This is a genomic window from Pantoea septica (genome assembly GCF_002095575.1).
Classification (GTDB): Bacteria; Pseudomonadota; Gammaproteobacteria; order Enterobacterales; family Enterobacteriaceae; genus Pantoea; species Pantoea septica.
Map to the genome: position 1 here is coordinate 1 of NZ_MLJJ01000002.1, position 55,299 is coordinate 55,299.

Consider the following 55,299-nt stretch of genomic DNA (forward strand, 5'->3'; position numbering starts at 1 on the left):
AGATTTGCCAGCTCATTCGCAGTGTAAGATTGATAATCGGCCCTTCCCGGAACTGAAAAGGTTAAAAATTGCTCTGTAAGCTGCCCTGGCCAAATAGCGATGATAGGCTTGATACGCGCCAGCTCTTGTAGCTGGCGCAAAGGATCTAGTTCTAGAGATGGCTCAAATAGAACTTGAATCCTGTCAATCCATACTACTTCAGACGCTATGCAATTTAGCATTTTAGCGAGGATATCTGGTGCCTTACGGGATCGATCAGCATGTGATAGCGGAAGCAAGTGTTCACATAGCTCTTCAGATAGCTCGAGCAACGTTATCTCTTCTGACAGATGAGAAGGCAATATGCCTTGTTCAGTTGAGTTTACGATTAACACCAGCGAGCTAGCCTGGTCACACAATCTCAAAAGGGCTGAGTCGGTTTCCTTAAGCAGATCGTAAGTCGAGGATACGATTGTAGTATGGATGTTTTGACCAATCATTTATCTGAAGTTTTAACGTGAACTGATGGGGATATTCTAGCGAGTTAGCAACAGCTTGTCTCAATAGAAACAGAGCACAATGATGATCATACGTACTACTGTTTCCATTCGTTTTAAGGACTGGATAGGGGCTGGCCGCCATGAGGACAAACAAAAATCTATGGTCTGACCCCACACCCGTAGACAAATTCTGTCCTCACGATGAGGTCTGTTCAAAGGCCGCCGGACTGACTCCTCCGAGGTGATTGTGACGCCGGGCCCGGTTGTAGAACACTTCAATGTAATCGAAGATATCCGCCCGGGCCAAATCCCGGGTTTAGTATATTCTCTTCCTGATGCGTTCTTTTTTCAGTGATCTGAAGAACGATTCGGCCACCGCATTGACGCTCCTATGTCAAGAGTGGGCGGTTGGCATAGTCGAGGTCTGATAAAATCAATGGGTAAAGTTCACGGACGATGTAGCGTTTCAGGCATCTCAGGACTTCTTTGGTCGATAACCCTTCACCAGTTCGCCTGTCGACATAGATTCTTGTCCGCGGATCACTGCGCATACTCACAAAGGCTATTGTTCACAGGGCATTGTTTGCTTCACGTGAGCCGCCGCGATTTAATCTGTGTCTGACAGTTTTTCCTGATGATGCTGGTATCGATGGCAAGCCCGTTCTGCGCCAGCAGCGAGCTGCCGCTGTTGGTCACTTTTCATGATACCTGGGCAACAAACATCACTATAAAATCTCTACATATTGATAATGACCGCTACCGGGCAGTGGTGCATTACAAAATCCAGGATCACTTCGGCCTTGATGTCGATGATATTTCAAAATTCAGGTTCAACCAATTCCGATTCTTTCGTATCTGGTTTGTTCTACAGCGATACAATCAGTTTAGTTTCAAGCCCTTTATGACCGATATGGAAGCCACCATAGAAATTACTGGAGACCGCAAGTGAGAGTAAAAAATAAGAAAGCTATTGCCTTGGCTGCCTGCGTATTGCTTGGTTGCTTGCTTTGGCTGTCACTGCGTCCGGTGGAAATTGTCGCAGTACATAGAGATGGAGAGTTTAGCTCTGTCCTGGTAAAAAACTTCCCTTTTACTGATAGAGGGAAAATTAGCTGGTGGCTGAAAAACAAAGACATGTTGAAAGAAAAATATAACATTCCGCAACCTGATAAAAATGGTTTTTTCTCTATAGTCTTTTGGGATTTCGCAGATGGCTATAAAGAGCGAGGTAAATACGACAGACGATGCTTTGATGATATTCAATCGTCATTAAATTGCATTGATAAAAACAGAATTTTTTCCATATGGAACACCTCAGGTAATAATGTTTCATTCGGTGTTGGCGATGGTGAATATACCATGGATAAAAATGGTTCAATAATAAGAAATGAATCAAAGTAACTGAATACTCCCAACCCACAATATAGTAAATCCCCGGGAGACTATCTTAACGAAGAGGAAAACGGCAAGCATCAAGGGCGGTTAAATATCAGACACCCGCTATCCTGTTTTCTCAACTAGCACATTCACCCACCGTTCGCTTCTTTCCCTTCGCCGGTCTTCACTCAACCACTCCTGCATCACCCTCAGCCCGGCTCCTTCAATCTCCCTCAACATCCCCGCAATCTCTCCCTCACGCATATCCGTAAACACCCGCCCGTTATCCTCCCGCTCGCCCTGACCATACTTAAAAGACGCATACAGCACGCCGCCAGCCTTCAACACCTTCGCCAACCGCCTGAACACCTCCGGCAACTCCGCCCGCGATACATGCAGCAGCGATGCGCAGCACCAGATCCCGTCATAGCGCGCAACCGCATCCAGCTCCTGAAACCGCATCACCTTAACCGGCAAGCCGCTGTGCTGACTCGCCAGCGCAGCCAGTTCCGGCGAAGCATCAAACGCCTCTACCTGAAATCCCTGTTCAGCAAAGGCCTTAGCGTCGCGTCCTGAACCACAACCCGCATCCAGAACAACGCCGTGCGCAGGGAGCAGGGCAGTGAAGCGATCGCGAATCTCTGCCATATCAACCTCGACCGTGCTCTCGAAGAACTGCTGCGCGTTGCGCTGATAGTAGCGTTGCGTACTCAAAATAAGGCGTCTCCACAAGCCTGAGGCTGCCAGATATGAAACAACACGCTGCGCGCCGCCTGCCAGCCTGATGCCAGAAAACTGCGCCGCGTCGCTTCACTGTTGCCGGTCTGCTGAATCAGCGTCTCGCGCAGCGGCAGATGGCTGTTAATAAAATACTCGTTGCGCTTACGCAACCGTTCCAGCAGCGGCTGCGACGGGATATGGGCGAACTTGCCTTCCTTGCCACGATTGCAGCTCTGACACGCCAGCACCAGATTCCAGACGCCGTTGAGGTTCGGCACCTGGTCACGTGCCGCCCAGGGAATAAAGTGATCGACATCGGTGAGATCCGCGTGGCCGCGCTCAAGGCTGACCGGCCGATAGCAGTAGAAGCAGCGTCCTTTCTGGTAACCGTTCAGGCTGTTGCGACAGCTGGTGATATCGACGCGTCGCTCGCGCTGACGCGTAAACAGAACCTGCTGCTCGCTGTCATACTCCACCGCGACCAGATTACGCGACACGCCCATCGACCAGGCCTGCTCGACCAGCCGCCAGCGCGCATCGGTTTCATGGATGAGGTTCTGAAACTGCTGGGTCTCGGTCAGCTTAAAGAACGCCTCGGTAAGCCGGATACCTTTTTGCGTTTTACGTTCATCGAGAAAAAAGCGCACGTCAATCTCAGCGCGGTTCACGTTGTGAAAGGCATCAATCACGTTAGCGAAGCCGCGCTTAACGGTTACCGCCAGCAGCGCCTCTTCAGTGATTTCGCCATGATTGAACTGCATGCAGGTGTCGAGAAACTGGCTGCTTTTGGTGGTGATCTGCTTTGGCGCCTGTTCGAGATGACGGCACAAATGCTGGCTGAACGGGCGCGCCAGCGCTTCCAGAGAGATGAAATCGTTGCCCTGCGAATGTAGATCGTAGAGCGCATGCGCCAGCGCGAATTTGTAGGATGCGACGTTGTTGCCGAACAGAATGACGCCGCGCCAGTAGTTCTCCAGCGTGGGATCGGCCTGATAAAAAAGCATGTTGCCTTGTCCTGAACGAAGCCGATTTGCGTGCTGGCTTCCAGATTAACGAAACAAGTAACAGCTTTGCATAACAGGGGAAGAAATGCATCTGGTGAGTATAAGTAAACAGCAATAACTCTTTTTTCACATGTTCATGGCGGTTAGTTGATGCTCATGAAGCATTAGGTACACCTTTAGGCAGAATGATCTCTCTGGTGGGATGGATGTCGCTTGCAAGAGATATTGTGATTGTTTCCTATAAAGCAGTTTATAAATACAATATGATTTCACACCCATCCGATTGTATCTGGCAGGGACTACATGAGTAACTTACATCATTTTGAAAAAGAGGTAATGGAGTGGTATGAAAGTAACTGGAACGGGCGTATATTGCCTTTTTTCAAAAAGCCAGCACTGACTTTAGAGACAAGCCTCTCTACAGGTAAATACCCTTGGGCAAACGAGGATGCCATAGAAATAGTCGATGACTACTTTAGCCGATTTAATGTAGGCAGAAGTGATTTTTCATTCGTCAAATACTGGCCTAATGAGGAAGTCATTCTTCCCTTGAATTGCTTACGTTCTCAAAAATGCAAATGGCATTGGATTGAGCCTGAGCCGCTTACATTAAAGATGCTCGCTGAATCGGCAAAAGCGGGTTACTGGTTATTTGACTAAATGGGAGTCGCGTGCTCGTAATCTTACCTCTGGCACTGTTTACAGGTAGATTAATGTCATGACTAAGTCCAATGCTCTCTATGCTTCCTTCACGATCTTAAACGTCCACAGAACCTTTGATGTCTGAGCCAAAATCTTCTGTAAACCACATATATGGAGGGACTAGTATGTTATTTTCTCCTCATCTTGAGAAATAATCTTATCGCTATTAAATAAATAAGAGTTGTTATCATTAATACTGAGATAACATCCAGATAAAAGTAAGCATCTGAAACTGACTCGGCGTTTATATCACCGCTAATTATTTCAGCTACTTTGTGTGCAAGATCGTGACTAACATAAAGCTCAGGATTGCCAAGGGAGCGAGCAACGATATACATAATTACTACAAAAAGTAAAGTCTTAGCAATTCTACGGGCAAGTATTTGAGCCATTAGCTACTACCTCAATCCATCCGTGAGCCATAAGAGCGCGCATACAGGGAACGCGCATAAGGGAAGTATTCATAAGCGCATTACGTATCATTGCAAAATCGGAGTTATGAGCAATCGTTATGCAGCCTTCAGATACAGTACCCGGATGAAGCCTGAATAATCCGCGATGAACACCATTTATCCATGTACCGTCATCAATGTTCCAGTCATCTTTATATAGAGCAAACCATTCATGACGTCCGAATTGTGCTCCATGATAGAATTTGTTAAAGGCGTCTTGCATTCCAGTCTTTTTCTTTGAAAAAAAAACCACCAGAACCGCGCTCAACGATCCAATACTTTCAAGGAGGCAAAGGACCATCACCTTTAATAGCGCCGCAAGCACCTTTGTTTCGGTAAATGCCATTGCCAGAAAAAGCCATAAATACACCAACACCGTATAGCTTGAAAGGCGCATAGTCAGCGCCATTCAGAATCATCTTTCCATGTAATGCCATAATCCATTTATATCCTTTTATTAATTAAGTTGAAAAGTAAGCCCTATATCAACGCATCCATTTGCCAGAAGTTTTTAGTGTAAAAATTATATATGTGTTTTCAGCTATACGTAGAAGTGAAATTCATGGTATTGCTGGTTTCATCTAACGAATAAAGCAAGATTCTAAAGAGATCGCATGAATATACTAAGAGGTATATTTGCTAAAAATCCTAACGCTACAAGTTAGTGTTATTTCACTTTTTGATAAATATCAAAAAAAATATAATTTTATGGCTACAAGGTAAGCCAGAATGTGACTGGAATCACAAGGGATGACGTATTGATTAACTGGCTGCTTTAAAGTGTCCCGGTTAATCTATTGTGTTATCTGCACCTTTACAAATAGACGCAACATAAAAATGAAATCTAAATCGCAGTCAATTGCCCGATCCCTAATCTCTTTCCCGCATACCCTTTCCCCAACTTCTTCTAAAAACCCCTTGCGATAACATATAGCGCTTCACTATTTCCCGATGCGTTTTATTAGTGCGAGGGTAAATCCGGGCATCCTCTCTGGAAAACGCACAATGACCTGGACAAGCTTACCGGTGCTGGATCTGGCGCAACTCGCCGGCAGCGAAAACGAACAAAACGAGTTTTTAACCCGCCTGCGCGAAAGCGCGCGCGACGTGGGCTTTTTCTACCTCATTAACCACGGCATCAACCCGCAGCTGCAGCAGAACGTACAAAACATTACGCGCGCCTTTTTCGATCTGCCGCAGGAAGAGAAGCTGCGCGTCTCGATGATCCACTCGCCGCACTTTCGCGGCTACAACCTGGCGGGCGTGGAGTACACCCGCGAGCAGCGAGACCAGCGCGAGCAGTTCGATATCGGCGCGGATCGCGAGCCGCTGCTGCTGCTGCCGGACGATGCGGCGTGGAAGCGCCTGCAGGGGCCGAACCTCTGGCCGGAGGCGCTGCCGCAGCTGCGTCCGGTGATCAACGCCTGGCAGCAGGAAATGACCAACGTGGCGCTGCGCCTGCTACGCGCCTTCGCCCGTTCGCTGTCGCTGCCGGAGGACGCCTTCGACGCGCTCTACGGCCGCTATCCCAACGAGCACGTTAAGCTGATCCGCTATCCCGGTCAGAGCGCCGTGCAAAGCCAGCAGGGCGTCGGCGCGCATAAAGACTCCGGCTTTCTCACCTTTCTGCTGCAGGACGAGCAGCGCGGGCTGCAGGTGGAGGTGACGCCGGGCAACTGGATCGACGCCGCGCCGAAGCCGGGCGCGTTTGTGGTAAATATCGGCGAGCTGCTGGAGCTGGCGACCAACGGCTATCTGCGCGCCACCGTGCACCGCGTGCTCTCGCCGCCAGAAGGGCAGGAGCGCATCTCCATCGCCTTTTTCCTCGGCGCGCAGCTCGACACCCAGGTGCCGAGCTATCAGCTGCCCGACGCGCTGGCGGCGGAAGCGCCGGGGCCGACCAGCGATCCCGCCAATCCGCTGATCCGCGACGTGGGCTGGAACTACCTCAAAGGACGTTTACGCTCGCACCGCGATGTGGCGCAGCGCTATTACGGCGATTATCTCAAGACACTTTCATAAGGACATTGCATGAAAAAGAAGATGGTAGCGACTCTGGCGCTGGCGGCGCTTTTCTCGGGCGCCAGTTCGGCGGCGGTGCTGCGCGTGGCGGCGGATCCGGTGCCGCACAGCGAGATCCTCAACTACGTGAAGAAGATCGATCCCAAACTCGATCTGCAGGTGATCGAACTCAACGGCAACCTCAACGCCAACGAGCTGCTGGCGCGCGGCGATGTCGACGCTAACTACTTCCAGCATGTGCCATATCTGCGCGATCAGGAGAAGGCGCTGGGCGAGAAATTCGACGTGGCGGCGACGGTGCATATCGAGCCGCTGGGGCTCTACTCGCGCAAGGTGAAATCTCTGAAAGAGATACCCGAAGGCGCGCAGGTGGCGGTGCCGAACAACGTCACCAACCTGAGCCGCGCGCTCTACCTGCTGCAGGCCAACGGGCTGATTACCCTGAAGGCGGGCAAGAACGACGTCATCAATAACCTGGCGACGCCGGCGGATATCAGCAGCAACCCGCATCACCTGAAGATCGTCGAGATCGAGTCGCCGCAGCTGCCGCGCGCGCTGGATGACGTGCAGTTCGCGGTAATCAACGGCAACTACGCGCTGCAGGCGGGCCTGACGCCGTCGAAGGACGCGCTGGCGCTGGAGAAGGCGCAGGGCAACCCTTACGCCAACGTGCTGGTGACCACGCCGAAGCTGGCGAACGATCCGCGCATTAAAGCGCTGGCGAAAGATCTTGCCTCGCCGCAGGTGGCGAAGTTTATCGAGCAGCAGTATCACGGCTCGGTGATCCCGGTGAATCAGTAATCAGCAAGAGTAAACGGGATGAGGTCGCATCCCGTTTATTGTTTCAATAAAGAACGATCCAACCCGCTCAGCCTGCGCTAACATCCAGATAAAAATAGTGCGTTGCTGCCAGACAATATTTGTCTGCGTGAGGCAAAACGATAACCGGCTGGACCCTATGCGATTAAGGATGTTTCGAGGGCTGATTCTCTCTGCGATGGCGCTGCTGCTGACCGGCTGCGCGCGCTCCGATGCGCTATGGATGGTGACGCAGGATCTCTGCATGACCCACTACGAGCTTCGGCGCGATCCGGCGCCCTGCCAGCAGATCTACCAGCCGCAAAGCAAAGAGCAGGGCTTCAGCATCCTGCAGAATCCGCGCTACCCCTACCATTTTATCCTGGTGCCGAACCTGGCGATGTCCGGCATTGAGAGCATCGCGCTGTCGCGCGCGGGCCGCACAGACTACTTCGGCTATGCCTGGCTGATGCGCTACCGCCTGATGGCGGCGTACGGCGCCGCCTTTCCTGAGGACCGGCTGGGCATGGCGATTAACTCTGCGTATGGACGCAGCCAGAATCAGCTGCATATTCATCTCACCTGCCTGCGCGAAGACGTGCGTCGCCAGCTGCAGGCAGAACGACCTTACATTAATGAACAGTGGCGGCCGTTGCCCGATCGCTTGCTGAACCATACTTACTATGCCCGCCGTGTAATGCAGCCAGCGGCGATGGGCATCTATCCCATCGCCTCGGTGGCGCGCCATTTTCAGCTGTCGCCGCCGCAGCTGGCGGAATATGGCGTGGCGCTGATACCCACGACCTTCTCGGGAGAGAAAGGGTTTATCCTGCTGACCACGCGGCGCGGCTGGGATAAGGGCAACCGCGCCTCGGTGGAGTCTTTATTAGATAAACGCTGCGAGATACTTACGGCTCCGCCAGCCGACGACCCCATCCCGCTTTCCCCTTAATCACGCAGCTGCTGTGCAATCGCGCTATACATCAGCGACGCCTCCAGCGGCTGGGCGCTAAACGACGGCTCCGCCTGCGGCCAGGTCGACCACTGCACAATCACCAGCTGCTCGGCGGGGTTCACCATAATCACCTGACCATAGATACCGAGCGCCCAGAGCGACCCCTTCAGCGACGCCTCCGGTGCAGGCTCGACGTTTTTCGCATTCGCCGGCACCTCGTTGTTCCACCACTGGAAGCCGTAAAGGCCCTGCGGGTGCGCGGCGGAAACCGAGCCCTGCGCCTGGGTCCAGCTGGAAGCGAGCTTTAGCCAGCCGTCCGGCAGCGCTTTATCGCCGTTCGGCAGGCGCCCCTCATGACGCACAAACTCGCCGAAGCGGCCCCAGTCCTCCAGCGTGGCGTTGAAGCCGTGCGCGCCGACGTCATGTTTGCCGGGCTGATAGGCGTGCCAGACGCCGTCGCTCGCCATGCCGTAAGGCTGCCAGATGCTTTGCTGCAGATACGCGGCGAGCGACATGCCGGTGGCGCGCTCCAGCACATCTCCCAGCAGCCAGGCGCCGCCCGACGAGTAGGACCAGTGCTGGCCCGCCGGATGCGCTTTCTTCAGGCCGGTAATCAGCCCGCGCACGCAATCATAGGTGCCGGAACGCGCCTCGCACTGGGTCAGCTTCGCAAAGTCGGAGTCAGGCTGGGTGTAATCTTCGTTCCACGCCACGCCGGAGGTGTGGGTCAGCAGCTGCCGCAGCGTGACCTCCTGCCAGGCGGTGCCTTTCAGCTCCGGCTCGTAATCGGTGACCTTGTCATCCAGCGAGTGGATTTTCCCCTGTTTTAGCGCCACGCCGACCAGCGTCGAGACCACTGATTTGCCCACCGAGCGCGAGGTCCAGAGCGTGCTGTCGCTGTTGCCGTGCGCAAGATATTTGTAGGCGATCTGGCCGTTCTTCAGCACCAGCATTCCCGCGACGTTCTGACGCTGCAAATAGTCCGCCATGCTGTAGCGATGGCCGTTGACGCGGTAGCTCACCTCGCCGAGCTGACGCTTCGCCTGCGGCAGCGGCCGAGCGGTGCCGTGATAAAAAACATCGGCGGGATAGTTGCGATAGTCATTGCGGAAGCCCACCACGCGATCTTGTTGATCCCAGCTGAGCATGGTTTTGGGATCGGGCAGGGCGCGATCGAACGGCATCGGACAGACGCTCAGCGGCACGCCGCCGCAGGGCGCAGTCTCTGCGGCCGTTGCCGCGTGCGGCAGCAGCGTCGCCGTCGCCAGCGATGCCGCCAGCAGCAGGTTTTTCTTACTTTTCTTCATACTGTTTTCCCTCTTAATAAGCTTCAAGCTGACGGGGCGCAGTATAGGTTTCGGCCATGCTGTGTAAAAATCAGCATATGTGGGGAAATCCCATCAACCATCGCATCAGGGAGCAGCTATGGCGGGTCTCAGTTTTTCCTTTGCGCAGATAGAGGCGTTCTCTACCGTCGCCGCGCTCGGCACCGTTTCGCAGGCGGCGCGACAGCTTGGCAAGGATCGCGCCACGGTCAGCGAACTGATCGAGTTTCTGGAGGCGGGGCTGGGCTATAAGCTCTTTACACGACAGGGGCGCATGCTGGTGCTGACGCCGGAAGGGCAGCGGCTAAAGCGGCAGGCGGCGCTGCTGATGCGCCAGGCGCAGGCGTTCGACGCGGCGGCGCGCCACGTCCGCCACGAGATCTCCGACGAAATCAGCCTGGTTTACGATCCCTTTGTGCCGCGCCCCTTTCTCTGCCGTCTGATTGCGGCGCTGGCGGAGAGCAATATCCGCGCCAGCGCCTGGAGCGCGGCGCGCGAAGAGGCGGAAGCGGCGCTCGCCTGCGGCGCGGCGCAGCTGGCGCTGTGCCAGGCGCGCAATCGCAGTCTGGGCAGCGAGATGGCGTGGCGCTCGGTGGGGCTGATCGAACTCGATTTTTACGCCGCCGTGTCGCTCTTCGCGGGCAAGCAGACGGTATCGCTGTTCGATCTCGCCTCGCAGCCGCAGCTGGTGATGCATCCGGCGCCCGACGGCGTGGCGGCGAAGCAGGGACGCATCGCCGATCGCGCCTTCTACACCAACGACCGGGCGCTGCTGCGCCATATGCTGGAGAGTGGACAAGGATGGGCCTTTCTGCCGAAGCATTTTGCCGCCGCCAGCTGGCGCGACGTCGAAGCGGTCAATGTGGAGGTGGGCAATCTGGCGCTGAGCCAGATGATCGTGATGCTGTGGAAGCCCGGCATGACGGTGGATTTCGCCGTCAGCGAGGCGATGAAGATCGTTCCCGACGTCTGGGCGGATTGCCAGCAGTGACGCGTTTCTTTACATTTACCTGCCTCGCTTGTGGAACTGACAGGCTGTACAGATTGTCTTTATCCTGATCTACTCTTAACAAAATCAATCAACGTGGAAAACACTATGCGCAGGACTCAGAACGCACTCTTTTTAGCGGGTTTACTGTTTGGCTCGCTGAGCCTCGTTCCCGCCGCACAGGCTGAAGGCGACGCCGCCGATACCGTTCCGCCGCCGCCGCAGGTTCAGCAGCAGGCACCCGCCGATGCGCAGCCGCAGCAGGGCGACACCACCGACAGCAGCGGCCAGCCGCCGCTGGGACCGAACGCCGAAGAGCCGGAAGCAGGCAGCGCGCCGTCTCCCGCGCCGGATGCGAACGCCGGCAGCCCGCAGGCGCAGTCGAACTACGATCTCAACCGCATCATCATCGACTATAAAGATTACAAAATCGGCGACAGCGTGCCGCAGCAGTATCTCGACAAATCCTACAACATCGTGGAGTGGCAGAAGCGTAACCTGCCCGCGCCGGAAACCGGCAGCCACTGGACCTATATCGGCGGCAACTACCTGCTGATCACCAACGACGTCGGCAAAATCCTTAAGGCGGAGTCGGGCGATATCTACTATCGCGGCTAAGCGCGCGAGCCGTGCTCGCGGGTGAGAAGGCCCGAGCCTTCTCACCCGCTTGTAGTCACTGTCTACAGAATAAAGCCGGTCACGCGACCGGCTTTTTTATGCGAATCGTTCCGGCCGGAAGCTCGCCAGCATCGGCTGCTTCTCGCCGGTCACGATCTCCTCCGCCAGCAGCTCGCCCGCGATCAGCGCCAGCGTCGCGCCGGAGTGCGTAAAGGCGACAAAGCAGCCGGGCACGCTCTCCAGCTCGCCGAACACCGGCTCGCCGTCGCCGGGGATCGGTTTTAACCCCAGCTTCCAGCTGGCGGGGCGCAGCGGCTCGCCTTTCACTAGCTGGCTCGCTTCGGCGGCGAGCTGCGCCACCACGCTCTCGTCAATGGCGTAGCTGCCGTCCGCCTGCTGCTGAATATCCTCTTCATACCAGTCGTGATCCAGCGCGAACGTGTTGCCCGGATTGGGGCGCACCGCCGCGCGCGGCGTGTTCAGCACCGCCTTCAGCCCGTGCGCGCCCGGTTCGGTGATCACCAGCATCGACACGGGCGAGCCGTTGGGGATGGTGACGCCGAGCGGCGCGACCACATCGGGGGTTGCCGGGCCGCAGGCGACCAGCACCGCGTCGGCGCGCAGCCGATCCCCGCTCGCCAGCCTGACGCCGCTGGCGCGCGAGCCGTCGCGCAGCACCTCGCATTTGCCCGCATGCTCGACGATCTCGCCGCCCAGCGCGCGCAGCTGCTGCGCCAGGTACGCCACCAGGTGCGGCAAACTGACCCAGCCTTCGCCGGGGTTGAAGATCGCCTCCTGCGCCAGCGCCGCGCCCTCGACCTGCGCGTCGGCCTGCGCCAGGCTGCCGCGCGTCACCAGCTGCGAGTCGTAGCCGTGCGCCTTCTCATACGCATGCCGCGCGCGCGTGCCGCTCAGGTCGTCCGCCGCCCAGAACAGGCCGCCGTCGAAGCGCAGCCAGTCGCGCGTTGGATCGGCGGCGAACAGCGTGCGGTAGCGGTCGATGCCCGCCATGCGCAGCGCGTGATAGGGCAGAGAGCGTTCGCCCGCCGAGTTAAGCCAGGAGAGCGAACGGCCGGAGGCGCCGGAGCAAAGTTCAGCCTCGGTCACCAGCGTGACCGACGCGCCGCGCTTCGCCAGATGCAGCGCGCTGGAGACGCCCAGCGCGCCGCCGCCCAGTACCACTACGCGACGCAGATTTTCTAATGCCATGATTCAGTTCCTTGTTCAGTTCGAAAAGGGGAAGGGCCTACAGCACTTCCGACAGAAAACGTTGCAGGCGCGGCGACTGCGGCGCGTCGAACAGCGCGGCCGGCGGGCCCGCTTCGACAATCTCGCCTTCGTCCATAAACACCACCTGGTCGGCGACCTTGCGCGCGAAGCCCATCTCATGGGTCACCACCACCATGGTCATGCCGCGCCGACAGAGATCGGCCATCAGCGTCAGCACCCCTTTCACCAGCTCGGGATCGAGCGCCGATGTCGCCTCGTCAAACAGCATCACCTCGGGATCCATCGCCAATGCGCGGGCGATGGCCACGCGCTGCTGCTGGCCGCCGGAGAGATCGCGCGGACGGTGATCGGCGCGCTGGCCTAAGCCCACCTCCTCAAGCCGCTGGCGCGCAATCGCCATCGCCTGCGCCTTCGGCAGGCCTTTCACCTTCCAGGGCGCCAGCGCCACGTTCTCCAGCGCGCTGTGGTCGGGAAACAGGTTGAAGTGCTGGAACACCATGCCGATGCGCAGCCGCAGGGCGTCGGGCTTGTCCTGCAGCACCGAGCGTCCCGCCAGCAGCACGTCGCCCGATTTGGGCTCATGCAGGCGGTTGATGCCGCGCAGCAGCGTCGATTTGCCGGAGCCGGACGGCCCGATAATGCAGGTGGTGCTGCCGGGCGCGATACGCAGCGACACGCCGCGCAGTACGTCGATCGGCCCATAAGAGAGTGACAGATCGCGCAGCTCCAGGCTCGACCCTTTCCAGCTCGCCGCGGCGGGCGGCTCGCTCAGTTTCATTGCAACGCTCATGATTGCCCCCGATTGCCGGTTAAGGGTTGTGCGGCCAGCGCGCCCGCGGGGCGCTTTTGCACTTCTTCGACCTCTTTCAGGCCGCTCTGCGGCGCGGTAAGACGCCGGCGGCCGGTGCGATAGCGCACGTCGATCACGTTTACCGCGTGGGTCAGCGGCACGGTGATGATCAGGTAGAACAGCCCGGCCAGCATCAGCGGCGACAGGTTGCCGCTGAGCACCGCCGCGTCCTGACCGACGCGGAACAGCTCGCGCTGGCCGGTCATCAGGCCGAGCAGGTAGACCAGCGAGGAGTCTTTGATGATGGCGATAAACTGGTTAACGATGGCGGGCAGCACGCGGCGGATGCCCTGCGGGATCACCACCTGGCGCATGGCGCGGCCGTAGCTCATGCCGAGCGCGCGGCACGCCTCCATCTGTCCGCGCTCGACGCTCTGAATGCCGGCGCGGAAAATCTCGCCCATATAGGCGCTGGCGATCAGGCTGAGGGCGAAGATGCCGAGCGGATAGGGCGTCGGGCCGAACAGCTGGTAGCTGAAGCGCGCCAGGCCCTGGCCAATCAGCAGAATGGTCAGAATCGACGGCAGGCCGCGAAACAGATCGGTATAGATGCGCGCCGGCAGCCGCAGCCAGCGCGACGGCGAAATGCCCATCAGCGCCAGCAGCAGGCCGAACAGGGTGCCGAGCAGCGTAGAGGCGATCGAGATGATCAGGGTGTTGACCAGCCCGGTCGCCAGCAGCTGCGGCAGTACTTCCTTCATTGAGGCGAAGTCAAAGAAGGTGCGGGAAAGCATTGTCAGAAGATCCATCGCCGTACTCCACGGGTACGCGTGACGGGCGCGCCGTCACAGGTAAAAAGCTGAACGCTCAGCGCTCACGCACTACTGGCCGCCAGGCAGATACTGCTCTGGCATCGGCGAGCCGGGAAACCACTTTTGATAGAGCTGTTTCCAGGTGCCGTCCTGCATGGCGGCTTTGATAGCGCTGTCGAGCGCGGCCTTGAACGCCGGTTTGTTTTTGGCGATGGCGATGCCCGCCGGGGCGTCGAACGACGGAATATCGGCGGCGGAGATCAGCTTGAAGCGCGCGGCGTAGCTTTTGGCGGCTTCGTAGTCGAGGAAGACGGCGTCCAGCGTGCCGTTGTTCAGCGCCGAGACGGCGGCGTTATTGTCGGGAAAGCGCACCAGGTCGGTCTGCGTGAAGTGCTGCGCCGCGTAGCTCTCCTGCAGCGTGCCCTGAATCACCCCAAGGCGGCGCTTCGCCAGCGTCTCGACGTTCCTTACGCCGCTGTCGCTGCGCGTCAGCACCGTCAGGTAGCCCGCCAGATAGCCGGTAGAGAAATCCACGGTCTTCTCACGCGCCGGGGTAATGCCGATGGCGGCGACGGCGGCGTCGAACTGACCGTTGGCGACGGCGGGCAGGATGGCGGAGAAATCCTGTCCGACAAAATCCACCTGATCGATGCCCATGCGGTGCGCCACGTTTTTAAAGAACTCTACGTCGAAGCCGGTGAACTGGCCGCTGGCGTCGGTGAAGGTATAGGGTTTGGAGTCGCCCACGCTGGCGATGCGCAGGTGGCCGGGCTCCAGCAGGCCGTAAGGGTTGTCGCTGCTGGCCGCCAGCGTACTGAAGGAGAAAGAACAGAGTGCGATTGCGGCGCCGCACAGGGCGCTCAGGTGAATTGGCGATTTCATAGCTCATCCGTTTTTGCAGGTTAAACATCAGAGACGGTTGAGCCGGTAATAATAGTGTTTTGAGACCGGTCTCAACGCAGGCGACGATAAGAGAACAGTTGTTGTGAGACCGGTCTCAAGGCGATACAATGAGTTTAAGCACAGCCTTTTTTCGACGTCAATCTCTCTGTCATCAACCTGTGATTCGAATTAATTATGACCAACCAGAAAGCACGCATTAAAGCGCCCACCGTCGCCGACGTCGCCCGGGCGGCCAGCGTATCGAAAGCGCAGGCGGCCAGGGCGCTCGGCGGCTACGGCGCCGTCAGCGAAGAGGTGCAGACGCGCGTCAACCAGGCGGCAGCGGCGCTGGGCTACCGGCCCAACGAGGTGGCGCGCACCATGAACACCGGCCGCTCCAACACCATCGGCGTGATCGTCGGCGATATCGAGAACCCGCACTTCGGGCTGGCGCTGCGCGGCATGGCCGACGTGGCGCGCCAGGCGGGCTTTCATCTGCTGCTGGGCAACAGCGACGAGAAACTGCAGGCCGAACAGGATGCGGTGCGCGTGATGCTGGAGAAGCGGGTCGACGGCATCATCGTTGCGCCCAGCCAATCGGCGCGCGAAAAAAATGGCCATCTGCTGCAGGTGCTGGAAGAGGGGCGTGCGCTCCGGCTGTTCGATCGCGCGGTCATCGGCCTGGATGTCGAGGCGATCTGCTGCGATTTCACCGCCGTGGCGCGGGAGGCGACGCAGCGGCTGCTGGCGGCCGGGCACGAGCGCATCGCCTATATCACCAGCATGGAGCTGGAGGGCGCCTGGCGTGACGCAGCGGACTTTGGCCTGACGCCGGTGGCGCAGCGCGTCGGCGGCATCATGGACGCTTTTGCGGCGGCCGGCCGGGACTACGATACGTCGCTGATCCAGGCGAACGCCGGCGACGACGCGCAGATTGCGCGCATCGTCGAGGCGCTGTGGCAGCGCGCCGCGCCGCCGACCGCGATTATCGCCTCGGACAGCCTGGTGGCCATGTCAATGCTGCGCGCCGTGGCGCAGCGCGGGCTGCGCATTCCGCAGGATCTCTCCTTTATCATGTACGACAACTTTCCCTGGAGCGAAATCGTCGCGCCGCCGCTGACGGTGGTGGCGCAGCCTGTCTATGAGATGGGGCGCGAGGCGGCGCGCCGCCTGATTGCCGATATTCGCGGCGAGCGCGTCGGGCCGCTGCCCGCTTTTGGTGCCGAGCTTATCCTGCGGCGCTCCATCGCCGCGCCCGCTCAGTAGCTGCTGCGCGGCGCGCCTGAGGTCTGCTGGCGGAACTGCGCCAGCCGCCGATCCAGCGCGTCGGTGTAGAGCATGGTATCAACGCCGATGGCGACAAAGTTCGCGCCCCAGCTAATTGCCCGCTGCGCCATTGCGCTATCAACCGCCAGGAAACCGGCGGCTTTGCCCGCCTTGCGGATGTGGCGGATGCTTTGCTCGATAACCTGCTGCACCTCCGGATGCGAGGCGTTGTCGGGATAGCCCAGCGAGGCGGAGAGATCGGCCGGACCGATAAAAATGCCGTCTACCCCCTCGACTTCCAGTAACGCATCAAGGTTATCAATCGCCGTTTTGCTCTCCGCCTGGATCAGCAGGCAGAGCTCTTCATTCGCGCGCGCCATGTAGTTTTCTACGCGTCCCCAGCGCGCCGCGCGCGCCACGCTCGCGCCGACGCCGCGCGTGCCGGCTGGCGGGTAGCGCGTCGCCGCGACCAGCGTGCGCGCCTGCTCGGCGGTATCGATCATCGGCACCAGCAGCGTACGCGCGCCGATATCCAGTACCTGTTTAATCAACGCCTGCTGGAATTCCACCGGCCGGATCACCGGCTGGCTGCGGTAGGGCGCGATCGCCTGTAACTGATGATAGAGATCCTGCACCGTATTCGGCGCATGCTCGCCGTCGATCAGCAGCCAGTCATAGCCGCTGGTGGCGGCGATCTCGGCCAGATAGGAGGAGGTGCTGCTCAGCCAGAGGCCGAGCTGGGTTTCGCCGCGCGCCAGACCGGCTTTAAACGGGTTATGTAGGGGATCCTGCATGGTGCCTCCAGAGTTAATGTTTAGCTTGCGATGCCAGCGCAACGCGAGAGTCAGGGTTCAGGCCGAAAATCATCAGCGCGCCTGCGGCGGCGATAGCGGCGAGCACCAGCAGACCGGCGCTGCCGCTACTGAAAAGCGACTCGGCGTTGACGCGGATCAGCGGCGCGAGAAAGCCGCCCACCGCGCCGAACAGATTGACGAAACCGATGCCCGCCGCCAGCGCGCTGCCGGAAAGCAGCTGCGTCGGCATGGTCCAGAACACGGGCTGTACGGCAATAAAGCCAACCGCAGCCACGCTCAGCGCGACGATAGCCAGCACCGGCGAAACCAGCCCGGAAACGCCGATACCTGTGGCGGCGGCCAGCAGCGTCACCGCCGCGATACGGCGGCGTTCGCCGCTGCGATCGGCGTAGCGCGGGATCAGCCAGGTGCCGAACAGCGCCGCGACCCACGGGATAGCGGCCACCACGGAGGCGATAAAGCCCACTTTGGTGCCCAGCAGCGCGGCGACCTGCGAGGGTAAAAAGAAGATCAGGCCATAGACCGCAATTTGAATGGTCATGTAGATCAGCGCCAGATGCCAGACGCGCCCCTGGCGCAGGGCGTCGCGCAGTCGCGCAGTGGGTTTTTGCCGCTCCTCGCTCTCCAGCTGCTGCTGAAGCGCCGTTTTCTCTTCAGGGCTCAGGAAACGCGCCTGTGCCGGGCTGTTGTCGAGCCAGGCGAAGGTAAACAGCCCGGCGGCGACCGCCATCATCCCCTCGATCATAAACATCCAGAACCAGCCCGGATGGCCGAGAAAGCCGTGCATCTCCAGCAGCGCGCCGGAAAGCGGCGAGCCGAAGGTCAGCGCCAGCGGCGCGCCCATATAAAAGAGCCCCATTACGCTGGCGCGCTGCTGCTGCGGAAACCACTGCGAGGTGAGATAGATCATGCCGGGGAAAAAGCCCGCTTCGGCCGCGCCGAGCAGGGTGCGCACCAGCAGGAATTTAGCTTCGCTGTCGGCCAGCGCCATCGCCGCGGAGAGCACTCCCCAGAGCAGCGTAGTGCCGCCAATCCAGCTGCGCGCGCCGAAGCGGCGCATCAACAGGTTGGCGGGCACGCCGAACAGCGCATAGACCACAAAGAAGATGCCCGCGCCCAGCGCATAAGCCTCGTTGCTCAGTCCCGTATCGAGCTGGTACGCCTCTTTGGCGAAGCCGATATTGGCGCGGTCCAGAAACGCCAGCACGTAGAGCATCAGCATAAAAGGAATTAAGCGGGCGCGGTTTTTCCGCACCGCCTGTTGCACAAGGCTGTTCATCATCGCGATCCTCGTAGCAGGGTCAGGCGTCAGGCTGCCGTGCAGCCTGCGCACTTAGTGGGTATAGGGACGTTTCAGGCCGTCGCGGTTCAGCTCGACGCCGAAGCCGGGCTTGTCGAGTGCCGATTTGTGCAGCCGGCCGCGCGTCGGCACCGGCTCATTGATCAGCAGCGGATCGAACTGCGGGCGCAGCGTGCTGCAGTCCGGGCTGGTCATCAGGAACTCGCTGAACGGGCTGTTGGTAAAAGTGATCACCGCGTGATGCGAATAGACCGACGAGCCGTGCGGCACCACCAGCTGGCCGCGCGATTTCGCCAGCGCCGCCACTTCCACCAGCGTGGTGAGTCCGCCGCACCAGCCGACGTCCGGCTGCAGGATGTCGATGCCGGTATCGGCCAGGGTGCGGAACGAGCTCAGCGTGCCGTGATGCTCGCCGCTGGTGATCAGCATGCCCGGCGGCGCCTGACGTTTCAGCTGCGCATAGCCTTCGTACTGCTGCGGCGGCAAACACTCTTCCAGCCACTTGAGGTTGTAGGGCGCGCAGGCGTGCGCCAGTTTGGTCGCGAAGTTCACATCCTGGCTCATCCAGCAGTCGAGCATTAACCAGAAGTCGGGGCCGCAGGCTTCGCGATAGTGGGCGATACGCGCCGCCTCTTTGCGAATGCCTTCGTCGCCGTCGTGCGGCCCCCACTGCACCGCCATCTTGCCGCCGATAAAGCCCATCTCCTGCGCCAGATCGGGACGCGCGCCTGTCGCGTAAAACTGCAGCTCGTCGCGTACTGCGCCGCCCAGCAGCTGGTAGACCGGCAGCTGCGTCACCTTGCCGAAAAGATCCCATAACGCCAGATCGACGCAAGACAGGGTATTCATCACCACGCCGCCGGAGCCGGAGTAGAACATCGTCGCGTTCATCATCTGGTCATGGATCAGCTTGATATCGCTGACGCAGCGCCCCTCGATAAAGCGGTTCAGATGCTTTTCCACGATAAAGCAGCCCATCTCGCCGCCGGTAGAGATAGCGAAGCCGGTCTGGCCATTGTCCGCCTCGACCTCTACAACCAGCGTACCCAGCACGTTGATGCCGAACGACTGGCGCGACTGCTCATAGGCTTTGTATTTGCTCATCGGCGTGGCGATATGATCGTCGATCCAGTGGCCGCCGGCCTGGTCATGATAGTCGGCGCCCGCCGCCGCTCTCTCCGCGGTTGCGCCACCGGTAAACCAGGCGCGGACGGTTTTGATTTTTGGCAAGGTCATAGCACTCTCCAGAATTAAGAAGCGAAAGATTCCGCCGGGCTGCGCCAGCCCAGGGCGTAAGAAATATCGCGTGCGCAGGCCAGCGCACGGCCTGCCAAATAGTCGCGGTTGTCGTCGTCGATCTGCAGCCGCGTGCCGACCAGCGAGATCGCGGCGACTAACTGACGGCGGGCATCGAAGATCGGCGCCGCGACGCAGCGTACGTCGGGATAATCTTCCCCGTTATCGAAGCTCCAGCCCTGGCGCCGGATGCGCGACAGCTCGGCGCGCAACGCTTCTGCGCTGCGAATCGAGGTCGGCGTGACGGCGACAAAGCGCAGCTGGCAAATGATGTGCGCCTGCTCTTCGGCGGACTGCCAGGCGAGCAGGCATTTACCGATGCCGGATCGGTGCAGCGACAGGCTTTTGCCCTCATGGGACCGCACGCTGATGGTGGCGGGGGACTCTAGCTTCAGGATGTAGCAGGCGTGGCCGCCGTCGATGATGCCGAGATGGCAAAGCAGGTTGCTCTCCTGCATCAGCCGCGTCAGGCGCGGACGCGCGATTTCGCGGATATCCATCTTCTCCAGCGCATGCCCGGCAAACTCCACCAGCCGCGTCCAGAGGCGATAGCGATCGTTGCGATCGACAGTGATAAGGCGCTGCTTCTTCAATTCAGCCAGCAGCAGATAGGCGCTGCTCTTTGGCAGATTCAGGCCGTCGATAATCTCGGCCGCGCTGCTCGGGCCATGCTGGGCGATAAAGTTAAGGATGGCGATGCCGCGCGTCAGTGCGGGCACAGGTGTTATTTCCAGCATGCTGGACTCCAGTCTGATGGTCTGGAGGCAGTGTTGGTAAATCAGCGCTCGGGAAACGTGAGCTGCTTCAAAGAAGCCGGGTCAGGACAGGGTGGTTGCGCGCGCGACGCGCAGAGTGTGAGACGCGCCGCGCTGGCAGTACAGCGGGCTGGACTCAGCGCGGCGGCCGCGCCAGCAGCCGACCGATTTGCCGCACGCCCGCCTTAAGCTGCGCGCCGCTGGTGTTGCCGTAGCCGAGCACCAGCCCGCGCAGCGGCGTCTCCTCCGCGCAGTAGCTGGAGAGCGCGGCGGGCGCGTAGCCCGCCTGCCACAGCTGCGCCGCCAGCGCGACGTCGTCGATCTCGTCCGCCAGCCGCAGCACCAGATGCATGCCGCACTCGCCGCCCAGCAGCGGGACATTTTCGCCCAGCGTCTCCTGCAACGCCTGCCGCAGCGTCTGCTGCCGCTGCCGGTAAAGCCGGCGCATCTTGCTGAGATGCCGTGTGAAGTCGCCGCTGGCGATAAAAGCGGCCAGCGCCTGCTGCTCAAGGCGATTGCCGCCCCGCAGCAGCTCGTGCAGCGCCGGACGCAGCGGCGTCGCCAGCGTCGCGGGCAGCACCATAAAACCCAGCCGCAGCGCCGGAAACAGCGTCTTGCTGAACGATCCGATATAGATAACCGGCGCGCCGGGCGTCATCCCCTGCATCGCGCCGATCGGCTCGCCGACGTAGCGAAAATCGCCGTCGTAGTCATCCTCAATAATCCACGCCTGATGCGCCTGCGCCTGGGCGAGCAGCGCCAGCCTGCGCGCCGCGCTCATTACCGCGCCGGTCGGGTACTGGTGGGTCGGCGAGCAGAAGATCAGGCGCGGCGGGGCGCTCTGCCACAGCCGGTCGTCGGGCGCTAATCCCTGTTCGTCCACCGCCACCGCCTGCACGCGCAGGTTGCCTGCGAGCATGGCCGCTTTCGCGCCGCGATAGCCGGGATCTTCCACCCAGCCGATATCGCCAGGGTTGCTGAGCAGGGTGACGCAGAGCGACAGCGCCTGCTGCGCGCCCTCGGTGATGACGATCTGCTGCGGCTGGCAGCGCACGCCGCGCGTCAGGCTGAGATGCTGCGCCAGCGCTTCGCGCAGCGCCATCTCCCCCAGCGGATCGCCATAGCCCAGCAGGCGCTGCGGCGTGTCGTTCAGCACGCGGTTTAGGGCGCGTCGCCACGCGGCGAAGGGAAAGTGCGTCAGCGCGGGCACCCCGGCGCGCAGCGGCATCTCTTCGCTGCTGTAGCGATGGCCGGAGCGCAGCATCGCCACGCGCTCGGCTACCGGCGCCTGGCTGCCGACGTCGGCGGCGGCTGGCGCGGGCAGCGCAATCGGGCTGACGCGGCTGCCCCGGCGATCGCTAATCAGGTAGCCTTCCGCCTGTAGCTGCGTCCAGGCGTTAATCACCGTATTGCGCGACACCTGAAGATCCTGCGCCAGCTGCCGCGTCGCGGGCAGGCGCGTGCCCGCCGGAAGCTGACCCGCGAGAATCGCGCGCTTTACGCGCTGGCAGAGCTGCTGCTGCAGGGTTTCGCCGCCGCGCAGCGCGAGCGGGGCGGAGAGCAGCTGGACAGGCGAGGTCGAACGGGCGTCAGGCATGCGTGGATCCATCATTCTCTTAGGCCGTGGAGCTTTTTAGCCTACCAGAAAAGCGGCACGCTCGGGGTAACCACAACAAGGAGATACTATGTCGCACACCACCAATGAATATGGCCAACCGGTCGGCCAACCGTTAACGGACTGGCAGCCGCGTCCGCTGCCGCAGCGCGAAACGCTGGAGGGCCGCTACTGCCGCCTTGAGCCGTTAAGCGTGGCGCAGCACGGCGAGGCGCTGCGCGCCGCCTATGAACGGGCGCAGGATGGCCGCGACTGGACCTATCTGTTCGCCGGCCCCTTTGCCGACGAGGCGGAATGGCTCAGCTATGCGCAGCAGATGGAAAGCAGCCGCGATCCGCTGCACTTCGCGGTAATCGATCTTGAGAGCGGGCGGGCGGCAGGTACGCTGGCGCTGATGCGCATCGCGCCGGAGCACGGCGTCATCGAAGTCGGGCACGTCGCCTTTTCGCCGCTGCTGAAGCGCACGCGCCAGGCGACCGAGGCGCACTTTCTGCTGATGCGCTACGCCTTCGAACAGCTCGGCTACCGCCGCTACGAGTGGAAGTGCGACAGCCTGAACGCGCCTTCGCGCCGCGCCGCTGCCCGGCTCGGTTTTCAGTATGAGGGGGCGTTCCGCCAGGCGATCGTCTATCGCGGCCGCACGCGCGATACCCACTGGTTCTCGATCATCGACAGCGAATGGCCGCAGGTGAAGCAGGGCTTCATGCGCTGGCTGGCAGCGGATAACTTCGGGGCCGACGGGCGGCAGCGCGAAACGCTGGAGGCGCTGCGCCAGCGCCCCTGAGCTAGCTCTGCGGCACGATGCGGATATCCACCATGCCGATGCCCAGCCGACGCGGATCCTGGCCGGTAATATTGCCCACATTGCTCTGCTGCGGCTCCGGCGGCGCGATGGTCAGCGTATGCTCGCCTGCCGGATTGGTGAAGTGCAGGGTGGTGGTGGAGAGCTCCTCGCCCAGCGTCAGCAGCTGCTCCCGATCGCCGACGCGCACCGGAATCGGACGGTGCGCGTTGGGCCCGAAGGCGCGCGCGGTGATCACCAGATCAAAACGCGCGGGCAGCGGATCGACATATTCAATCTTAACCTCCGGCGCCAGGTTGGCGTTGGACCAGCGTCCCCAGTTTTCCCAGCGCGAGATGCCGCTGAAGCGCTTCACGCTGGCCGGCGCGCCCGGCACCGCGAACAAAAAGCGGTCGGCGTCGTAGCGGATATCATTCTCTTCGACGCGCAGCAGGTTTTCGTTGCGCTGATAGGTGGCCGGGCTCAGCGTCTGCTGCGGGAACCGCGCCTGACCTTTCCACTGCACATTGTCGATGCGCGCGACGCTCGGCTGGCCGCCGAGCTGCCCCATCGCCACGCAGAAGTCGGTGGAGAGCGCCAGCTCAGGCTGCCACAGACGCGCCATGCGGAAGCAGCGATCGACCCAGACGAACTTCTCGCTGGCGGTGAAGTCCGCCAGCTGGTAGCGCAGCGGCGCGGCATATTCCCCTTCCGGCAGCGGCTCGACGTGGTTCTCGGCGACGCGGAACAGGATCGGCAGCCGGAACGTCGCGCCGGAAAAGCTGAAGCTGTTTTTCGCCGTATCGATAACGAAACGATCGAGCTTTTTCGGGAAGTTCCACAGCTGAATAATATCCGCCTTCCAGCGGCTGATATGGCTCTGAAAATCGGTGAGCTGGCCCGCCAGCGTTGCGCCCGCGAGGCTGCTGCGGCCGAGGCCGATTGCCTTATCGCCGCCGAGGATATCGAGCACCGTCGCGCCATTATCCAGCGTGCTGCGCGGCTGGTCGATCACCTCTGCCTGCGGCCGATCGCCGCGGATCACCATAAAGAGATCGCGGCGCGGCTGCTTGATCAAATACTGATGAGCAGTGTTGTTCATCGCCAGATGATCCGAGGTCACCACGATCACGGTGTTTTTAAAGTAAGGGGACGCCTTAATGCGGGCGATCAGCCGCGCCACATGCTCCTGCGAACAGGCCACTGCGCTGAACGACTGGTTGGGCTTGCCCTCGTAGCTGTAGCTTTTGCGCTGGCAGCTGCGCGACACGAAGCCGTCGGGATGGTGCGTATCCACGGTCAGCGCGAACAGGGCGAAGCGTTTCTGCTGGCGCGACAGCGCCTCATACTTCTCGAACACCTCATCCATCACCGTGTCGTCGTAGTAGCCCCAGTTGTTGCGGTAGGCAGGATCGGCGACGCGATCTTTCAGCTCCTGCGAGCCCACCATATTAGCGGCATCAAAACCGTGCGATTTCAAAAAGATATCTTTACCGGCAAAGCGCAGATCCGCGCCCTGAATAAACCAGTTCTCATAACCGGAATTTTTGAGAATATCGCCGAGGCAGACGTTTTGCGGGTAGAAGCTGGAGAGCGCGGCGGAGGCGTTGCCGTCGAAGGGCGCGAACAGCGGAATGCCGCACTGCGAAGCGACCATGCCCGCGATGGTGTAGTCGGTGCCGGGCAGCTGCACGGTTTCGCTGAAATCCAGGCTCTGCGCCTTTTGCTGGCTCAACTCCGGCGCCAGGCCAGGGAAAACCTGCTCATCGAAGTAGGTGCGTTCCAGGCTTTCGCCGTAGATATAGACCAGATTGAGCTGCGGGTTGTTGATGACCTTCTGCGGCACCTTGTAGTAGCTGTCGAAGTCGGAGTCCGCCAGCCGGGTATGCGAGGCGACCAGGCTGGTGACCTGGCGAAACGCGGGCGTGGTCTGTACCGATCCGGCGGCGCAGGCGACCGCCAGCAAACTCCAGCCGAGATGGTGCGGCCGCTCGTGGCGGCGCAGCAGCCAGCTCAGCAGGCAGATCAACAAAAAAAGCAGCAGCAGCAGCCCGATGGCGGGCACCACATATTTACTGACGCCCGCGCCGGTCAGGCTGTTGGTCAGGGTATAGAGCACCGCGTCGTTGATGCCGTCCCCGGTGAAGTAGTTGCTGGCGAAGAGCGTGGCGTTGAGCAGGACGAACAGCACCAGCAGAAGCAGCACAAAGGAAAACCAGAGCTTATGACGGCCGGCTTTCCACGAGTAAACGGCAATGGCCGCCAGAAAGAGCGCCACTGAAACACATTCGGACAACGTCAAATCCTCTCTTGAAGTGAATGAGCGCTTCCTGCGCAGCCCGCGATGAGCATAGACAGACTGGCGTCAATCTATAATGGCTGTCATAGCGCTGCAACCTATGCCGTCCGAATTGTGCAGTGGGTAATCTTTCAGAGAGAAAAGCGCGCGACGGCCGCGCTGGCCGTCGCTGATAGCGGAGCAAAAAGGCGGGAAATCAAAGCCGACCGGTAAGGTATTGCGCTTCGCCGTCGGCGAAGCTCCAGTCGCCTTTGTCGTTGGTAATAAAGCTGATCATCAGATCATGGCCCTGCACGCCGCTGCTTTCGCGCAGCTCGCGCGCCAGCTCCGCCATAAAGCGCTGTTTCTGTTCGGCGCTGCGCGGGCTGGTATAGACGCGCACCATCACCAGGTTATCGCTGCGGCTAAAGCCGAGGCCGGTATCCTGGAAAACCATCTGGTATGCCTTGTTTTCATGAACAATCTGATAGCGGTCGCGTTCCGGCACCTGAAAGGCGGTCAGCACCGCGCGGTGCGCCGCGTCCAGCAGCGTGCGCAGTTCAGATTCGGAACGTCCCTGGATCACGTCGAATTGCAGTAGCGGCATCTTTTTCTCCTGTCGAGAGCGTAATTTAGATAGGCTGTACGTTGGCGCACAGGGCGCTGATGTGGGTAAGACCGCCCGCATCCTGGCGCTGCCAGCGTGCTGCTGTGACCGTTATCCTGACCTTTTAAGCAGGAAAGAAAAAGCGCCCCTGCTGAATTGATTATTCAATATAGTGAACAGTTCATGATGAAAGAGATAAAAACGGACGCGCTCTGGATCCATCTGCACTGGCTGCTGGTGCTGGCGGAGCAGGGCAGCTTTACCCGCGCGGCGGAGCGGCTGGAAGTGAGCAAAGCGGCGATGAGTCAGAAGATTAAAGAGCTGGAGCAGGCGGCGGGCACGGCGCTGGTCCAGCGCACCACGCGCAGCGTCCGGCTGACGGCGGCAGGCGAAAAGCTGGTGGAGGAGCTACGCGACCCGTTCGCGCGTATCGAGCAGAGCTTCTTCGGCGTGCGCGACGCCGCCGGACCGGTGCGCGGGCTGGTGAGAGTGACCGCGCCGGTGGCGTTCGCGCGCCAGCAGCTGGTGCCGATCGTCGGGGATTTCCTGCGCGCCTGGCCGCACATCCGGCTGCAGCTCGACGTCACGGACCGCCTCGTCTCGCTCAGCAGCGAAGGGTTCGATCTGGCGATCCGCCACAGCAGCGCGCTGCCGGACACCCATGTCGCGCTGCCGCTGTGCGAGACGCGCACGCTGCTGGTGGCCTCGCCGGACTATCTGGCGGCGCACGGCGCGCCGCAGACGCCGCATCAGCTGGCGCAGCACAACTGCTTATACTATCCGCGCGGCGTGGAAACCCCGCGCTGGACCTTTGTCGACGCGGCGCAGGAGCGGGTGCAGGTGAGCGTGCAGGGCAGTTTCGCCACCAACAACAGCGAGTCGATACGCGATGCGGCGCTACAGGGGCTGGGCATCGCGATGCTGCCGGACTTTAGCGCCCGCGAGGCGCTTGCCCGCGGCGCGCTGCGGCAGGTGCTGCCGCGCTGGCGAGCCGTGGAGGCCTTTGCGGAGAAGCTCTGGATCGTCAGGCCGTACGCCGCGCAGGTGCCGCGCGCGGTCACGACCTTTACGCACTGGCTACGCGCGCGCTTTGTCGACGCCTGAGGGCAGCGCCAGCGTCGGGCGCGTCGGCGCCTGCATCATCTCGCCCAGCAGGCTGGCGCGGTTATAGAGGCCGATACGCAGGTTAAAGTCGAGGTGCAGCCGCTCGTCGCCGCTCAGGCGGATTACGGGCGGCGGAGTTTGCGGCCGCTGACGAAACAGCACCGAACAGGCGAACGCGTCGCTGTTGCCGGCGTGCAGCTGCTGATAAAACCAGGCATTGGCGTCCGCTTTGCGTAAGTGGAAATTGACGCGGCGATACTCTTTTACCGCCACCTGCTGCGCCAGCGACAGCACCGCCTGCGCCGGGTGGTGAATTTTCTGTACGATAAGCGGATAGTCGTCGCGCTTCTTCAAATCGTTAATATAGTTCTGCACGCCGAGGTTTTTAATCGGCGCGAGCTGCTTCAGCCATTCGCGAATAAAGGCGTTGCCCGGCGCGGCGGCGATAAACCAGCCTTCGATAACCGGCGACAGGAAATTAAGCGTGCTGTTTTCGCGGTAATAGCCAATAACGTCCATCGGCTTATCCTGCTGAACCTGGTGCACCCAGTCGAGCTTCTCAAATAACAGCGTGCCGCAGTCGATACCGATGCCGCCGAAGCGGTGCAGCAGCTCCAGCCGGATAATTTCGCTTTTATGCGCAGAGGTCAGATCGGCGGAGATAAACGCCATCTCCGGCAGCCACTGCGTCAGCGTGCGCTGCGTTACCAGATGCAGGGTATGGTCGGGATTATCCTGACGCAGCTGATTGATATTCACACGCAGCGACGGCGGCAGCTGGTCGTCGAGCCAGACCATCCAGATGGTTTTCGGGATCGCCGCGGGCGCTTTCTCGGCAGAGAGGATCACCAGATTCTCCTCCTGGCTGGCATCATATTCCGGCGCGGAGAGGGCGCTGTGCTTTTTTTTCTGCCACAGCATTTGACTGCTGAAAGAGACGCGTTTCCAGCTGCGCCAGAGAGAGTATGCAGGATGTTGACGGTATGGATTCATGAGGCACCTGTTATTGTGATTATTGCGGCGGAGGTTTCCCCGGTGAGGCGTAGCGCAGCGCGCGCATGCATCTCCTCACGACTGTGTATAAAATCTCTTCATCAGTTTAATAAAGCATTATTTATATGCGCGCTACGACTTTTGCTGAATTTCAGATAATCCGGAAAGCGGCGCGCCATATTGTCGATTATCGGCTTACCGTCTGCCTTATATTTAAATAAGAGGCTTCTTCTCTTTATTTATCGCAGCGGCTAAAGATAATCCTGGTTTTTATCTCTCCTCTTTAGAAATAGCAGGGGCTGGCTGAGTGCTTCATCGCGCCTGGGGATTAGGGTGCTTGTTTAACCGTGCTGATGTATTCATCCGGGGATGGTGGCATAACCGCAGTTGTCTACGCTTAAGGAAGGCTTACTGAGAAAAGGAGTCGCTATGTCTGAAACCACCCGCGGATTACTGGCGGTCGATAAGCAGGGCAATCGCGTGCTGTTTCTCAATCCCGAGACCTTTGCCGTCGAGCGCGAGCTCAACGCTTTCCCGCCGCGTCCGCATGAGCTGCTGATGCTGCCGGCGTGGCAAAAAGCCTATGTGCCGATTTACGGCGACGGCGCGCACGGCGACAATCCACACCCGGGCCATAAGGTGGCGGTAATCGATCTGGCGAAGCGCGAAATCAGCGGCTTTATCGACCTTTCGCCGCTGCGCGCGCCGCACAGCGGTCAGCTGGGACGCGACGGCAAGGTTTATCTCTGCTGCGAAAGCAGCGCGGCGGTAGCGGTGATCGATCCGGCCACCGATCGCGTGGAAAAGAGCATCCCCGTTCCTTCACACAACGCTCACCGCCTGACGCTCTCGCCCAGCGGCCGCAAGCTGTTTACCGAAAATGAAGAGGACGCCACCATTACCGTGGTAGATCTGTGCGAAGCGGAAGGGCGGGTGATCGATACCATACTGCTGCCAGGCCCCATCGCCGGCATCGCGGCGTCGCCGAAGCATCCTTATCTGGTGGCCAGCGCGGCGGATGCGCCTTATCTCTACGTTATCGACCGCCAGAGCCACCGCGTGCGCCAGCGGCTGGCGCTGCCGGGACATCAGCAACCCTGTCAGGTAGTGCGATTCAGCGCGAACGGCGAGCGGCTGGTGGCAATAGGCGATGGCGAGCCCGTCATCACGCTGTTCGACGATCTCCTCAATCCGCTGGGCGATATTCCTGTAGGAAACAAACCCATGGACGGCTGTTTTAGCCCTGATAACCAGCAGCTGCTCATCGCGAACGAAGGCGACGGCACCTTAAGCGTGGTCGATCTGGCGCAGAACCGCGTAATCGCCACGCCGCGCGTCGGCACCGGCTGCGAGGTGCTGAGCTTTTTCGATCTGGTCAGATAAAAGGGCGGTGATAGATCGCGGAACTCCAGTGGCGGCTGCTGGCGTGTTTTTCCGCCTGCCAGCCGCGCTTGCGCAGTTCGCGCGCGATCATTTTATTCATCAGGCCATGGCCGAGCAGCAGCACCGTGCCCTGCTCCGACAGCGTAATGAGCCGATCGGCGGCGCGCGCGGCGCGTTCGCGCGCCCGCAGCAGCGACTCGCTTTCGCCTGCATAGCCGCATAGCCACAGCATGCGCAGCAGCGCCAGCCAGAGCACGGCCGGCATTTCAAGACGGCGCGAGGCGATCAGCGGAACCGAGATTTCGCTGAACAGCGCGTCGACGTGGAGCGGCTGCAGGCCGAGACGCGTCAGCGAAGAGCGCGCGCGCGACAGGGGGCTGCAGACGATCACCGACGCCTGACGCGCGATGGTCAGGCTGCGATCGGGCGGCATGTCGCACACCGGCGCCATGTCATACGCCTCGCACCAGTCGGCCAGTCCCTGGGCGCTGAGCCGTCCGGCGGCGCGATGGTCGGGTTTGCCGTGTCGCATCAAGATAATGGTCATAGGACTCCTGCTTCGTTCTGCTCTAAGCCTAATGCAAAGCGACACAATGTTAAAACCTGACTTAACCTGGTGAAACAGCGGAGAGTGTCATCCTCTCGTCATGTTTCCAGGCGATAACGCTATCCGCTTCGCTGCAACAGGTCACGGCCAGGTATTATTAAGGGAAAGTGTTAAGTGCTAAATGACACTGTTTAAAATATGCTCTTTCTTTTTATTTTAAGTAATTGTATTTAATGTATTAAATAGATTTAACCCCTTTCTGCGCTGTATGATTTTTGACAGCTATGGCTAAATTTACTTGATTTATCTACGCGCGTAGATAAAATGGCCCTCAGTGATTACTCGCGGCGGACGATGCGAGAAAGGCCCAGCAGGTTTAGTCCTTTGGCTGTTTTATACGACCGGTGCTTAACATCGGCAGAGCAGTCAAAGTCAGAGATTCCAACACCAGGGAATTCTTTACTGACCGCAACAAGGGTTAGCCAACCAGTACATCGCCACCCGGGGAGTTCTGATTGCTATCAAAGAACCGTCCCACGGAAGGGCGTTCACGATCACTAACACAGGGAAATGGTATGACGGCACAACACTCCGTTGAGCGCGATTCCACGCGTTCGCACTCCGCCGCCGATGAGCGGCTGACCACCTCTTCCGGGCGCAAAGATTTCTGGCGCGCCACCTTCTCCTGCTGGCTCGGCACGGCGATGGAGTATGCAGATTTCGCGCTCTATGGCCTGGCGGCGGGCATTATCTTCGGCGATGTTTTCTTTCCTCAGGCGACGCCTGCCATGGCGCTGCTCTCCAGCTTCGCCACCTGGTCGGTCGGCTTTATCGCGCGTCCTATCGGCGCGGTGCTGTTCGGCTGGATCGGCGATCGCAAAGGGCGAAAAACGGTCATGGTCATCACCATCATTTTGATGGGCGCTTCCACTACCTTAATCGGCCTTATCCCCAGCTACGCCACCATCGGCCTGTGGGCGCCCGCCTGTCTGGTGCTGCTGCGCTTTACCCAGGGGCTGGGCGCCGGCGCGGAGCTCTCCGGCGGCACGGTCATGCTGGGCGAATATGCGCCGGTCGAGCGGCGCGGGCTGGTCTCGTCGGTCATTGCTTTGGGCTCTAACAGCGGCACGCTGCTCGCCGCGCTGGTGTGGCTGGCGGTGGTGCAGATGGATCAAGAGAGCCTGCTGGCCTGGGGATGGCGCATTCCTTTCCTCAGCAGCGTGCTGATTGCGCTGGTGGCGCTCTGGATCCGTCGCCATCTGCGCGAAACCCCGGTGTTCGAGCGCAGAAAGCAGGAGCTGGAAGCGGAACGCGCCGCGGCGCGCGACGCGCAGCCGGTGGCGGATACGCGCGGATTCTGGACGCGCACGCGCGCGTTCTGGACGCTGGTTGGTCTGCGTATCGGCGAGAACGGTCCCTCCTATCTGGCGCAGGGCTTTATGGTTGGCTATGTGGCGAAGGTGCTGATGGTCGATAAATCCGTGCCGACCACGGCGGTCTTTATCGCCTCGGTGCTGGGCTTTGCGGTGATCCCGCTGGCGGGCTGGCTCTCGGATCGCTTCGGCCGCCGCATCACCTATCGCGGCTTTTGCCTGCTGCTGATGTTCTACGCCTGGCCTGCCTTTTATCTGCTCGACAGCCGCGAACCGGCCATCGTGATCCCGGTGATCGTGGTCGGCATGGCGCTGGCGTCGCTCGGCATCTACGGGGTGCAGGCCGCGTGGGGCGTAGAGCTGTTCGGCGTTAAACATCGCTACACTAAAATGGCGGTAGCCAAAGAGCTGGGCTCGATTCTGTCGGGCGGCACCGCGCCGCTGCTGGCGGCGGCGATGCTCTCCTGGAGCGGTCACTGGTGGCCGATAGCGGTCTACTTCTCCGCCATGGCGGCCATCGGTTTCTTCACGACCTTTGTCGCGCCTGAGACGCGAGGGCGCGATCTCAATCTGCCGGAAGACGCCATCTAGTGCGGCGTCGCTTCCCGCACGCTAACGAGCAGGCCGTGATGATTCACGGCCTTTCGTGTTTACATCGGGAGCTAAAAGTTTGAAACAGCCGTCAGGCAAAGTCACACGCAGCGACGTGGCGAAAATGGCCGGCACATCGGTGGCGGTGGTCAGCTACGTGATCAACAACGGTCCGCGTCCGGTGGCGGAAAGCACGCGTCAGCGCGTGCTGGAGGCCATCCGGCTGACCGGCTATCGCCCCAACGGCGTGGCGCGTGCGCTGGCGTCGGGCAGCACCAAAACCTATGGGCTGATCGTGCCGAATATCGGCAATACTTTCGTCGCCTCTATGGCGCACGTTTTGCTGCAGGCCTCGCTGGATCATGGTCACGTGATGTTGCTCGGCGACGCGGGCGACGACCGTCAGCGCGAGCTGGAGCTGATCCACAGTCTGCTGAACCGTCAGGTCGACGGCCTGTTTTACAACAGCGTCGACCGCCATCCCTATATCGACGTGATTCAGGCCAGCGGGACGCCGTTCGTGATGCTGGATCGCGTTGAGCCGCAGCCCGGCGTCAGCATGCTGCGCGTCGATGAGCGTCAGGCAGCGTTTCAGGTCACCTCCCATTTGCTCAGCCACGGCTATCGGCAGGTCGGCATCATCAGCGGGCCGCTGGAGATGCTTAACGCGCAGGATCGTATTCAGGGCTGGCGCGACGCGATGGCGGCGCACAGGACGCCGGTTGATGAGAGGCTGATCTTTCCCGCCAGCTATACGCGGCAGGGCGGCTACGAAGCGGCGCGGCGCATGCTGGCCGGTCCCGGCGCGCCGCGCGCGCTGTTTGCCAGTAACGAAGGGCAGGCGATCGGCGCGATTCGCGCTTTCTCCGAGCGCAATATTCGCGTGCCGCAGGATGTGGCGCTGGCCTGTTTCAACGGCACCGATCAGTCCGCTTTCCATGTGCCGACCTTAACCACCGTACGCCAGCCGCTGCAGGCTATGGCGCGCTGCGCCATATCCATGCTGCAAAACTGGGACGGCGAGGCGAAGCTGCACGAGTTTCCGCACTACCTTGAAATCGGCGAATCCTGCGGCTGTACGCCGCACATTAAAACCAACGCGACGACATCATGAAAAGAGTGATTATTGACTGCGATCCGGGCAACGGCATTCCCGGCGCCAATACTGACGACGGCCTGGCGCTCGCGCTGGCCCTTGCTTCGCCTGCGCTGTCGGTGGAGCTGATCACCACCGTCGCAGGCAATACGCCGAGCGACATCGGCGCGCAGGTAACGAAAGATCTACTGACGCGCCTCGGCTCGGCTATTCCGGTGGTGCAGGGCGCCTCTCAGGCGCTGAAAGAGGATCATACGCCCTGGCGCACGGCGCTTGATAACCGCGTAGAGCAGCTCGATCTGGTCAGGCTGTGGCAGGGCGTGCGCGCGCCGAAGCCGATGGCGGCGGACGGTTACGACGCGGCCGAGGCTATCGGCAGGCTGATTTGCGACAGCCCCGGCGAAATTACCCTGGTGGCGCTCGGCCCGCTGACCAACGTGGCCATGGCGCTGCAGCGCTATCCGGCGATGGCGGAAGCGGTGGCGGAGATTGTGGTGATGGGCGGCGTATTCGCGCTGGACGACTACATCAAAGATACCAATTTCGGTCTCGATCCCGAGGCGGCGCATCAGGTGCTGCACAGCGGCGCAGCTATCACGCTGGCGCCGATGGACGTGACCACGCAGACGCTGCTGACCCATCAGGATCTGTCGCGCATCACTGCCGGCGATCATCCGCTCTCCCATTTTGTGCGCGACACGCTGCGTCCGTGGATCGATTACTCTATCCGCACCCGCCATCTCCCTGGCAGCTGGATCCACGATGCGCTGGTGGTCGCCTGGCTGCTAAATCAGCGCGTGGCGAACGGCACCGACTACCGTGTGGATATTGAACTGCGTCCGGGCGCAACGCGCGGCAAAAGCTGGCGCTATCGCACGCCGCTGCGCGTGGATGTCGGCATTCCCGTCGACAGCGGCGCGCTGGTTCATGTGCTGCACCACGTCGATAACGCGCTGCTGCTGGAGATCCTCGAACAGGCTTTGACGCAGCTTAAACGCTAACCCGCAGGGCAACAGCCGGGCGATTCGCCTGAAGTGACATGCGTCGACACCCTTAGTTACATCCTGACGTCAGGGATGCCAGCATTTGAACGCGCTCGCGTTTGGCAAAGTGCTATAAACAAAACGTTAACAATATCGTAACCGCTCCGGCGGTTACGTCTCTTTCTTTCGGACCTTTATCCGAATGGCTCTGACAGGATACGTTTATGTTTAACTGGACCCCGACCCAGCGGAATGTGGCATTTGCCAGCTTCGCCAGCTGGACGCTGGACGCGTTTGACTTTTTTATACTGGTATTCGTCTTAAGCGACCTCGCGCAATACTTTCACGCCTCGGTTTCAGAGGTGTCGGTCGCGATTATGCTGACGCTGGCGGTGCGCCCGATCGGCGCGCTGCTGTTTGGACGGCTGGCGGAGAAATATGGCCGTCGGCCGGTTCTGATGCTCAATATCGTGATGTTTTCCCTGTTTGAGCTGCTCTCCGCCTGGTCGCCGAGCTTCGGCGCCTTTCTCGGCTTTCGCATTATTTACGGCGTGGCGATGGGCGGCATCTGGGGCGTCGCCTCATCGCTGGCGATGGAGACCATTCCCGACCGCTCGCGCGGGCTGATGTCCGGCATCTTTCAGGCGGGCTATCCGTGCGGCTATCTGCTGGCCTCGGTGATCTTCGGGCTCTTTTTCGACGCGGTAGGCTGGCGCGGCATGTTCCTGATCGGCGCGCTGCCCATTTTGCTACTGCCGTTTATCTACTTCAAAGTGCCAGAGTCGCCGGTCTGGCTGGCGGCGCGCGAGCGCCAGGAGAGCAGCGCGCTGTTGCCGATCATCCGCCAGCACTGGAAAATGTGTCTTTATCTGGTATTGCTGATGGCCTGCTTCAACTTCTTTAGCCACGGCACGCAGGACCTCTATCCCACCTTCCTGAAGGTGCAGCATCAATTCGACGCACACACCGTCAGCCTGATCGCCATCAGCTACAACATCGCGGCGATGCTGGGCGGCGTCTTTTTCGGCGCGCTGTCGGAGCGTATCGGACGTAAAAAGGCGATTATGCTGGCGTCGCTGCTGGCGCTGCCGGTTCTGCCGCTCTGGGCCTTCTCCAGCGGCTCCTGGGCGATTGGACTGGGCGCGTTTCTGATGCAGTTTATGGTGCAGGGCGCGTGGGGCGTGGTGCCAACCTATCTCACCGAGCTGGTGCCCGCCAACGCGCGTGCGGTGCTGCCGGGATTCGTCTATCAGCTGGGCAATCTGATCGCCTCGGTCAACGCCACGTTGCAGTCGCGCATCGCCGAGGCGCATCACGGCAATTACGGCCTGGGAATGGCCATCGTCGCCGGTACGGTGGCGGTGCTGATCTGCCTGTTTGTCGCCTTCGGCCGCGAAACGCGCGGCATCGAAATATCAGGCGCGGTGTCGAAGCCGACGCCCTAGATCGCTTCGCACACGTCTACCCACTGCGCCTGCGTCAGCTCGGCCATACGCTGTGGGGTAATACGCACGGCGCTATGGACGGCGCCCGCTGCGGGCAGCACTTCGTCGAAGCGGAGCAGCGACTCGTCGCAGTAGACCTTCAGCGGATTTTCTAGCCCGAACGGGCAGACGCCGCCGACCGGATGGCCGGTCCAGTTCACCACCTCATCGACGCTCAGCATGCGCGCCTTCGCGCCCAGCGCCGCTTTCAGCTTGCGGTTATCGAGCCGCGCATCGCCGCGCGTGACGATCAGCACCACCTCGTCTTTGACCTTTAGCGACAGGGTTTTGGCGATCTGTCCCGGCGCGACGCCGTGAACGCGCGCCGCCATCTCCACGGTAGCGGTGCTTTGCGACATCTCGATAATCTCGATATCAGGTGCGTGTTCGGCGAAAAACTGCCGTACCGACTCCAGGCTCATCTTTTTCTCCATGCAGGTCGAAGGCGTAAAAACTGCCACAAGGCGGAAAAAGTGTAAACGAGAGAAAAGGAGAAAGTGCGGCGGGAGACGGTTTTATACGCTGAGCGTGCAGTTGCCGCAGCGTTCGACGTCGGGAATGCGGTAGCGCTGGCAGCAGCTGCGCCTCACCATCTCGCCGCCGCGCGGCAGCATGGTGCGGTAGAGCGGGTTGTCGCTGCCGTCCTGCAGGCGGCTGGTGAAAAAGATCGTCTGCTCAAGCTGCAGAATTGTCGCTTCATCCAGCAGGGTTTTCAGCTCGCCGAGGAACCAGTGAAAAGAGAAGCCCATATTGTTCCAGATCAGCCTGGCGTTGATGCCGCCATGCTGGGCGATGGCGTTCACCGCCGGGATCAGATGCTGCTGGATCAGGCGATCGATACGCTGCGGTGCCGTAAGGTAGCGCGCTTCTTCATCTTCGTGCGTCGCGATCCAGAAGGCGCAAGGGTGGCCATGCTCGTGGAATTGAACGTGGATATGCTGCGGCGAGCAGTCGAGCGCGCGCGATTCCGCCAGCAGCGCCAGCATTAGCGGCGGCAGCAGCAGGCCGAAATACCACTGCGCCCAGAGCGACTGAACCGGCTTCGCCTCCTGAACGGCGTCGGGATGCTGACGATAGAGATAGTCGCTGTAGCGCTGCGCCAGCGCAGGAAACTGTTCCGGGCGAGCCCACTCCGCCAGCGTCAGAGCGTCTGCGGGCGCGGCTTCATCAAGGTGGATGCTCTCCAGCATATAGCTGTGCTGCTCGCGCATAAGATCGCGCAGGGCGCGCGCCAGCGAGCGATCGCCCTGCATAAAAATAGGCTGAGCGTACTGAAAGCGTTGAGATTGCTGCCTGATGTTCGCCATGCTGAATAACACGCCCTGGAAGCAGAGAAGAAAGAATGATAATCGTTCTTAGTCCTATTCACAAGTCGGCGAAATTGACGGCGCGGCCGGGCGCCTGCCGCGCGTCGCCGCGATGACGGGCGAAGAATTACAGCGCTTCGCCGCTGACGGTCAGGGTTTTGGGCAAGTCTTCCCAGGCGAGAATGGTATTTCGGCCCTGATTTTTGGCGACGTAGAGCGCGCGGTCGGCGTTGGCGACCGCCTGATCGAACTCGTCGTCGAAGATTGGCGCAATGCCGGCGCTGACGGTAACGTGGGTAGAGACCTTTTCGTTGAAACGGTGGGGGATCTCCAGATCGAGCACATACTGGCGAATGCGCTCCGCCAGCTTCATGGCGATCGACGCGTTAACGTTGGTCATCAGCACCAGAAACTCTTCGCCGCCATAACGCACCACCACATCGCGCGAACGCACGGCGTCGCGGATCGCCACCGACACGCGCGCCAGCGCCTGGTCGCCCATGGCATGGCCGTAGTTGTCGTTATACGCCTTGAAGTGGTCGATATCGAGCAGCAGCACGAAGTGGCTGCCGGCGTGATTTTCCAGAATATTATCCAGCCGGTTTTTGAGTCCGCGGCGGTTATAAAGGCCGGTCAGCGGGTCCAGCATGCTGAGATCGCTGAAGGTCTCTTTTTCTTCATAGAGCTGGCGCATCAGACGACGGGTGAAGCGATCGACGCGGCGGCGCATCAGGTGCTGCAGAGAGAAGCCGATCAGCGGCAACGAGATGGTCAGCAGCAGCATCGCCAGATGCGCGCCCTTATCCAGCAGCAGCACCGTTACCACCGGCGGGGTGATATGTAGACAAAATGCCGGCAGATAATCGCTCAGGGCGATAGCGCTGATAAAAAAAACGCTCAGCAGGCTAATCATCAGGAAATTGTCGTCAAAAAAGAAGACCTGCTGATATTTGAGCTCAATATGCCAGGCCCAAAACGCGCCAAGCAGTAATGCCACAGGATTTAATAAAGGTAATTTCAGTTTGGGCCTGATTAAACACGCAATTAACGTCGAGGCGCTAAATAGCGCGACGGTAATAATCGGCGCAGGCAAGTCCGCAGCCGGGCTGCCGGCGAAAGGGATCAGGCAAAACAGCGATACGGCGACATTTAAAAACAGAAAGAGCATCAGCGATAGCCGATATTTGCTCTGTTTCAATTCATCGTAAGATTGTAATTTCATTATTAATACTCGAAACGGCCCTGAAATATCAAAGCGCATTCCGGCAAGAATAAATTCATTTGCCGGACAATGAGCAAATTTGCTGTGTTATGAAAGGTGTTATCGGCCGCAATCTAGCATTTTCCAACTGGTCTGTCATCTTCCGGTCCTGCGAGAAAAAAACAGGCTGCAAGATGAGATTTATTATCATATGATAATGGGAACTCTTATCATTTGAGGTCGACGCCATGTTGATGGCCGTGTTTGCCGCCTGCGGCTTGTGGGGATTCAGCTGGGTGATGGGGAAAAAACTGGACAGCGCCTGGGGCGTGCTCCTGCCCTGCGCGGCGATGCCGTGCTTTGCGCTATGGGAGCCGAGCTTTAGCCAGTGGCGTATCGTGATGATCGTCGCGCTGCTGTTGACGGTGGTGATGCTGTTCCATCGCCGGTTGCGTCACTATCTGCTGCTGCCTTCATGCCTGGCGTTAGCGGGCGGATTAGCGGCCGTTGCGGTGAATTTTCATGGGGCCTGAAACAGAGAGAGTAAAACAGAGAGGTGGAACAGGGGAGGACAACTCTGGTGCGAAGAGAGGGACTTGAACCCTCACGTCCGTTAAGACACTAACACCTGAAGCTAGCGCGTCTACCAATTCCGCCACCTTCGCATTTGAGTCATCTTGCTTTTCATATCGCCGCATTGGTGCGAAGAGAGGGACTTGAACCCTCACGTCCGTTAAGACACTAACACCTGAAGCTAGCGCGTCTACCAATTCCGCCACCTTCGCGCAGTGCGATGCGAGATGAAAATCGTGGTTGTTGGTGCGAAGAGAGGGACTTGAACCCTCACGTCCGTTAAGACACTAACACCTGAAGCTAGCGCGTCTACCAATTCCGCCACCTTCGCGTACCAGCAATACATGACAGTATTGCAACCACGGAGGCGCATTCTAGAGATTTTACACCCGGCGTCAACAGATATTTCGCGACGGCGAATCGACTGCTGTAAAAAGCAACGTTTTCACCGTCGCCGCTGCTTAGCGCGCTTTCGCGCCGCGGCCGTAAACGGCGCGGTAAACCTTGAAGCGTCCGTTTTGCGCCAGCACTTCATGGCTGCCGAAGGTTTCGTCCAGCACCTGCGGATAGGGCAGGAAGGCGTTGGCCACAATACGCAGTTCGCCGCCGGTGTTGAGGTGCTTCACCGCGCCGCGGATCAGGGTCTGCGCCGCGTCCAAGCTGGTTTCGCGCCCTTCGTGGAACGGCGGATTCGAGAGGATCAGATCGAAGCGGCCGGTGACGTCGGAGAAGACGTTGCTCGGGAAAACGTCGCCCTCGAAGCCGTTGATCGCCAGCGTCGCTTTGCTCGCCTCAATCGCCGCGGCGTGCACGTCGCACAGCGTCAGACGCACTTTCGGCGAATGGTTGGCCAGCACCGCCGACAGCACGCCCGTGCCGCAGCCGATATCCAGCACTTTGCCTTTGGTGTGCGGCGCCAGGGTGGTGAGCAGCAGTGCGCTGCCGATATCGAGGTCGTCGCGGCTGAAGACGCCCGGCAGGGTGCAGATGGTCAGCGGATCGAGATCGTAGCTGTCGCGGAAGCTTTCGGCGTCGAACGTCGGCTTGCCTTCCAGGCGGCCGTGGTAAAGTCCGCAGCGGCGCGCGCTGTCGATTTTGTCCAGCGTCGCCCACTCTTCGACCATGCCTTCGGCGCTGCGCACGCCGCTACGGTTTTCGCCCACGACGAAAATGTCGCAGCCCAGCGGCAGCAGGGAGAGCAGGTTCGTCAGCTGGAAAAAGGCTTCCGGCTTGTTTTTCGGCCAGTAGTAGATCAGCGTGTCGCACCCTTCAACGTCTTCCTGCGTTGCCACCAGACCGTAACGCGCCCGTTCGCCCAGACGGCGACTCAGGTTTTGCCAGTGATGATACTGCTGGGTATGCGCGCGCGATGAGGCGGTCTCCAGCTGAGCGGGCAGGTCATCCTGCATATCGCCAGCGAACAAGACGTGGCGGGCGGTAAATTCATCACTGTGGCGCAGTATGACTTCGCTGGCCGGGGTAAAAGCAGACATGAAAGGCTCCTGTTAGATCAGAGCGGCGATTATAGTGGTTTGTTGGCGCATGTTCGATGGGTTTGCTAGCATAGCGTCGCATTCAGGCAGCACATCAAGGGTAAATCATGACGTCCAGGCGCGACTGGCTGTTACAGCAAATGGGAATAACGCAGTATCAACTGCGACGCCCGCGCGTGCTTAAGGGCGAAATCGCGGTACGGCTGACGCCAGGCACAAAGCTGATTATCGTCGCCGACGTCGCGCCCGGCCTGCATGAGCCGCTGGTGCGCGACGTGCTGCACGTGCTCGACCTGCAGCCCGCCCAGGTGATGGCGCTGACGCCCGATCAGCTGCAGATGCTGCCCGAATCGCTCGACTGCGCGGGCTGGCTGATCGGCATCGACGGGCCGCACCCCTTTAGCGGCGTCGCGCTTCACTCAGCCTCGTTAAATGAACTCTCCAGCAGCGGCGCGGCGAAACGCGCGCTCTGGCAACAGATGTGTAACCATGACAGCGATCTCTTTCCTCACCCCTGAGGACACCGCCCAGGCTTTCGCCATCGAGTGTCGCAGCCACGCTTTTCCGTGGCGCGAACAGACCTTCGCCAGCAACCAGGGCGAGCGTTTTCTTAACTATCGCCTCGACGTCGACGGCGTGATAGCCGCCTTCGCGATTACGCAGGTGGTGCTGGATGAGGCGTCGCTGTTCAATATCGCCGTCGATCCCGCTTTCCAGCGGCGCGGCTACGGGCGTCAGCTGCTGCAGCATCTTATCGCCGAGCTTGAGAAGCGCGACGTGATGACGCTGTGGCTGGAAGTGCGCGCCTCCAATCATCCCGCTATCGCCCTGTACGAGCAGCTCGACTTCCACCAGGTGAGCCGCCGCCCCAACTACTATCCCACCGCCAGCGGACGTGAAGACGCCATCATCATGGCGCTGACGCTGTAGGCTTTTAAGGAGCTGTAATGTTAAAAGACTGGGATTGCATCCTGTTCGATGCCGATGACACCCTGTTTCACTTTGATGCGTTTGCCGGGCTGCAGCGTCTCTTCGCCGGTTACGACGTTCAGTTCACCGACCAGGACTACGCCGACTATCAGGCGATCAACAAGCCGCTGTGGGTCGATTACCAGAACGGCGCCATCTCCGCGCTGCAGCTTCAGACGCGGCGTTTTACCGGCTGGGCGGAAAAGCTGAGCGTAGCGCCCGACGTGCTTAACAGCGGCTTTCTGAGCGCCATGTCGGAGATTTGCATGCCGCTGGAGGGCGCGGTCAGCCTGATGCACGCGTTGCACAACAAGGTGCCGATGGGCATCATCACCAACGGCTTTACCGCGCTGCAGCAGGCGCGTCTGGAGCGCACCGGCTTCCGCGACTACTTTTCGGCGCTGGTGATCTCCGAGCAGGTTGGGGTGCCGAAGCCGGACGCGGCTATTTTTGACTACGCGCTGGAAAAAATGGGCAATCCGGATCGCAGCCGCGTGCTGATGGTGGGCGATACGCCGGAGTCCGATATTCTCGGCGGCATGAACGCCGGTTTAAAAACCTGCTGGATCGATCACGGCACGCGACCGCTGCCAGAGACGATTCGCCCCACCTGGACGGTGACCTCGCTGGGCGAGCTTAAGGCGCTGCTGCTCGCCTGAGTAACTATTCACCGTAGCAACTGATTTAAAGCTAAGAAGCCCGCAAAGCGGGCTTTTTTTCATTTAAAACTATTCATGAATCTATTCATTCGACGTGAATGGACTTGCACTTTTGCTTGAATACACGCTGGTTGACCCCATATTTAATGGCGAAAACCGATAAACAGGGCGTGCCTGCGGCTTAAGGCACCGATTCCTTCTTCTCGCCTTCGTCGTCGCCATCCTCTTTTACTGGCGTGCTGGCGGTCAACAGAAACGGCGACTGCTGCCAGCGAGTGCGGCGATCGCGCAGCAGCGTGCGCGACAGAATAATGCCGATGGCCAGCGCCAGCAGCATCATCAGGCGCAGAATATTGGTGGTGTTGTCGACCTGACGCGACTCGGTGACCAGCACATGGGTATCCAGCGTCACGCGCAGAAAGCCGAGCGGGCCGTCGCTGTTGCCGAGCGGCTCTACCAGCTGATGGTTGAAGTAGCTGCCGGCGCGCTTGCCGTCGAGCGCCAGGCGATCGCGCACGTTGATGTTTTCGCCGCTGTGCGCCACCAGGCTGCCGTCGTCGGCGTAAACCGAGGCGTCGAGAATGCGGCTGTTGGTGGTCATCTGATTGAGGATGGCTTCGATCTGGCTGCGGTTATCGTCGCTGTTGTCCATCAGCGGCGACAGGCTAAAGGCGACCTGCTTCGTCAGGGTCTGCGCCAGCTCTTCGACCTGCTCGGAGCGCGCCATCTGATGGCCAAGGCTAAACCAGGAGGCGCCCTGCATCAGAACGACCAACAGCGCCAGCGAGATCAGCACAATCACCGTGCGATGTAAGCGAAATTTCAGTGCCCTTTTAGCCATCGATAACCTGTGTCACGTCACAACAGAAACCAGGAGATTATGTTGCCAGAAGCGGCGCAGACAAGGTAGCCTCTTGCGTGGTTTTGTTGTCCCCCTACAGGAGCTCTGATGCCGAACCGTCTTACCTGGTGCGACCTGCCCGCCGAACTCTCCGAATGGCCGGGTTTACCCCTTTCCCTTAGCGGCGACGAAGTCATGCCGCTGGACTACCGTGCCGGTCGGACCGGCTGGCTGCTGTACGGTCGCGATCTGACTAAACAACAGCTTACCGATTATCAGCATCAGTTAGGCGCAGCGATGGTGATCGTCAGCGCCTGGCGCGTCGACGACTATCAGGTGGTGCGTCTGGCCGGTTCGCTGACGCCGCGCGCCGCGAAGCTGGCGCACGAGAACGGCCTCGACGTCGCGCCGCTCGGCAAGATCCCGCATCTGAAAACGCCGGGCCTGCTGGTGATGGACATGGACTCCACCGCGATTCAGATCGAGTGCATCGACGAGATCGCCAAACTGGCGGGCAGCGGCGAGCTGGTGGCGGAAGTGACCGAGCGCGCGATGCGTGGCGAACTCGACTTCGCCGCCAGCCTGCGCCAGCGCGTGGCGACGCTCAAAGGCGCCGACGCCAATATTCTGAAGCAGGTGCGCGACGAATTGCCGCTGATGCCGGGCCTGACCGAGCTGGTGCAGAAGCTGCAGGCGCTGGGCTGGCAGGTGGCAATCGCCTCCGGCGGCTTTACCTGGTTCGCGGAATACCTGCGCGACAGGCTGCATCTGGCGCACGTCGCCGCCAACGAACTCGAAATGCGCGACGGCAGGCTGACCGGCGAAGTGCTGGGACCGATTGTCGACGCGCAATACAAAGCGGATATCCTGAAGAAGCTGGCGCAGCGTTTTGATATCGCGCCGGAGCAAACCGTCGCGATCGGCGACGGCGCCAACGACCTGCCGATGATTAAGGCAGCGGCGCTGGGTATCGCTTATCATGCTAAACCCAAAGTGAATGAGCAGACGCAGGTGACTATCCGTCACGCCGATCTGATGGGCGTATTTTGCATCCTCAGCGGCAGCTTGATTCACGAAGAGCGTTAGAGGTACTGATTTGGCCAAAGCGGCAAAACGCGCCTTCGTTTGTAACGAATGCGGCGCAGACTATCCGCGCTGGCAGGGGCAATGCAGCGCCTGCCACGCCTGGAACACCATCACCGAAGTGCGTATTGCGGCGTCGCCAGCGGCGGCGCGCAATGAGCGCCTGAGCGGCTACGCCGGCAGCGCGGGCGTCAGCCGGGTGCAGAAGCTGTCGGAAATCAGCCTGGAGGCGCTGCCGCGCTTCTCCACCGGCTTCAAAGAGTTTGACCGCGTGCTGGGCGGCGGCGTGGTGCCGGGCAGCGCTATCCTGATCGGCGGCAATCCCGGCGCGGGGAAATCGACGCTGCTGCTGCAGGTGATGTGCCGTCTGGCGCAGGAGATGAAAACCCTCTACGTCACCGGCGAAGAATCGCTGCAGCAGGTGGCGATGCGCGCGCACCGCCTTGGCCTGCCGAGCGAAAACCTCAATATGCTGTCGGAAACCAGCATCGAGCAGATCTGCCAGATCGCCGAGCAGGAAGAGCCGAAGCTGATGGTGATCGACTCTATCCAGGTGATGCACATGGCGGATATTCAGTCGTCGCCGGGCAGCGTGGCGCAGGTGCGCGAAACCGCCGCCTATCTGACGCGCTTCGCCAAAACGCGCGGCGTGGCGATCGTGATGGTCGGCCACGTCACCAAAGATGGATCGCTGGCGGGTCCGAAAGTGCTGGAGCACTGCATCGACTGTTCGGTGCTGCTGGACGGCGACGCCGACTCGCGCTTTCGCACGCTGCGCAGCCATAAAAACCGTTTCGGCGCGGTGAACGAACTTGGCGTGTTCGCCATGACCGAGCAGGGTATGCGCGAAGTCAGCAATCCCTCGGCGATCTTCCTGTCGCGCGGCGACGAGGTGACCTCCGGCAGTTCCGTGATGGTGGTATGGGAAGGCACCCGTCCGCTGCTGGTGGAGATCCAGGCGCTGGTGGATCACTCGATGATGGGCAATCCGCGCCGCGTCGCGGTGGGACTGGAGCAAAACAGGTTGGCGATCCTGCTGGCGGTGCTGCATCGCCACGGCGGCCTGCAGATGGCCGATCAGGATGTGTTCGTCAACGTGGTCGGCGGCGTGAAAGTGACCGAAACCAGCGCCGATCTGGCGCTGCTGCTGGCGATGGTGTCGAGCCTGCGCGATCGTCCGCTGCCGCAGGATCTGGTGATCTTCGGCGAGGTCGGGCTGGCGGGCGAGATCCGTCCGGTGCCGAGCGGGCAGGAGCGTATCTCCGAAGCGGCCAAGCACGGCTTCAAGCGCGCCATCGTGCCGGCCGGCAACGCGCCGAAGAAAGCGGTCGACGGCATGAAGGTTTATAGCGCGAAAAAACTGGCGGACGCGCTGGCGATACTGGATGAGCTTTAAAGGCTGAGCGGGTAAACTCGCAGGCAACTTCAATCCATGCAGGAGGCAGCATGACGTCGTTCGACTATTTGAAAACCGCCATTCGCCAGCAGGGGCATACCCTGCAGCAGGTGGCCGACGCCAGCGGGATGACCAAGGGCTATCTGAGCCAGCTGCTCAACGCCAAAATCAAAAGTCCCAGCGCGCAAAAGCTGGAAGCGCTGCATCGCTTTTTGGGTCTGGAGTTTCCGCGCCGCGATAAAACCGTCGGCGTGGTGTTCGGCAAGTTCTATCCGCTGCACACCGGCCATATTTACCTTATCCAGCGCGCCTGCAGCCAGGTCGACGAGCTGCATATTATTATGGGGCACGACGAGCCGCGCGATCGCGAGCTGTTCGAGAACAGCGCCATGTCACAGCAGCCGACCGTCAGCGATCGGCTGCGCTGGCTGCTGCAGACCTTCAAGTATCAAAAAAACATCCGCATCCACTCGTTCAACGAAGAGGGCATCGAGCCCTATCCGCACGGCTGGGATGTCTGGAGCGAAGGGGTAAAAACCTTTCTTAGCGATCAGGGCATCGCGCCCGACTGCATCTATACCAGCGAAACCGCGGATGCGGAGATGTATCAGCAGCATCTGGGCGTGCGTACCGTGCTGGTCGATCCGGCGCGATCTTTTATGAATATTAGCGGCGCGCAGATCCGTCAGGATCCCTTTCGCTACTGGGAATATATTCCTACCGAGGTTAAGCCCTTCTTTGTGCGCACCGTCGCCGTGCTCGGCGGCGAATCCAGCGGCAAATCGACGCTGGTCAACAAGCTGGCCAACATTTTCAACACCACCAGCGCCTGGGAGTATGGCCGCGACTACGTCTTCTCTCACCTCGGCGGCGACGAGATGGCGCTGCAATATTCCGACTACGACAAGATCGCCCTCGGCCAGGCGCAGTACATCGACTTTGCGGTGAAGTACGCCAATAAGGTCGCCTTTATCGATACCGATTTCATCACCACCCAGGCATTCTGCCTGAAGTATGAAGGCCGGGAGCATCCCTTCGTGCAGGCGCTGATCGACGAGTACCGTTTCGACCTGGTGATCCTGCTGGAGAATAACGTGCCCTGGGTGGCGGACGGCCTGCGCAGCCTCGGCAGCTCGGTGGATCGCCGCGAGTTCCAGTCAATGCTGGTGACCATGCTGCGGGAGAACAACGTCGACTTTGTGCACGTGCGCGAGTACGATTACGACACGCGTTTCCTGCGCTGTATCGAACTGGTGAAAGCGATGATGGACGGCAAGAACCCTGCCTGAAAGCGGGGGCGTCGCCCCCGCTATTGTTTCAGTTCGCCGCCAGCGCGCGCAGCGTATTAACCCCTTTTTGCCGCACCAGCAGCGCCAGCAGCAGCATGCCCGCCACCGCCAGCGCGCTCGCCAGCAGAAACGCCGTATGGTAGCCGCCGCCATACTGAATCAAAAAGCCGGTAATGCCCGGCGACAGAATCCCCGCCAGATTAGCCAGCAGATGAACAAAGCCGCCCGCGGTGCCGATGCGTCCCGCCGGAACGATATCCTGCAGCAGCGACCAGCACGCCTGCGGCGTCATATAGGCGAACACGCTGGCCAGCGTGATCAGGGTGACCGCGCTCACCACATCCCGGCTCCACGCCGTTAACAGCACGCACAGCGCCGCCACCGCCAGCCCGACGAAGATCACCAGCTTGCGCGACAGCAAAAAGTTTTGCGTGCGGCGGAACAGCATATCGGAAACGATGCCGCCGCCGAGAAAGCCCGCCGTCGCGCCCAGCCAGGGCAGCACGCCGATAATGCTCATGCTTTTGATATCCAGATGCTGGAAGTCGGTGAGATAGCTCGGCAGCCAGGAGAGAAAGAAATACTGGATATAGTTAAAGCAGAAAAAGGCGCTCGCCACGCCCAGCACCGGCAGCGAAAAAACGTAGCGCCACAGGGAATGGCGATCCTGCTGCTGCGCGGCGGCGGCCTGGGTCGCCGGGCGCTGACGGCTGATCAGCTCGCGTTCAACCGGGCCGACGCGCGGATGATCTTCCGGCTTATCGCGGAACAGCCAGAGCCAGCAGGCCACCCAGATAAAGCCGAGCAAGGCGATAACGACAAAGGCGATGCGCCAGCCGTAGTGCAGCCCCACCAGCCCGACCACCGGCGCCGCGATCGCCGCCCCGAGCGGCTGCCCGGCGTTGGTAAAGCCGACGGCGCGTCCCGTCTCTTTTTTGGGAAACCAGTTGGCGATCGATTTGTTGGTGGTGGTGCCCATCGGCCCTTCGCCGATGCCGAACAGCATGCGTACGATTAGCAGATGGGTAAAGCCCGTGACCAGCGCGGTGGCGCCGCAAAACAGCGACCAGACGCCCGCCGCCCAGGCGTAGACGCGGCGCGGGCCGAAGCGGTCTGCCGCCCAGCCGCCGAGAAAGCAGAAGGCGCAGTAGCCGATAAAAAAGCAGCTAAACAGGATGCCCATCTCCGCGTCGTTGATATGCAGATCGCTTTTAATCAGCGGCGCCATCACCGAGAGCGCGGCGCGGTCGAGATAGTTGAGCATGCCGGCGAAGAAGAGCAGCAGCGCGATCACCACGCGATAGTTTTTACGCATAGCGGCGGACTCCTTTATCGGTAATCTGACTCAGTGAGAGGCGGTAGTGGCGCAATACCTCTTCATCCGGCGCGTAGCCCAGGCCGGGGCGCGAGGAGAGGGTAAAGGCGACGTCGCGCGGCAGATCGGGGTAGAGGCGCGCTTCGAAATCGATCCAGGGCGTTTCCAGCTTGATATCGTCGGGCAGCAGCGCGACCAGATGCGCGGTCGCCAGCAGGCCGGCGCCGTAATAGAAACAGTGAGGCACCACGCGCACGCGGTACTGCTGCGCGGCGGCGAACACGCGCAGCGCCGCGCTGATGCCGCCTACTTTCGCCACGCTGGGCTGCGCCACATCCACCGCGCCGTTTTCAAGCAGATGCATAAAGCCCCAGTCGCCGTCGACGTTTTCGCCCGCCGCCAGCGGCACGCCGACGCGCTTGAGCTGCGCCAGCCCCTGATAGTCGTCAGGCGGCCAGATCGGCTCTTCAAGCCAGCCGAGCTGCAGCGAACGCAGCTCATGCGCCTGCTGGGCGGCCTCTTCACGCGTCCAGGGACAGTTGACGTCGACCAGCAGTTCCGCCTGCGCCGGCAGCGCGTCGCGCGCGGCCTGGATGGCGTCGAAGGTGGTTTCATGCAGTTTGAGCGTGGTAAAGCCCTCATCCCAGGCGCGTTTTACCTGCGCGGCGACGGCGACGGGCTGGTTGTCGTAGCTTACCAGACTGGCGTAGCGCTCAATGCGCTGCCGCGCGGCGCCGAGCAGCTGCCAGAGCGGCTTTTGTTGCCGCTGCCCGAGCGCGTCCCACAGTGCGATATCCACCGCGGAGAGCGCGAAGCGCACCGGGCCGCTGCGGCCAAAGGCGTGCAGCGCTTTTTCCGCCTGCTGCATCAGGGCGGCGATGGCGTCTGGTGAATCCGGCAGCGGTTTGCCGATAAAGGCAGGCGCCACCAGCGTGCAAATCGCCTGTTCAGTGACGGGATTGGCCAGATGGCCGAAGGCTTCGCCCCAGCCGCACAGGCCGTTGTCGCAGGTGATTTTGACCAGCAGCGTTTCCATGCGGCGCAGCGAAGAGGAGGCTGCATTAAAGGTGGTTTCCTGGTGTTCGGGCGCGCGTCGCTGCGCGTCAAACGGGATGGCGATACGCGTGACGTCGATTGAAGCTATTTTCATGCCATAGACCTCGTAAGATGACCTCCGGCGCGAATTATTATCACAGCCTGCCGGAACGGTAAGGTGGATCGGGTCAGATCATCAGCGAGTATAAAAAGCGGGTGTTAACGCGGCATCGGGCAGCAGCCCAGGGTTAAAGGGGCAATAGCGGGAAGAATTGGGCGAAGCGACAGGAAAAGGCGCAGGCAGTCACAAAAAGAGAAAAGGCGGCATCGCTGCCGCCTTTTGGATTACTTGGTAATACGCTTGTACTTGATACGCTTCGGCTCCAGCGCGTCCGCGCCGAGGGTGCGTTTCTTGTACTCTTCGTACTCGCTGAAGTTGCCTTCGAAGAACTCTACCTTGCCCTCATCCTGATAGTCGAGGATATGGGTAGCGATACGGTCGAGGAACCAGCGGTCGTGCGAGATCACCATGGCGCAGCCCGGGAACTCCAGCAGGGCGTTTTCCAGCGCGCGCAGGGTTTCGATATCCAGGTCGTTGGTCGGTTCGTCAAGCAGCAGCAGGTTGCCGCCAACCTGCAGCAGTTTCGCCAGGTGCAGACGACCGCGCTCGCCGCCGGAGAGCTCGCCGACGCGTTTGCCCTGGTCGGTGCCTTTGAAGTTAAAGCGGCCGACGTAGGCGCGGCTCGGCATCTCGAAGGTGCCGATACGCATGGTGTCCAGTCCGCCAGAAACCTCTTCCCATACGGTTTTGGAGTTATCCATCGCGTCGCGGAACTGATCGACCGACGCCAGCTTGACGGTTTCGCCCAGCTCGATGCTGCCGGCATCGGGCTGCTCCTGACCGGTCATCATGCGGAACAGGGTCGATTTACCCGCGCCGTTCGGACCGATAATGCCGACGATAGCGCCTTTCGGCACCGAGAAAGAGAGATCGTCGATCAGCACGCGGTCGCCGTAGGATTTGGTCAGGTTTTTCACCTCGACCACTTTGTCGCCCAGACGCGGACCCGGCGGAATAAAGAGTTCGCTGGTCTCGTTACGCTTCTGATATTCGGTGCTGTTCAGCTCTTCAAAGCGGGCCAGACGCGCCTTGCCTTTAGACTGGCGGCCCTTCGTACCCTGACGCACCCACTCCAGCTCTTTCTCGATCGATTTGCGGCGGGCGGCTTCAGCAGAAGCTTCCTGCGCCAGACGCTGATCTTTCTGCTCCAGCCAGGAGGAGTAGTTGCCTTCCCACGGAATGCCTTCGCCGCGGTCCAGCTCAAGGATCCAGCCCGCAACGTTGTCGAGGAAGTAACGGTCGTGGGTAATCGCCACGACGGTGCCTTCGAACTCGTGCAGGAAGCGCTCCAGCCAGGCCACGGACTCGGCGTCCAGGTGGTTGGTCGGTTCGTCCAGCAGCAGCATATCCGGTTTTTCCAGCAGCAGGCGGCACATCGCTACGCGGCGACGTTCACCACCGGAAAGGTTGCCGATTTTGGCGTCCCAGTCCGGCAGGCGCATCGCATCGGCGGCGCGCTCCAGCTGCGTTTCCAGGTTATGGCCGTCGTGCGCCTGAATAACCTCCTCCAGACGACCCTGTTCGGCCGCCAGCTTGTCGAAGTCGGCGTCCGGCTCGGCGTAGAGCGCGTAAACCTCATCCAGACGCTTCAGCGCGCCGACCACTTCGGAGACCGCTTCTTCGATAGATTCGCGCACCGTCTGTTCCGGGTTAAGCTGCGGCTCCTGCGGCAGATAACCCACTTTGATGCCCGGCTGCGGACGCGCTTCCCCTTCGATATCTTTATCGATGCCCGCCATGATGCGCAGCAGCGTGGATTTACCCGCGCCGTTCAGGCCGAGCACGCCGATTTTCGCGCCCGGGAAAAAGCTGAGGGAGATGTTCTTTAGAATATGACGCTTCGGCGGAACCACTTTGCCGACGCGATGCATGCTATAGACGAATTGAGCCACGTTGTAATGAGCCTCTGATTCTGGTGGGTGAATTAGTGACGAAGTTTAGCCTTTTTGCCTGGCTAATCCCAGCCGCGCGCCGGGATAATTCCGGGCGCGCGGCGTTGTTACGCGTAAAGAGAAAAGGCAGGGTCAGATCGAATCGGGCAGACGCAGCGGCAGCGGCTGTTGCGCCAGCCACTCCGCCAGCGCGCTGTCCGGCGCGCTGTCGCTCACCAGCAGGTCAAAGCGGCGCAGTTCGCCGATGCGAGCGGGCAGCACCTTGCCGAATTTGCTGCTGTCCGCCACCAGCACACGCTGGCGCGCGCGCAGCATGGCGTGATGTTTCATCGCCAGCTCATTGAGGTTGTAGCAGGTCGCGCCCTGCTCAATATTGATGCCGGCCGCCGAGATAAACGCCAGCGTCGGGCAGAGGTCGTCAAGAATCGAGTGCGCGCCGATCGGCGTAAACAGGGCGTTGTCGGCGTGAAACTCGCCGCCGCTCAGGATAACGTTGCAGGCCGGTTTCTCTTTAAGCGCCAGAAAAGTATTCATGGCGCAGCAGATGGCGGTAAAAGGCAAATCCTCGGGCAGGGCGTCGACGATATAGGGAATAGTGGTGCCGCAGTCGAAAAACACCGTGTCGTTCTCGCCGATCAGGGTGGCGGCGGCCTGCGCCAGGCGCTGCTTTTTCGTCGCGTTCTGACCATGCTGATCCGAAACGAAATAGTGGCCGCCATGGCTTTTCGGGTCGCTGACGATATAGCCGCCCAGCAGCACCACGGTCGAGGCCGGTTCGCTTAGATCGCGTCGAATGGTCATCTCCGAGACGCCTAAAAGCTGCGCGGCGTCTTTCAGATGCAGCTTGTCGGTGCGTTTTAGCGCCAGGGTCAGTTTCTGAATGCGTTCGTCGCGCCGGGTTTCCATAGAGATCTCTGTTGTGGTTGATAGCCGAAAGCGATGCCTTGTGGAAGCCAGGCCGCATCAGGATGAACAGCGATAATTGCCGCAATTTTAATGCGTTGCGCGCTCAGGCCGGCAGGCGATCAATATTACCCGTAATCAGATCGCCCCGCAAACGCCGCCATGCGCACCTTTTTGTACACGGCTTTTTAACAGAATCTCATTGTCGCGCTCCAGCCAGCAACTCGGTTTTAGCCGGCCTGTGCGTCGCGCTGCGTAAATTTTGTGAAGAACATGGCAAGAGCCGGTTCCCCTGGTTAGCATGAAGAATGCCTGGCACGCAGCCGGAGAGCAGCAACAGAGGAGATTTTCGTGGAGAAGTGGCGTAACTGGATGATAGGGATCTGTCTGGCCGGGGCGGCCAGCAGCGCGTGGGCAGACTCGCTGGATCAGCAGCGAGAACGTTATCAACAGATTAAACAGGCGTGGGACAGCAACCAGATGGCGACGGTGGAGCAGCTGCTGCCGACGCTGCGTGATTATCCGTTATACCCTTACCTGCAGTACCGCCTGCTGGCGCAGGATCTCGATCAGGAAACGCCGCTCGCCGTTAACAACTTTATCCAGCAATATCCGACGTTGCCGCCGGCGCGCTCGCTGAAAACCCGCTTCGTCAACGTGCTGGCGCACCGCCAGGACTGGCAGGGCATTCTGAGTTTTAGCCCGGAAGCGCCGACGCCGGTACAGGCGCGCTGCAACTGGCTCTACGCCAAATGGGCGACGGGCGCGCAGCAGCAGGCTTTTGAGGGCGCGAAAGCGATCTGGCTGCGCGGCACCGCGCTGCCGAACGACTGCGATCGCCTCTTCTCGGTCTGGCAATCCTCCGGCCAGATGTCGCCGATTACCGTACTGGAACGCATTCGCCTCGCGATGAAGGCGGGCAACGACAGCCTGGTGAGCTTCCTGGCGAAAAGCCTGCCGGAAGATTATCAGACCATCGCCACGGGCGTGCTCGCCTTGCAGAACGATCCGCAGACGGTGGTGAATTTCGCCCAGAGCGTCGGGCCGACCGATTTTACCCGCCAGGCGACGATTTACGCCTTTACCCGCGTTGCGCGCGCCGATATGGAGAATGCGCGCAGCATGATCCCGCTGCTGGTGCGCGGCCAGAAGATGGAGGCGGACGACGAGCAGGCGCTGAAAGAGATCGTGGTCTGGCGCATGATGGGCAGCGATTTAACCTCGGAGCAGGCGCGCTGGCGCGATGCCGTGGTGATGAACAGCCAGTCTACGGCGCTGATCGAACGCCGCGTGCGTCTGGCGCTGTCGCAGAACGATCGCCGCGGCCTGAATACCTGGATCGCCCGTCTGCCGCTCGAGGCGAAAGAGAAAGACGAATGGCAGTACTGGCAGGCCGATCTGCTCTATTCGCAGGGGCGTAAAGAAGAGGCGGACGAGATCCTGCATAAGCTGATGCAGGCGCGCGGCTTCTACCCGATGGTGGCTGCGCAGCGGCTGGGCGTGAAATATCCGCTGCAGATCGACGAGGCGCCTAAGCCCGACAGCGCGACGGTGCAGGGGCCGGAACTGGCGCGCGTGCGCGAGCTGATGTACTGGGGGCTGGACAACCTGGCGCGCAGCGAGTGGGCCAACCTCATCGCCAGCAAAAACCACACGCAGCAGCAGATGCTGGCGCGCTACGCCAACGAGCAGGACTGGTGGGATCTCAGCGTGCAGGCGACTATCACGGCGAAGATGTGGGACAGCCTGAAAGAGCGTTTCCCGCTGGCGTGGGAGAGTTTCTATAAGAGCAATACCCGCGACAAAGGCATTGGGCCGAGTTACGCCATGGCGATCTCCCGTCAGGAGAGCGCCTGGAACCCGAAAGCGCGTTCACCGGTCGGCGCCAGCGGCCTGATGCAGGTGATGCCGGCGACGGCGGCCCACACCGTGAAGATGTATAACATTCCGGGCTATATGAACAGCAACCAGCTGCTCGATCCGCAAACCAATATTCAGATCGGCACCCAGTATCTGGAGTATGTTTATCAGCAGTTCGGGCAGAACCGCATTTTCGCCTCCGCGGCCTACAATGCTGGACCGGGGCGCGTGCGTAGCTGGCAAAACGTCAGCGCGGGCAAACTCGATGCGGTCGCCTTTATCGAGACCATTCCCTTCTCCGAAACGCGCGGCTACGTGAAAAACGTGCTGGCCTATGACGCCTACTATCGCCACTTTATGGGCGAACCGGATAAGGTGCTGTCGGACAGCGAGTGGAACCGCCGCTACTAGCGTGCTATGCTTCCGTACTCGTTAGTGAGTACGGAAGCCTGTTTGATGACGCAATCTCCCGCCCGGTCGGCGCAACATTCCCTTTCTGAAGATAACTGGCGGCGCTTTACCGCGCTGATGCAGCAGGCTTACGCCGATGACGTGGCGCTGCCTTTGCTGCAGCTGATGCTGACGCCGGACGAGCGCGAAGCGCTCGGCACGCGCCTGCGCATCGTCGAAGAGCTGATGAACGGCGCGATGAGCCAGCGCGAGCTGAAAAACGAGCTAGGCGTCGGCATCGCCACCATTACCCGCGGCTCGAACAGCCTGAAAGAAGCGCCGCCTGAACTGCGACGCTGGCTGGAGGCGCAGCTGGGGCGCGGCGATCTCAGCGCTGATAAAGCGGATGAGTAAAAGGGCAGAGCGCCAGGATAAGCGCCTGGTGATAGACGCTGGAGCGCGTCAGCAGCCCCTGCGTAAAGGCGCCGATAGCGCCGCCTTTGTGTTTGATATTCTCCACGCCGGTCAGCCGCGCCATCTCGTCGCCCAGCTCGCGTCCGGCGCGTAGGCCCGCCAGCACCACCGGCGGCAGCGTAAAGCTGGCGGAACGCGACTCGCCGCGCTGGTCGGCGTTCTCGACCACCATCCAGGCGAAGGCGCAATCCCCTTCAATACCGGCCTCAATCGCCACCCAAAAATCCGCTTCCGGCACGGCCTGGCGCGCATTGGCGACGCGCTGGCGTGCGCCGGTTCGCGTTTCCGCATCGCTCAGGGGCTGCGCCGCGACGCCGCTATCGACCTCGACCCCGCGAATATGGCAGGATCCTGCGCCGAAAACGTCGTTGAACGCCTGAGAGATTGCGCGAATTTTTGCCGGATTGATGGTGGCTGCGATAACCTGGTACATAATCTATTGAACCCCTTAGGCAAATTTGTCGCAGTATAACGGAAACTCAGCATGCTACAGGTCTATCTTGTTCGTCACGGTGAAACGGTATGGAATGCGCAGCGCCGCATTCAGGGACAATCCGACAGTCCGCTGACGGAGAAAGGAGAGCAACAGGCCCACCAGGTGGGCGAGCGCGTAAAACATCTTGGCATTACTCATGTTATCGCCAGCGATCTGGGCCGCACGCAGCGCACCGCCGAGATCATCGCCGACGCCTGCGGCTGTACGGTGACGCTGGAGCCGCGCCTGCGCGAGCTGAATATGGGCGTGCTGGAGAAGCGTCCGCTGGACGGGCTAACCGAAGAGGAAGAGCGCTGGCGCAGCGCGCTGGTGGACGGCACTGTAGACGGCCGCATTCCGCAGGGCGAATCGATGGCGGAGATGGCGGCGCGCATGCACGAGGCGCTGAACGCCTGTCTGGCGCTGCCCGCCGGCAGCCGACCGCTGCTGGTGAGTCACGGTATGGCGCTCGGCGTGCTGATTAGCACTATTCTTGGCCTGCCGGCCCATGCGGAGCGCCGTCTGCGCCTGCGCAACTGCTCTATCTCGCGCGTCGATCACCAGCAGAGCGCCTGGCTGGCGGAAGGCTGGGTGGTAGAAAC

Annotated in this window: 53 protein-coding genes, 3 tRNA genes and 6 pseudogenes (1 of these 62 only partly in view); 27 read left to right on the forward strand and 35 right to left on the reverse strand. The window is 60.5% G+C overall.

Annotated elements, in window-relative coordinates:
* From brxF to HA46_RS21235, 3 genes and pseudogenes are all read right to left on the reverse strand, one after another.
* A partial coding sequence (gene brxF / locus HA46_RS20655) for a BREX-3 system P-loop-containing protein BrxF (protein ID WP_158086832.1) occupies positions 1 to 374 on the reverse strand: 374 nt, incomplete at its 3' end.
* A 301-nt stretch (positions 375 to 675) separates the two neighbouring features.
* A pseudogene (locus HA46_RS01115) lies at positions 676 to 861 on the reverse strand (IS3 family transposase); the annotation flags it as partial.
* A gap of 7 nt (positions 862 to 868) precedes the next feature.
* Positions 869 to 1,138, reverse strand: a pseudogene (locus tag HA46_RS21235) (transposase); the annotation flags it as partial.
* A gap of 32 nt (positions 1,139 to 1,170) precedes the next feature.
* Here HA46_RS21235 and HA46_RS01125 point away from each other — a divergent pair.
* Both HA46_RS01125 and HA46_RS01130 read left to right on the forward strand, forming a co-directional pair.
* Positions 1,171 to 1,441, forward strand: a pseudogene (locus HA46_RS01125) (DUF3289 family protein); the annotation flags it as partial.
* Complete coding sequence (locus HA46_RS01130) at positions 1,425 to 1,880, forward strand: DUF943 family protein (protein ID WP_084881932.1); 456 nt, start codon at positions 1,425 to 1,427, stop codon at positions 1,878 to 1,880. The pseudogene HA46_RS01125 and the gene HA46_RS01130, both read left to right, overlap by 17 nt.
* A 99-nt stretch (positions 1,881 to 1,979) precedes the next feature.
* On the opposite strand, the gene HA46_RS01135 is transcribed toward HA46_RS01130, so the two are convergent.
* Together HA46_RS01135 and HA46_RS01140 are read right to left on the reverse strand one after the other, a co-directional pair.
* Positions 1,980 to 2,570 (reverse strand): class I SAM-dependent methyltransferase, encoded by a 591-nt coding sequence (locus HA46_RS01135; protein WP_244277486.1) that lies wholly within the window; start codon positions 2,568 to 2,570, stop codon positions 1,980 to 1,982.
* A complete protein-coding gene (locus tag HA46_RS01140) occupies positions 2,567 to 3,580 on the reverse strand; it encodes an HNH endonuclease (protein WP_084881933.1) in 1,014 nt (337 codons plus the stop codon). The genes HA46_RS01135 and HA46_RS01140 overlap by 4 nt, the downstream gene beginning before the upstream one ends.
* A 167-nt stretch (positions 3,581 to 3,747) precedes the next feature.
* Between HA46_RS01140 and HA46_RS21610 the strand changes: the two are divergent.
* Together HA46_RS21610 and HA46_RS01145 are read left to right on the forward strand one after the other, a co-directional pair.
* A pseudogene (locus HA46_RS21610) lies at positions 3,748 to 3,891 on the forward strand (STM2901 family protein); the annotation flags it as partial.
* On the forward strand, positions 3,884 to 4,240 hold the full coding sequence (locus HA46_RS01145) for a DUF1493 family protein (RefSeq protein ID WP_084881934.1): 357 nt from the start codon (positions 3,884 to 3,886) through the stop codon (positions 4,238 to 4,240). The pseudogene HA46_RS21610 and the gene HA46_RS01145, both read left to right, overlap by 8 nt.
* Positions 4,241 to 4,247: 7 nt before the next feature.
* On the opposite strand, the pseudogene HA46_RS21240 reads toward HA46_RS01145, so the two are convergent.
* The 3 genes and pseudogenes from HA46_RS21240 to HA46_RS01160 all read right to left on the reverse strand — a co-directional run.
* A pseudogene (locus HA46_RS21240) lies at positions 4,248 to 4,409 on the reverse strand (type VI secretion system tube protein Hcp); the annotation flags it as partial.
* Between the two features lies 1 nt (position 4,410).
* The gene (locus HA46_RS01155; protein ID WP_244277487.1) at positions 4,411 to 4,674 is read right to left on the reverse strand and encodes a hypothetical protein; all 264 of its coding nucleotides are present in this window, start codon (positions 4,672 to 4,674) and stop codon (positions 4,411 to 4,413) included.
* Positions 4,652 to 5,171: pseudogene (locus HA46_RS01160) on the reverse strand (DUF2778 domain-containing protein). Before HA46_RS01160 ends, HA46_RS01155 begins: the two are co-directional and overlap by 23 nt.
* 568 nt (positions 5,172 to 5,739) lie before the next feature.
* Here HA46_RS01160 and HA46_RS01165 point away from each other — a divergent pair.
* From HA46_RS01165 to HA46_RS01175, 3 genes are all read left to right on the forward strand, one after another.
* Positions 5,740 to 6,756, forward strand: coding sequence for an isopenicillin N synthase family dioxygenase (locus tag HA46_RS01165; RefSeq protein WP_084881935.1), 1,017 nt, complete (start codon positions 5,740 to 5,742; stop codon positions 6,754 to 6,756).
* Between the two features lie 9 nt (positions 6,757 to 6,765).
* Positions 6,766 to 7,557, forward strand: a complete 792-nt coding sequence (locus HA46_RS01170; protein ID WP_084881936.1) for a MetQ/NlpA family ABC transporter substrate-binding protein — start codon at positions 6,766 to 6,768, stop codon at positions 7,555 to 7,557.
* A 169-nt stretch (positions 7,558 to 7,726) separates the two neighbouring features.
* Complete coding sequence (locus HA46_RS01175; protein WP_410477665.1) at positions 7,727 to 8,506, forward strand: CDP-diacylglycerol diphosphatase; 780 nt, start codon at positions 7,727 to 7,729, stop codon at positions 8,504 to 8,506.
* On the opposite strand, the gene HA46_RS01180 is transcribed toward HA46_RS01175, so the two are convergent.
* Entirely contained in the window at positions 8,503 to 9,816 is a 1,314-nt protein-coding gene (locus HA46_RS01180; protein WP_084881938.1) for a serine hydrolase domain-containing protein, read from the reverse strand. The two genes, HA46_RS01175 and HA46_RS01180, sit on opposite strands and share 4 nt — an antisense overlap.
* Positions 9,817 to 9,934: 118 nt before the next feature.
* Between HA46_RS01180 and HA46_RS01185 the strand changes: the two genes are divergently transcribed.
* Together HA46_RS01185 and HA46_RS01190 are read left to right on the forward strand one after the other, a co-directional pair.
* Positions 9,935 to 10,825 carry a LysR family transcriptional regulator gene (locus HA46_RS01185; protein ID WP_084881939.1) on the forward strand — a complete coding sequence of 297 codons (891 nt, stop codon included), beginning with the start codon at positions 9,935 to 9,937 and terminating at the stop codon, positions 10,823 to 10,825.
* Between the two features lie 105 nt (positions 10,826 to 10,930).
* Complete coding sequence (locus HA46_RS01190; protein ID WP_084881940.1) at positions 10,931 to 11,440, forward strand: RcnB family protein; 510 nt, start codon at positions 10,931 to 10,933, stop codon at positions 11,438 to 11,440.
* Positions 11,441 to 11,536: 96 nt separating this feature from the next.
* Here the strand turns inward: HA46_RS01190 and HA46_RS01195 are convergent, their stop codons facing one another.
* The 4 genes from HA46_RS01195 to HA46_RS01210 form a co-directional block, all read right to left on the reverse strand.
* The gene (locus HA46_RS01195; RefSeq protein WP_084881941.1) at positions 11,537 to 12,649 is read right to left on the reverse strand and encodes an NAD(P)/FAD-dependent oxidoreductase; all 1,113 of its coding nucleotides are present in this window, start codon (positions 12,647 to 12,649) and stop codon (positions 11,537 to 11,539) included.
* 37 nt (positions 12,650 to 12,686) lie between these two features.
* Positions 12,687 to 13,460, reverse strand: coding sequence for an amino acid ABC transporter ATP-binding protein (locus HA46_RS01200; protein ID WP_048784273.1), 774 nt, complete (start codon positions 13,458 to 13,460; stop codon positions 12,687 to 12,689).
* Positions 13,457 to 14,269 carry an amino acid ABC transporter permease gene (locus HA46_RS01205; protein ID WP_033793395.1) on the reverse strand — a complete coding sequence of 271 codons (813 nt, stop codon included), beginning with the start codon at positions 14,267 to 14,269 and terminating at the stop codon, positions 13,457 to 13,459. Before HA46_RS01205 ends, HA46_RS01200 begins: the two co-directional genes overlap by 4 nt.
* 72 nt (positions 14,270 to 14,341) lie before the next feature.
* Positions 14,342 to 15,154, reverse strand: a complete 813-nt coding sequence (locus HA46_RS01210; protein ID WP_084881942.1) for an ABC transporter substrate-binding protein — start codon at positions 15,152 to 15,154, stop codon at positions 14,342 to 14,344.
* A 195-nt stretch (positions 15,155 to 15,349) separates the two neighbouring features.
* Between HA46_RS01210 and HA46_RS01215 the strand changes: the two genes are divergently transcribed.
* On the forward strand, positions 15,350 to 16,420 hold the full coding sequence (locus HA46_RS01215; protein ID WP_084881943.1) for a LacI family DNA-binding transcriptional regulator: 1,071 nt from the start codon (positions 15,350 to 15,352) through the stop codon (positions 16,418 to 16,420).
* Here the strand turns inward: HA46_RS01215 and yfaU are convergent.
* The 5 genes from yfaU to pdxR form a co-directional block, all read right to left on the reverse strand.
* A complete protein-coding gene (gene yfaU, locus HA46_RS01220) occupies positions 16,414 to 17,214 on the reverse strand; it encodes a 2-keto-3-deoxy-L-rhamnonate aldolase (RefSeq protein WP_084881944.1) in 801 nt (266 codons plus the stop codon). The two genes, HA46_RS01215 and yfaU, sit on opposite strands and share 7 nt — an antisense overlap.
* 13 nt (positions 17,215 to 17,227) lie before the next feature.
* Complete coding sequence (locus HA46_RS01225) at positions 17,228 to 18,517, reverse strand: MFS transporter (RefSeq protein ID WP_084881945.1); 1,290 nt, start codon at positions 18,515 to 18,517, stop codon at positions 17,228 to 17,230.
* A gap of 51 nt (positions 18,518 to 18,568) precedes the next feature.
* Positions 18,569 to 19,771 (reverse strand): L-rhamnonate dehydratase, encoded by a 1,203-nt coding sequence (gene rhmD, locus HA46_RS01230; RefSeq protein WP_033793403.1) that lies wholly within the window; start codon positions 19,769 to 19,771, stop codon positions 18,569 to 18,571.
* A 14-nt stretch (positions 19,772 to 19,785) separates the two neighbouring features.
* Complete coding sequence (locus HA46_RS01235; protein WP_084881946.1) at positions 19,786 to 20,568, reverse strand: IclR family transcriptional regulator; 783 nt, start codon at positions 20,566 to 20,568, stop codon at positions 19,786 to 19,788.
* A gap of 154 nt (positions 20,569 to 20,722) precedes the next feature.
* Positions 20,723 to 22,183, reverse strand: a complete 1,461-nt coding sequence (gene pdxR / locus HA46_RS01240) for a MocR-like pyridoxine biosynthesis transcription factor PdxR (protein WP_033793405.1) — start codon at positions 22,181 to 22,183, stop codon at positions 20,723 to 20,725.
* 88 nt (positions 22,184 to 22,271) lie between these two features.
* Here pdxR and HA46_RS01245 point away from each other — a divergent pair, with 88 nt between their 5' ends.
* A complete protein-coding gene (locus tag HA46_RS01245; protein ID WP_084881947.1) occupies positions 22,272 to 22,985 on the forward strand; it encodes a GNAT family N-acetyltransferase in 714 nt (237 codons plus the stop codon).
* A 1-nt stretch (position 22,986) separates the two neighbouring features.
* On the opposite strand, the gene opgB is transcribed toward HA46_RS01245, so the two are convergent.
* Both opgB and HA46_RS01255 read right to left on the reverse strand, forming a co-directional pair.
* A complete protein-coding gene (gene opgB, locus HA46_RS01250; RefSeq protein ID WP_084881948.1) occupies positions 22,987 to 25,278 on the reverse strand; it encodes a phosphatidylglycerol--membrane-oligosaccharide glycerophosphotransferase in 2,292 nt (763 codons plus the stop codon).
* 199 nt (positions 25,279 to 25,477) lie between these two features.
* Positions 25,478 to 25,867, reverse strand: a complete 390-nt coding sequence (locus HA46_RS01255; RefSeq protein WP_033793408.1) for a tautomerase family protein — start codon at positions 25,865 to 25,867, stop codon at positions 25,478 to 25,480.
* Positions 25,868 to 26,053: 186 nt separating this feature from the next.
* On the opposite strand from HA46_RS01255, the gene HA46_RS01260 reads away from it, so the two are divergent.
* Complete coding sequence (locus HA46_RS01260; RefSeq protein WP_033793597.1) at positions 26,054 to 26,971, forward strand: LysR family transcriptional regulator; 918 nt, start codon at positions 26,054 to 26,056, stop codon at positions 26,969 to 26,971.
* Here HA46_RS01260 and HA46_RS01265 read toward each other — a convergent pair.
* Positions 26,945 to 27,964 (reverse strand): glycosyltransferase family 32 protein, encoded by a 1,020-nt coding sequence (locus HA46_RS01265; RefSeq protein ID WP_084881949.1) that lies wholly within the window; start codon positions 27,962 to 27,964, stop codon positions 26,945 to 26,947. The genes HA46_RS01260 and HA46_RS01265 overlap by 27 nt on opposite strands.
* 429 nt (positions 27,965 to 28,393) lie before the next feature.
* Between HA46_RS01265 and HA46_RS01270 the strand changes: the two genes are divergently transcribed.
* Positions 28,394 to 29,347, forward strand: coding sequence for a beta-propeller fold lactonase family protein (locus HA46_RS01270; protein WP_084881950.1), 954 nt, complete (start codon positions 28,394 to 28,396; stop codon positions 29,345 to 29,347).
* On the opposite strand, the gene HA46_RS01275 is transcribed toward HA46_RS01270, so the two are convergent.
* Complete coding sequence (locus HA46_RS01275) at positions 29,340 to 29,894, reverse strand: histidine phosphatase family protein (RefSeq protein WP_084881951.1); 555 nt, start codon at positions 29,892 to 29,894, stop codon at positions 29,340 to 29,342. The two genes, HA46_RS01270 and HA46_RS01275, sit on opposite strands and share 8 nt — an antisense overlap.
* A gap of 575 nt (positions 29,895 to 30,469) precedes the next feature.
* Here HA46_RS01275 and HA46_RS01280 point away from each other — a divergent pair.
* From HA46_RS01280 to HA46_RS01295, 4 genes are all read left to right on the forward strand, one after another.
* Entirely contained in the window at positions 30,470 to 31,858 is a 1,389-nt protein-coding gene (locus HA46_RS01280; RefSeq protein WP_033793412.1) for an MFS transporter, read from the forward strand.
* Between the two features lie 124 nt (positions 31,859 to 31,982).
* The gene (locus HA46_RS01285; protein WP_084882021.1) at positions 31,983 to 32,972 is read left to right on the forward strand and encodes a LacI family DNA-binding transcriptional regulator; all 990 of its coding nucleotides are present in this window, start codon (positions 31,983 to 31,985) and stop codon (positions 32,970 to 32,972) included.
* Complete coding sequence (locus HA46_RS01290; protein WP_084881952.1) at positions 32,969 to 33,955, forward strand: nucleoside hydrolase; 987 nt, start codon at positions 32,969 to 32,971, stop codon at positions 33,953 to 33,955. The genes HA46_RS01285 and HA46_RS01290 overlap by 4 nt, the downstream gene beginning before the upstream one ends.
* A gap of 206 nt (positions 33,956 to 34,161) precedes the next feature.
* Positions 34,162 to 35,382, forward strand: a complete 1,221-nt coding sequence (locus HA46_RS01295; RefSeq protein WP_084881953.1) for an MFS transporter — start codon at positions 34,162 to 34,164, stop codon at positions 35,380 to 35,382.
* Here HA46_RS01295 and HA46_RS01300 read toward each other — a convergent pair.
* The 3 genes from HA46_RS01300 to HA46_RS01310 form a co-directional block, all read right to left on the reverse strand.
* Positions 35,379 to 35,843 (reverse strand): YbaK/EbsC family protein, encoded by a 465-nt coding sequence (locus tag HA46_RS01300; RefSeq protein WP_084881954.1) that lies wholly within the window; start codon positions 35,841 to 35,843, stop codon positions 35,379 to 35,381. The two genes, HA46_RS01295 and HA46_RS01300, sit on opposite strands and share 4 nt — an antisense overlap.
* Before the next feature lie 93 nt (positions 35,844 to 35,936).
* Positions 35,937 to 36,728: a siderophore-iron reductase FhuF gene (fhuF, locus tag HA46_RS01305; RefSeq protein WP_084881955.1), complete on the reverse strand. Its 792-nt coding sequence runs from the start codon at positions 36,726 to 36,728 to the stop codon at positions 35,937 to 35,939.
* A 127-nt stretch (positions 36,729 to 36,855) separates the two neighbouring features.
* The gene (locus HA46_RS01310) at positions 36,856 to 37,950 is read right to left on the reverse strand and encodes a GGDEF domain-containing protein (protein WP_084881956.1); all 1,095 of its coding nucleotides are present in this window, start codon (positions 37,948 to 37,950) and stop codon (positions 36,856 to 36,858) included.
* Positions 37,951 to 38,177: 227 nt separating this feature from the next.
* Between HA46_RS01310 and HA46_RS01315 the strand changes: the two genes are divergently transcribed.
* Positions 38,178 to 38,462, forward strand: coding sequence for a DUF1435 domain-containing protein (locus HA46_RS01315; protein WP_033793419.1), 285 nt, complete (start codon positions 38,178 to 38,180; stop codon positions 38,460 to 38,462).
* Between the two features lie 45 nt (positions 38,463 to 38,507).
* Here the strand turns inward: HA46_RS01315 and HA46_RS01320 are convergent.
* From HA46_RS01320 to rsmC, 4 genes are all read right to left on the reverse strand, one after another.
* Positions 38,508 to 38,594 (reverse strand) — tRNA-Leu (locus HA46_RS01320).
* A gap of 33 nt (positions 38,595 to 38,627) precedes the next feature.
* Positions 38,628 to 38,714, reverse strand: a tRNA-Leu gene (locus HA46_RS01325).
* A 32-nt stretch (positions 38,715 to 38,746) separates the two neighbouring features.
* Positions 38,747 to 38,833 (reverse strand) — tRNA-Leu (locus HA46_RS01330).
* Positions 38,834 to 38,963: 130 nt separating this feature from the next.
* On the reverse strand, positions 38,964 to 39,995 hold the full coding sequence (gene rsmC / locus HA46_RS01335; RefSeq protein ID WP_033793420.1) for a 16S rRNA (guanine(1207)-N(2))-methyltransferase RsmC: 1,032 nt from the start codon (positions 39,993 to 39,995) through the stop codon (positions 38,964 to 38,966).
* A 107-nt stretch (positions 39,996 to 40,102) separates the two neighbouring features.
* Here rsmC and HA46_RS01340 point away from each other — a divergent pair, with 107 nt between their 5' ends.
* From HA46_RS01340 to yjjG, 3 genes are read left to right on the forward strand one after another with little or no spacing between them, the layout of a single operon-like run.
* Positions 40,103 to 40,513: a DNA polymerase III subunit psi gene (locus HA46_RS01340; RefSeq protein ID WP_033793421.1), complete on the forward strand. Its 411-nt coding sequence runs from the start codon at positions 40,103 to 40,105 to the stop codon at positions 40,511 to 40,513.
* On the forward strand, positions 40,485 to 40,925 hold the full coding sequence (rimI, locus tag HA46_RS01345) for a ribosomal protein S18-alanine N-acetyltransferase (protein WP_084881957.1): 441 nt from the start codon (positions 40,485 to 40,487) through the stop codon (positions 40,923 to 40,925). Before HA46_RS01340 ends, rimI begins: the two co-directional genes overlap by 29 nt.
* 17 nt (positions 40,926 to 40,942) lie before the next feature.
* Positions 40,943 to 41,623, forward strand: a complete 681-nt coding sequence (gene yjjG, locus HA46_RS01350) for a pyrimidine 5'-nucleotidase (protein ID WP_048780844.1) — start codon at positions 40,943 to 40,945, stop codon at positions 41,621 to 41,623.
* A gap of 181 nt (positions 41,624 to 41,804) precedes the next feature.
* On the opposite strand, the gene HA46_RS01355 is transcribed toward yjjG, so the two are convergent.
* Positions 41,805 to 42,464, reverse strand: a complete 660-nt coding sequence (locus HA46_RS01355) for a YtjB family periplasmic protein (protein WP_033749392.1) — start codon at positions 42,462 to 42,464, stop codon at positions 41,805 to 41,807.
* 108 nt (positions 42,465 to 42,572) lie between these two features.
* Between HA46_RS01355 and serB the strand changes: the two genes are divergently transcribed.
* Genes serB through nadR form a run of 3 tightly spaced genes read left to right on the forward strand, consistent with a single transcriptional unit; the run spans position 42,573 to position 46,232 of the window.
* Positions 42,573 to 43,550 carry a phosphoserine phosphatase gene (gene serB, locus HA46_RS01360; RefSeq protein WP_033793425.1) on the forward strand — a complete coding sequence of 326 codons (978 nt, stop codon included), beginning with the start codon at positions 42,573 to 42,575 and terminating at the stop codon, positions 43,548 to 43,550.
* A gap of 10 nt (positions 43,551 to 43,560) precedes the next feature.
* Positions 43,561 to 44,943, forward strand: a complete 1,383-nt coding sequence (radA, locus tag HA46_RS01365; protein ID WP_033749394.1) for a DNA repair protein RadA — start codon at positions 43,561 to 43,563, stop codon at positions 44,941 to 44,943.
* 50 nt (positions 44,944 to 44,993) lie between these two features.
* A complete protein-coding gene (gene nadR, locus HA46_RS01370; protein ID WP_084881958.1) occupies positions 44,994 to 46,232 on the forward strand; it encodes a multifunctional transcriptional regulator/nicotinamide-nucleotide adenylyltransferase/ribosylnicotinamide kinase NadR in 1,239 nt (412 codons plus the stop codon).
* Positions 46,233 to 46,260: 28 nt separating this feature from the next.
* Here the strand turns inward: nadR and HA46_RS01375 are convergent, their stop codons facing one another.
* The 4 genes from HA46_RS01375 to deoR all read right to left on the reverse strand — a co-directional run bounded on the left by HA46_RS01375 (position 46,261) and on the right by deoR (position 51,501).
* Complete coding sequence (locus HA46_RS01375) at positions 46,261 to 47,547, reverse strand: MFS transporter (protein WP_084881959.1); 1,287 nt, start codon at positions 47,545 to 47,547, stop codon at positions 46,261 to 46,263.
* Entirely contained in the window at positions 47,540 to 48,697 is a 1,158-nt protein-coding gene (locus HA46_RS01380) for a mandelate racemase/muconate lactonizing enzyme family protein (RefSeq protein WP_084881960.1), read from the reverse strand. The genes HA46_RS01375 and HA46_RS01380 overlap by 8 nt, the downstream gene beginning before the upstream one ends.
* Positions 48,698 to 48,927: 230 nt before the next feature.
* Positions 48,928 to 50,595, reverse strand: a complete 1,668-nt coding sequence (ettA, locus tag HA46_RS01385; protein ID WP_033749401.1) for an energy-dependent translational throttle protein EttA — start codon at positions 50,593 to 50,595, stop codon at positions 48,928 to 48,930.
* A 132-nt stretch (positions 50,596 to 50,727) separates the two neighbouring features.
* Positions 50,728 to 51,501, reverse strand: coding sequence for a DNA-binding transcriptional repressor DeoR (deoR, locus tag HA46_RS01390; protein WP_084881961.1), 774 nt, complete (start codon positions 51,499 to 51,501; stop codon positions 50,728 to 50,730).
* 348 nt (positions 51,502 to 51,849) lie between these two features.
* Here deoR and sltY point away from each other — a divergent pair, with 348 nt between their 5' ends.
* Entirely contained in the window at positions 51,850 to 53,769 is a 1,920-nt protein-coding gene (sltY, locus tag HA46_RS01395) for a murein transglycosylase (RefSeq protein ID WP_033793429.1), read from the forward strand.
* A gap of 45 nt (positions 53,770 to 53,814) precedes the next feature.
* A complete protein-coding gene (gene trpR / locus HA46_RS01400; RefSeq protein WP_033793430.1) occupies positions 53,815 to 54,162 on the forward strand; it encodes a trp operon repressor in 348 nt (115 codons plus the stop codon).
* Here the strand turns inward: trpR and yjjX are convergent.
* Positions 54,137 to 54,655 carry an inosine/xanthosine triphosphatase gene (yjjX, locus tag HA46_RS01405; RefSeq protein WP_033793431.1) on the reverse strand — a complete coding sequence of 173 codons (519 nt, stop codon included), beginning with the start codon at positions 54,653 to 54,655 and terminating at the stop codon, positions 54,137 to 54,139. The two genes, trpR and yjjX, sit on opposite strands and share 26 nt — an antisense overlap.
* Positions 54,656 to 54,706: 51 nt before the next feature.
* Between yjjX and gpmB the strand changes: the two genes are divergently transcribed.
* On the forward strand, positions 54,707 to 55,299 hold the 5' portion of the coding sequence (gene gpmB / locus HA46_RS01410; RefSeq protein WP_033749409.1) for a 2,3-diphosphoglycerate-dependent phosphoglycerate mutase GpmB. 55 nt of this gene lie beyond the right edge of the window; 593 of the gene's 648 nt are visible here — the first part of the coding sequence; its start codon is at positions 54,707 to 54,709; its stop codon lies beyond the right edge, outside the window.

Coding starts and splice junctions, on each gene's coding strand:
- HA46_RS01140 (WP_084881933.1), bottom strand. CDS start 3,580: ATGCTTTTTTATCAGGCCGATCCCACGCTGGAGAACTACTGGCGCGGC.
- HA46_RS01145 (WP_084881934.1), top strand. CDS start 3,884: ATGAGTAACTTACATCATTTTGAAAAAGAGGTAATGGAGTGGTATGAA.
- HA46_RS01155 (WP_244277487.1), bottom strand. CDS start 4,674: ATGGCTCAAATACTTGCCCGTAGAATTGCTAAGACTTTACTTTTTGTA.
- HA46_RS01165 (WP_084881935.1), top strand. CDS start 5,740: ATGACCTGGACAAGCTTACCGGTGCTGGATCTGGCGCAACTCGCCGGC.
- HA46_RS01170 (WP_084881936.1), top strand. CDS start 6,766: ATGAAAAAGAAGATGGTAGCGACTCTGGCGCTGGCGGCGCTTTTCTCG.
- HA46_RS01175 (WP_410477665.1), top strand. CDS start 7,727: ATGTTTCGAGGGCTGATTCTCTCTGCGATGGCGCTGCTGCTGACCGGC.
- HA46_RS01180 (WP_084881938.1), bottom strand. CDS start 9,816: ATGAAGAAAAGTAAGAAAAACCTGCTGCTGGCGGCATCGCTGGCGACG.
- HA46_RS01185 (WP_084881939.1), top strand. CDS start 9,935: ATGGCGGGTCTCAGTTTTTCCTTTGCGCAGATAGAGGCGTTCTCTACC.
- HA46_RS01190 (WP_084881940.1), top strand. CDS start 10,931: ATGCGCAGGACTCAGAACGCACTCTTTTTAGCGGGTTTACTGTTTGGC.
- HA46_RS01195 (WP_084881941.1), bottom strand. CDS start 12,649: ATGGCATTAGAAAATCTGCGTCGCGTAGTGGTACTGGGCGGCGGCGCG.
- HA46_RS01200 (WP_048784273.1), bottom strand. CDS start 13,460: ATGAGCGTTGCAATGAAACTGAGCGAGCCGCCCGCCGCGGCGAGCTGG.
- HA46_RS01205 (WP_033793395.1), bottom strand. CDS start 14,269: ATGGATCTTCTGACAATGCTTTCCCGCACCTTCTTTGACTTCGCCTCA.
- HA46_RS01210 (WP_084881942.1), bottom strand. CDS start 15,154: ATGAAATCGCCAATTCACCTGAGCGCCCTGTGCGGCGCCGCAATCGCA.
- HA46_RS01215 (WP_084881943.1), top strand. CDS start 15,350: ATGACCAACCAGAAAGCACGCATTAAAGCGCCCACCGTCGCCGACGTC.
- yfaU (WP_084881944.1), bottom strand. CDS start 17,214: ATGCAGGATCCCCTACATAACCCGTTTAAAGCCGGTCTGGCGCGCGGC.
- HA46_RS01225 (WP_084881945.1), bottom strand. CDS start 18,517: ATGATGAACAGCCTTGTGCAACAGGCGGTGCGGAAAAACCGCGCCCGC.
- rhmD (WP_033793403.1), bottom strand. CDS start 19,771: ATGACCTTGCCAAAAATCAAAACCGTCCGCGCCTGGTTTACCGGTGGC.
- HA46_RS01235 (WP_084881946.1), bottom strand. CDS start 20,568: ATGCTGGAAATAACACCTGTGCCCGCACTGACGCGCGGCATCGCCATC.
- pdxR (WP_033793405.1), bottom strand. CDS start 22,183: ATGCCTGACGCCCGTTCGACCTCGCCTGTCCAGCTGCTCTCCGCCCCG.
- HA46_RS01245 (WP_084881947.1), top strand. CDS start 22,272: ATGTCGCACACCACCAATGAATATGGCCAACCGGTCGGCCAACCGTTA.
- HA46_RS01255 (WP_033793408.1), bottom strand. CDS start 25,867: ATGCCGCTACTGCAATTCGACGTGATCCAGGGACGTTCCGAATCTGAA.
- HA46_RS01260 (WP_033793597.1), top strand. CDS start 26,054: ATGAAAGAGATAAAAACGGACGCGCTCTGGATCCATCTGCACTGGCTG.
- HA46_RS01265 (WP_084881949.1), bottom strand. CDS start 27,964: ATGAATCCATACCGTCAACATCCTGCATACTCTCTCTGGCGCAGCTGG.
- HA46_RS01270 (WP_084881950.1), top strand. CDS start 28,394: ATGTCTGAAACCACCCGCGGATTACTGGCGGTCGATAAGCAGGGCAAT.
- HA46_RS01275 (WP_084881951.1), bottom strand. CDS start 29,894: ATGACCATTATCTTGATGCGACACGGCAAACCCGACCATCGCGCCGCC.
- HA46_RS01280 (WP_033793412.1), top strand. CDS start 30,470: ATGACGGCACAACACTCCGTTGAGCGCGATTCCACGCGTTCGCACTCC.
- HA46_RS01285 (WP_084882021.1), top strand. CDS start 31,983: ATGGCCGGCACATCGGTGGCGGTGGTCAGCTACGTGATCAACAACGGT.
- HA46_RS01290 (WP_084881952.1), top strand. CDS start 32,969: ATGAAAAGAGTGATTATTGACTGCGATCCGGGCAACGGCATTCCCGGC.
- HA46_RS01295 (WP_084881953.1), top strand. CDS start 34,162: ATGTTTAACTGGACCCCGACCCAGCGGAATGTGGCATTTGCCAGCTTC.
- HA46_RS01300 (WP_084881954.1), bottom strand. CDS start 35,843: ATGAGCCTGGAGTCGGTACGGCAGTTTTTCGCCGAACACGCACCTGAT.
- fhuF (WP_084881955.1), bottom strand. CDS start 36,728: ATGGCGAACATCAGGCAGCAATCTCAACGCTTTCAGTACGCTCAGCCT.
- HA46_RS01310 (WP_084881956.1), bottom strand. CDS start 37,950: ATGAAATTACAATCTTACGATGAATTGAAACAGAGCAAATATCGGCTA.
- HA46_RS01315 (WP_033793419.1), top strand. CDS start 38,178: ATGTTGATGGCCGTGTTTGCCGCCTGCGGCTTGTGGGGATTCAGCTGG.
- rsmC (WP_033793420.1), bottom strand. CDS start 39,995: ATGTCTGCTTTTACCCCGGCCAGCGAAGTCATACTGCGCCACAGTGAT.
- HA46_RS01340 (WP_033793421.1), top strand. CDS start 40,103: ATGACGTCCAGGCGCGACTGGCTGTTACAGCAAATGGGAATAACGCAG.
- rimI (WP_084881957.1), top strand. CDS start 40,485: ATGACAGCGATCTCTTTCCTCACCCCTGAGGACACCGCCCAGGCTTTC.
- yjjG (WP_048780844.1), top strand. CDS start 40,943: ATGTTAAAAGACTGGGATTGCATCCTGTTCGATGCCGATGACACCCTG.
- HA46_RS01355 (WP_033749392.1), bottom strand. CDS start 42,464: ATGGCTAAAAGGGCACTGAAATTTCGCTTACATCGCACGGTGATTGTG.
- serB (WP_033793425.1), top strand. CDS start 42,573: ATGCCGAACCGTCTTACCTGGTGCGACCTGCCCGCCGAACTCTCCGAA.
- nadR (WP_084881958.1), top strand. CDS start 44,994: ATGACGTCGTTCGACTATTTGAAAACCGCCATTCGCCAGCAGGGGCAT.
- HA46_RS01375 (WP_084881959.1), bottom strand. CDS start 47,547: ATGCGTAAAAACTATCGCGTGGTGATCGCGCTGCTGCTCTTCTTCGCC.
- HA46_RS01380 (WP_084881960.1), bottom strand. CDS start 48,697: ATGAAAATAGCTTCAATCGACGTCACGCGTATCGCCATCCCGTTTGAC.
- deoR (WP_084881961.1), bottom strand. CDS start 51,501: ATGGAAACCCGGCGCGACGAACGCATTCAGAAACTGACCCTGGCGCTA.
- trpR (WP_033793430.1), top strand. CDS start 53,815: ATGACGCAATCTCCCGCCCGGTCGGCGCAACATTCCCTTTCTGAAGAT.
- yjjX (WP_033793431.1), bottom strand. CDS start 54,655: ATGTACCAGGTTATCGCAGCCACCATCAATCCGGCAAAAATTCGCGCA.